Below are 56,511 nucleotides of genomic sequence, written 5' to 3' on the forward strand. Positions count from 1 at the left end.
GAATCTGCTCAAAAGGTTATTTCTTTAACCTGTTTCCCTTATATTAAAAATACGTCACCTTAGTTTAAATTTAGTATTACAAATAGATACTACTGCATTTTTAATGGCTTCTGATACCAATACCCCAATTTGAAGCATGATGGCAGCAACGATGAGTTGAGGTACAAAATTGACAAGTTTTTCTACCAAACTTGTAATAGCACCGACGCCCAATGTCCGCGTAGCATCTGTAATAAAACCAAGCATAATGAAATAGTACAAAACCTTTGATACAATATGGCTTAGTTTGATTTCTGTTTGAAGTTGTTTTACAATACTAACTTCGTTGAGTTTATCACCAATTTTATCAAACCCTACGCGTGCTAACACCTTACTTGTAATCACTGCTAACCCTTTAGCGACGGCATATCCAATCAACAAAATGAAAGCAGCAAAAATAAATCTAGGGACGAACTCTACAAATTGATTGATCAGTTTGGTAAGCGTACTAATGAGTATTTCGGTGAGGTTGGGTAATTGTTTCATTCTAGCTAGAGGTTTTGTCTTGATTAGGTACAGCTTTATTTAGCTCATTGCTTGCCATGGCACCAGCGGCACTAAAAAAATGCCCCACATAGAGCGTTACAAGCTCCATGGTGTTTCTAATCGTGTCAATTTCTGATACGATTGCTTTTTTTAGCGACTCGGGTACCTTATCGTCGGGGTCGATGTCGAAAAAAGGATTATTCATTTTGCGATTTTAGTATTCCTACTTTTAGTGTTTCAACCACCATTTTACTAAGATGGTTAATTTGGTTATAATCAGCATTGTGAACATCGCGCCTTCGAGATAGCGTTTTTTGAGCTTTTCTTTTGTGCGTTTTAGTCGCATTTTAACGGCACTTTCAGTCAACCCAAATGTATCGGCGATGTCTTTGATACTAAAGTCATCCTGATACTTCATGAGTAGAATTGTTCGTTCTTTGTGCGAAATTCCATCCAAAGCCTGACGAAGACGTTTGGCATCCATTTCTATTTCTTCAATATCATCTCCATCTTCGGCTACGTCAATTGTTTCGGTCAATTCATCTTCGGCCATTTTCTTAGTTAACCTCAACTGATCCATGCAATAGTTGTAGGTAATAGAAAATAACCAAGTAGAGAATTTTGAAGACTCTTTGAACGTGCCAATCCGTACGATTAATTTTAGAAAAATATCGTGGGTAAAGTCCTCCGCTTTTGCCTGGTCTTTCACAAAAGACAGACACTTCCTATACACCTTATCAGCGTATCGCTCATAAAGTGCTTCAAAAAAAGTGTTGCGTTGCGTGTCAACATACATGCGCACCAACTGCTCGTCGGTATAGTGATTCATTCCAATTGAGTGTACGCTCATTAGGACGGTAAGATAGGTTTAGAGTAACAAGAAAAATTGAAGTAAAATACAGAAAATCTTCTAACACTGCACACAATGAGGCATTTAATTTTGCTCGTTATGGCTATTTAATAAGCCAAATACGTTTATTTATATAATAAAAATACCCTCAGAGATAATTTTCTGAGGGTATTAATTATATCTAAAAGGAATAAACTAGGCGCCGATAGCGATGTGCTTGAATGCCTTAATTGTAAGACCTTTTTGAGTTTTGTCTAATAATTGAGAAATTGTCAAAGAACCATCTTTGATAAATTCTTGGTTCAACAAAGTATTCTCTTTATAGAATTTGTTCAAACGACCCATGGCGATTTTCTCAAGCATTGCTTCTGCTTTGCCTTCGTTGCGGGCTAGTTCTTTACCAATTTCGATTTCGCGCTCGATGACAGCTGCATCCACATCGCCTTTATCCACTGCGATTGGCTTCATGGCTGCGATTTGCATCGCAATGTCACGGCCTACTTCTGAAAGGTCAGTTCCTTCAGTTACGCCATCAAATGCGACCAATACACCACGCTTGTTGTTTGAGTGAATGTATGAGCTAATCGCGTCGGCTGTTACGTTTTCGTAACCTATAACTTCAAGTTTCTCACCAATTTTACCAATCAATTCTGTGATAAGCTCCTGAAGTGTTTGACCGTCGGCTTGAGGAGTTGCCAAAAGTGTTTCTTTGTCAGCAGCATTCGTAGCTACTGCTTGGCTCATGATATTCATGGCCAAATTTTGGAAACTTTCTACTTTTGATACAGGTTCAGTTTCGCAAGCCAATGCAACGATTTTGCCGTTTTTGCCATCAGGGCTTACATGAACCAATACTACGCCTTCAGATACAACGTTATCAGCGCGTTTGGCTGCTACTTTTTGACCTTGTTTACGAAGGATGTCAACCGCTTGCTCAAAATCACCATCTGCTTCGGTAAGGGCTTTTTTGCAATCCATCATACCAGCGCCAGTCATTTGGCGGAGCTTGTTTACATCTGCTGCGGTAATTGCCATTTTTTATAAAAGTTAATTTTAGTAATTTAATGATTAATAAGTTCTGACTTCCAATAAAATAAGCGACTTGGTAAAACTACGCAATCGGTTTTGCATTTGTTTCACCCCTTACTTTATGAAATCGTTAAACGGAATAGCCCATAGCCTATGAGCAGCTACGGGCTATCCGACCGCCGCCGAAGCGGTGGTATATATATTGAGTTATTAGTCCTCGTCAGTTGCTTTTGCTACTGAAGCTTTGGCGGCTGGCGCTTCTGAACCTGTGTCTTCCGAACGCTTCGCGTCTTCTTCTTCGGCCATACGTGCGTCATCGCGCTCTTGCTTACGTTCGATGAGTCCTTCTTCGATTGCCTTACCAATGGCAAGGGTAATCAATGAGATTGACTTATAAGCATCGTCGTTTGCGGGGATTACGAAATCTACTTCATTAGGGTTTGAGTTTGTATCGCACATTGCGATAACAGGAATACCCAAACGTTTTGCTTCAGCTACAGCAATGTGCTCACGCTTCACATCTACTACAAACAAAGCTGCTGGCAAGCGCGTCAAATCAGCTACACCACCCAACAAACGCTCCAACTTATCTTTCTCACGACCTTTGATAAGGCGCTCACGCTTTGCAATATTGCTTGCAGTAGCTTCGTCACCCAACAACTTCTCCAAGCTCTGCATTTTTTTCAATGACTTACGAATGGTAGCGAAGTTTGTCAACATACCACCTAACCAACGTTCGGTTACGAATGGCATTTTCAAGCGACGTGCTTCTTCCGACACGATTTCTTGTGCTTGCTTTTTAGTAGCTACAAACATCACTTTACGGCCTGAGCGAACTACGCCTTTTACGTATTGGCAAGCTTCGTCAAGTGATGCGATTGTTTTATTAAGGTCAATGATATGGATATCGTTTTTCTCCATGAAAATGTATGGAGCCATACGAGGATCCCACTTACGTGTCAAGTGACCAAAGTGTACACCTGCATCCAACAGGTCTTTGTACTCTAATTGTGCCATTTTATTAGCTAAATGTAAATGTTGTTAGAAATTTTTTAAATACGCAGCACCACGCAACGGACACCATAAGCGCAGTCTGGACTTGGCTAATTTGAAAATTTGATAATTCGGTAATTTGAAAATGGGTGAATTGTAAGCCTTTAATTTTCAAATTTACTAATTTTCCAATTTTCAAATTGAAAGGTATTAGCGTTTCGAGAATTGGAAACGACGACGAGCCTTCGCGCGACCGTATTTCTTACGCTCAACCATACGAGCATCACGTGTCAAGAATCCTTCCTTCTTAAGGGCTGGACGGAACTCAGCATTGATTTCGCACAATGCACGAGCAATCGCCATGCGAGTTGCCTCAGCTTGACCACGAACACCACCACCGCGAACGTTCACTTTAATATCATAACTTGAAGCTACATTAACGGTTGTCAAAGGCTGCTTCAAAATGATTTGGAGCGTTTCGATTGGGAAGTACTCAGCAAACTCACGGCCATTCACCTTGATATTGCCTTCTCCGGCTGATACGTAAACGCGAGCTACGGATGTTTTTCTTCTACCTACTGTGTTAGTAACTTCCATGATTAAAATTTAATTTCTTTCGGTTGTTGAGCGGCATGTGGGTGCTCTGCACCTGCATACACGTGCAAATTAGTGTAAATGCTACGACCAAGACGATTTTTTGGCAACATACCTTTCACTGCCATTTCAATGACTTTGTGTGGTTGTTTGGCCAAAATTTCACGCGGAGTAGCGAAACGCTGACCACCTGGGTGACCTGTGTGGCGAACGTATTCTTTGTCGGTCATTTTCTTGCCAGTCAAACGCACTTTATCGGCATTGATGACAATTACATTGTCTCCACAATCTACGTGAGGAGTGAAATACGGCTTGTGCTTACCGCGTAAAATTTTGGCAATTTGGCTAGCCAAACGACCCAAAACTTCACCCTTAGCATCTACTACTATCCATTCCTTTTGTACGGTAGCAGCGTTAGCCGAAACGGTTCTGTAACTGAGTGTATCCACTTTGTTAAGTGTTTTTTCGTTGAAAATCAATTAATTAACTATATAAACGGGCATTATGAGGCGAAAATCGGACTGCAAATATAGCGGTTTGGTTTTTGAAACACAAAATGATTCAAAAAATTAAATTTTTACTGATTTATTCTTTATCCTTGCAGGCGCAGACAGCTGTGCCATTTCTAAGTAATCACCACCTGTACAGCTGCCGCTGCATTGGTAGTTTTGGTTTTATTAAGACTTTAACATTCGTATTTCAAAACTTCGTCATTCTACATCAATATGCCTCAGTTTGATTTTTTAGTGGTAGGTTCGGGGATTGCGGGCCTTAGCTACGCCGCCAAGTTGGCGCGCCATTTTGATGCCCAACAAGAAAAAGTTTCTATTGCTGTCATCACTAAAGTACAAGCCGATGAAACCAACACCAAATACGCCCAAGGGGGTATTGCGGCGGTGTGGTCGGAAGAAGATTCTTTTGAAAAGCACATCGAAGATACGATGGTGGCTGGAGGTGGCATTAGTAAACGAAACATCGTTGAGATTGTGGTCAAAGAAGCCCCCGAACGCATTATGGAGCTGATTTCGTACGGAACGCGCTTCGACAAAGAAGCTGACGGCGACTATGATTTGGCCAAAGAGGGTGGGCATTCTGATCACCGAATTTTGCACTTCAAAGACGCTACGGGAGCGGAAATCGAACGGGCATTGCTCGATGAGGTAAAACGCCATCCTTCTATTCAGATATTTACGCATTACTTCGCCGTCGATTTGATTACGCAACACCATTTGGGCGAAACAGTCTATCGCCACCGCGATGATATTAAATGTTTTGGTGCGTATGTACTAAATACCAAAACGGGGAAAGTGGAGAAGTTTTTGGCCAAAACGACCATGTTGGCTACGGGAGGCATTGGCAATATTTACCAAAATACAACCAATCCTCGCATTGCAACAGGCGATGGCATTGCAATGGCCTACCGCGCTAAGGGCGTTTGCGATAACATGGAGTTTATTCAGTTTCACCCAACGGCACTTTACCAACCAGGTAAAAAGCCTAACTTCTTGATTTCGGAAGCCGTTCGGGGTTTTGGGGGAATACTGCGCAACAAAAAAGGGGAAACCTTTATGGAACACTATGACCCACGTTTGTCGCTCGCTCCGCGTGACATTGTAGCGCGGTCTATTGACTCTGAAATGAAAAAGTACGGTGATGACCACGTTTATATCGACGTGACGCATTGTGATTACGAAAAATTCATTGAACACTTTCCCAACATCACTGCCTATTGTAAAGAACAACTGGGTATCGACGTTCGTAAAGACTATATCCCTGTCGTGCCAGCGCAGCATTATATGTGTGGCGGAATCAAAGTCAATGAGTTTGGACAAACCAATATTTTCTTTTTGTACGCGACTGGTGAATGTGCTTGTACGGGTTTACACGGGGCCAATCGTTTGGCATCTAACTCACTCTTGGAAGCGGTGGTGTTTGCGCACCGTGCGTTTATTAAAACCATCGAAAACTTGGCAGATGCGTACATCCCAGACCACATTCCCGAATGGAATGACGAGGGAACTTCGCATCCTGAGGAGGCGATTTTGGTGACCGAAATGACCAAAGAATTGGAAGCGATTATGTCGAACTACGTCGGGATTGTACGCACTAACCGTCGTTTGAAACGTGCACATGACCGCGTGGAATTGATTTATAAAGAACACGAAGAGCTCTACTGGCAGTCGAAAGTTTCGGTGCCGATTATGGAGCTTCGCAATATGATTAACGTATCGTATTTGGTACTAAAAATGGCGATGGCGCGGCGGGAGAATGTGGGGTTGCATTTTAATCAAGACCATGTGAAAAAATAATTTAAGGTTTTGGGTTGATGGTTTCCCGTTGGTTAATCGGCTATAAAACCAGTTTGGAAGAATAACATTGCCGCAACATAGATTTTACTATTTTTGGGTGTTTATCAACAAGCACCCATTTTTTTACTATTTCTAAACCCTTTTTATGAAACGACCTTCAGAATCCCGCCTCATGCTTTGGGGGGCTACCGCTGCTTTTTGTGCTTATGCCTGCATGTACGCTTTCCGACGAGGGATTACCGCCGCTACTTTTGATGGGATGGTTTTCTGGGGAATTAACTACAAAATTTGGCTGATTACTTTGCAAGTATTCGGCTACGCGCTTTCCAAACTTATTGGTATTAAGGTAGTTTCGGAAATGAAACCTGCGCAACGCGCCATTTATTTGTTGTCGTTTGTGGGGTTTGCCGAACTTGCCCTGCTGGGTTTTGCCCTTGTCCCAGCACCTTATAATATTCCTTTTTTGTTTCTCAACGGGCTGCCGCTGGGAATGGTGTACGGAACGGTTTTGGGTTTTTTGGAAGGACGCCGTCAAACCGACGCCCTCGTGGCGGGGCTTACGGCTTCGTTTATTTTTGCGTCTGGATTTGTAAAAACCGTTGGTAAAACCTTGCTCAACAATGGCATTTCGGAGTTTTGGATGCCTTTTTTGACAGGGTTGATGTTTGCCGTACCGCTCGTGTTGGCCGTTTGGGCATTGGCCAAATTGCCTGCCCCTTCGGACGAAGACCGCGCCGAACGTACTGAGCGAGCGCCGATGAATGCCGCCGACCGTAGTCGTTTTATCAAAACTTTCTCGGTAGGGTTGATTACCTTGATTGTCTCGTACGTTTTCTTGACGGCTTTTCGCGATTTCCGCGACAATTTTGCGCCCGAAATCCTCAAAACTGCGGGCGTTGACGACCCACTTATTTTTACCCAAACCGAAACCTTTGTGTCGGTTTTTATCTTGATCTTGATGGGAACTTTGCGCTGGGTGAAAGACAACTGGAAAGCGTTTATGCTTATCAATGTACTTTTGGTGGCGGGAGGGCTTACCGTGGGCATTAGTACGTGGATGTACCAGCAAGGAATGCTTTCGGCAGGGGTATGGTTTACGCTGACGGGCGTGGGGTTATATCTCGCGTACGTGCCTTGTAATGGCCTTTATTTTGAGCGTTTTGTAGCTTCTTTTAAATACGTGAGTACGGTGAGTTTTGTGGTAACACTCGCCGATTGGTGGGGTTATTTGGGAACGGTACTGGTGCTGCTCTACAAAAACTTCGGTCAACCCAACATCAGTTTCTTGGATTTCTTTATCTACGGAGGCTATATTTTGGCGGTGGTATATGTGGTGTTGGTGGTGGTATCGTTTGGGTTTTTTAAGCGAAAGTATGTAAGTTTACAATAAAACTGGGTAATGACATGACTATCACACTGAATACGATTTTGAAGGAGATACAAGACGTTCCAGTAGATAAACTGGAAGATGTGTATGAATATGTACATTCTTTGACACCCCATAAAAAAAACAGTCGATTACGTAAAAAGATACTCTCTTTTGCAGGAGCCTTTAGTGATATGTCGGAAGAAAGTTATCAAGAGTTTGCTTCAGAGATACAGAAAAGTCGCAAAGAGTTATTTGACAGACCCAATGATTTATGAAGCCTTCAATGTTAGATACAGATGTACTCTCCGAATTTTTAAGAGGCAATCCTAATGTTAGTCAAAATGTAGAAACTTATCTTGAGGAATATGATGTCATCAATTTAAGTATTATCACTTACTACGAAATTCTTAACGGATTACTATACAAAGATGCCCAAAAACAGCTAAAAAAATTTGAGGACTTTGTACAACTTAATCGCGTAATTCCCCTTTCTATTAAAGCTACAAGAATTGCGGCTGTCATTCAAGCTGATTTACGAAAAAAAGGCACTGTGATTGGGCATACTGATACACTTATTGCTGGTATTGCTATTGCTCATGATTTACAGCTCATTACTAACAACACCAACCACTTTCAAAGGATTAACGAGCTTAGTATTGATAATTGGACTCTTTAAATTTGTACAGAACTGCCATGAAGCCAAAACAAATAGTGGAGTTAGAGGACTATTGGGGAATTGAGATTAGTAAAAGTCAATATACAATTGATGATAATAATAATGTTACCTTTCTACAAGCAGTCGCACAAGGAATTTCAGATTTGAGCCCATTAAGGCATTTCAAAAATTTAAACTCACTCATAATATCACATAATCAAATCAATAATCTTGAAACTATTAAAGAATTACAGAAATTAGAAATGCTATTTCTAAATAATAATAAAATTTTAGATTTAGAGCCTCTTAAATATCTTAATAACTTACATACACTTGTTTTAGACTACAATAAATTTACATATTTAACGCCTATACAAGGGAGAAATCTATTTAGTCTTCACTTAAGTAATAACCCAAAAGCTAATTTTATTGAGCTAAGTAGGTTTGTAAATCTTCAAGGATTAAATTTAAGTAATAATTTTTTAGATAATATATCTTTTTTCGAATCATTAAAAAACATCCGTTCCTCTGATCTTAGAAATAATTTAATTACCGATATACGCCCAATCAGACATTTAATTGAACAAAAAGTCCCTGTAAAATATGAAAAAGAGTTTATCTCAAGTACTATCAATCTCTACGGAAACCCTCTCGACCCCAATCTTGTAACAGCCATCCACCAAGGCAATCAAGCTGTCCTAGACTATTTAGACAATCTCGAAAAAGAAGAACAAAAAGGCAAACGTCCTCTCAACGAAGCCAAAATGGTCATCATCGGCGAGCCGGATGCGGGAAAAACGACGTTGATGAACTACCTGCTGGGGAGGCCATTTGGAGAAACTAAAACTACACAGGGAATTAGGATAGAACCGTGGGAAATTGCGGACGAGTCAGGTATGTCCTACCGAATTAATATTTGGGATTTTGGAGGGCAAGAAATTCAAAGTACCGTGCATAAGTTTTTTTTAACCCAAGAAACGTTGTATGTGGTCGTCCTCAATGCCCGTAAAGATGAACAGCCCGACAAGTATTTAGAACAGATTCGTAGCTATGCACCCAATTCTCCCGTAATCATCGTCATCAATCGTATGGACGAAAACAACGGAAGTATCAATGAGACCCAGCTACGGGCCGAATATCGAACCGAATCGGGAGAAAGTATGGTGCGAGGTATTCATAAAACGTCTATTCGGCGAGTACACGAACAGAATGACCCATTCTTTTTACCTGCAGTGCAAGCGTTAGAAAGCAATATCATTCGCGAATTGCTCCTGATGCCTAACATTCGCCAAATTGTTCCCCAAAACTATTTTGAGGTAAAAAACTATTTAGAAAGCCGCTTCTTCAAAGACGAACCCTACATTACCCATGAGCGTTACGAAGCTATCTGCCGCGAGAAAAACCTAGAATTAGCCTCCGACGAGCCTTTACTCAAAATTTTGGATTCACTGGGTACGGTGCGTTATTTTGATGAAATGCACACGCGTCACCTGCACATTTTGAATCCCGAATGGCTGAGTGACGGGGTGTATCGTATTCTCACTTCCGAATATACCCACCAACAAAATGGGGTCATTTCGGAGAAAGATTTTAATCGAATTTTGTACAAAACCGACACTCATACCTTCCAATACCCCAAACAGCATTATGGGTATTTGATTGAAATGATTCGTCGATTTTATTTGGGTTACGTCAATCCCGATACGCAAGAAATTTTTATTCCTCAAGCCTTTCGGAGCGACTATCCCATTGGATTTAAGCCCGAGGATTTTAAAAAAGAGGCATTACATTTCTTTTTTCGGTACGAAACCCACATTCCAGCAGGAGCTATTAGCAGTTTTATTGCGCGCACTTTTGGGTGGGTTCAGGGGCATTTTTACTGGCAAAAAGGCATTGTGATTGAGCGAAACGAAGCCGACGAAGTTCAAACCGCATTGGTCATGCAAACCGATACTCGAAATCGCATTGATATTTGGGTACAAGGCACACATCGTCGGGAGTTTTTTATCGAAATCAGACAACTATTTCGAGAGTTTCACGAACGCTATCCTGGGCTAAAAGTGGATGAAATGATTGGCTTGGATACTCGTTATGATACGTCTGTCAAGTATCGGGTATTGATAGCTCAAAAACACAAAGGAAAAATCGAATACACCGACGAAGAAGGAAATGACTACAACATCGACCGCCTACTCGGGATGTTTGAAACTCCGTCGAAGACGCAACAAGCTATTATTCAAAACTTTCAGGGAAGCTATTACGATATGCGTGGTGCTAACCAAATACAATTTTGGCAAGTAGAAGCTTTGAGTTTATCCGACGAACTTTGGAGCTTTAATCAAGCGGTTAGCGAGCAAAATCAAGCATTACTCAACCAACTCATCACCGATTTAAAAGAACTCCAAAAAGCGGAAAGTCCCAAGAAAGCCAAAGGCGTGTTGGCTCAATTGAAAGAAACGGCCAAAAACCTACCCAAAATAGCCAGCGAAGAAGCCGTAAAATGGGCAACCAAAACGGCCTTAGACGGTGTATCGTTTGGAGAAAAGTTTGATTCATTACAACAAAGAATAGTAAATTTGCTCCAAGACAATAGCTTTCAGGACTTCATAAAACCTGATAATTGGGGATAAACACGTATGCACTTTCCTATCACAGAGACCGATTTACGATTGATGCTTCGTACGGGCGAAGACACCTTCACCCAGTTTAAAACCGAAGTCAAAAACGCGGAAAGTTTAGCGGAGGAAATGGTGGCATTTGCCAACGGAAAAGGTGGCTACATTCTAATCGGTATTGCTGAAGATGACCACGGAGCAGGAAAAGTGGTAGGAGTAGAAAACTTAAAATCACTCAACAATCATATTTCAAATACGGCCTCCGAAAACTGCATTCCTGCACTCTTCCCCCAAAGCCAAACTTTGCTTGTTGATGACAAGCCTGTCGTGGTCATTTACATTGAAGAGGGCAACCAAAAGCCCTACCGAACCAAATCGGGCAAGTATCTCATGCGAGCGGGAGCCGACAAACGCAGCGTATCGCAGGAAGAGCTATCGAGGATGTTTCAAGCGAGTGGCTCGTATCACATTGAAGAGTTGGCCATTCGAGGCGCTGCCATTGATACCGAATTGGACCGAATCAAACTGTATGAATATTTCGAGGCGCAGCACGAAGGGAAATCGGTTTCAGCCCATTTAGAAGAAACCCAACAGCATTTTGAGACCTTTCTGAATAACTTGGGAATTGCTCAAAAGCAGCAACTCAACCTCGTCGGTTTGTTATTTTTTGGTAAAAATCCGCAACGTTTCCGACCAGTATTGGAGGTGAAATGCGTTAGTTTTTTTGGTAACGAACTAGGCGACACGACTTATCGTTCGAGTACCGACATTGGGGGCGGATTAGACCGTCAGTTTGATCAAAGTTTGGCATTTATTATGGTCAATTTGCACAAACAACAACCCCAAGGAGCCAGCTTCAACAGTCAAGGTATGCTGGAAATCTCCAAAGTAGCGTTAGAAGAAGCGCTCGTAAATGCGCTTATTCACCGCGACTATGGCAAAACGAGCCCTATCAGGGTATTTGTTTTCCAAAATCGCGTCGAAATTATTAGCCCTGGCGTACTTCCGAACCATTTGACGGTGGAACAAATAAAAAATGGGAATGCAGTTCCCCGCAATCCCATCTTGTTGAGTTATGCTACCAAACTGCTGCCCTACCGTGGTTTAGGCTCGGGCATCAGCCGAATTTTAAAAGAACACCCTGCCACGGAGTTTATCAATGATTCGGAAGGACAGCAATTTAAGGTGATTTTGAGTCGCCCTTAACTGTTACTCCCGCGCCAAAAACTTCTCAATCTGCTCGCTCGTCAGATAGACTTTTCCTGAGCGGGTTTTTACGTGTTCGCGGAAGGCATTTTTGATGGCGTCGCTCCATTTCATGTCGATTTCGCCAGGGGTGAATTTATTTTCACGGAGCATTTTGTGCCCAAATTCGTCTTGTAACGCAATAAACTCGGCCTGATTCACCACTTTTTCGGCCAAATGCGCGGGAATAAAAATGACGCCTTCAGGTTTGCCCAATACCAAATCACCTGGCAACACCGACGCACGACCGATGCGGATGGGGCAGTTGATGCAGGTCATGGTCATGTCTTTAATGGCAGAGGGGTCGTAGCCCCGCGTAAAGCTTACAAAACCATCAATGGCGCTGAGTCCTTCCAAGTCGCGCACGCCCGCGTCGAACACCACGCCTGTTTTGGATTTGGCATAAATTGAGTTGCCAAGGTTATCGCCAATGAGCGTTCCGTCGATGATTTTGCCGTAGCCATCGGCCACATAGACGTCGTTGATTTGGAGTGCGTCGATGGGCCATGAGTTGGTGTTGCCTTTGCGGCCTTCGGCTTTGCCTTTTTCTTTGATGGGTTTCTCCATGTCGGGGCGGGCGGGCATGTACTGCGCCGTAAGTACGCGGCCAACGAGCGGCTTTTCGGGGTGGATGATTTGAAAATTACCCTCAAACTGGTTGTTGTAGCCATCGCCCCGCATGATTCCCCACGCTTCTTCGATAGATACATTGGCCAAACGTTTCACAATTTCATCGGGGACTTTCGGACGGCCATCGGGGAAGCGCTCCCCTTTCCACTCTTGGGTATAAAACTGGATAAGCTCTTTGGGTGCTTGAATTTGGGCAAATAACGGAGAACTCATTGCCGCCAAGAAAAGGGCTTGGATAACTTTTTTCATGATAATCAGACCCCCCACCCCCAATGGGGGAGATTTGTTTAGTTGTATTAATTCCCCCATCGGGGGTAGGGGGCTTGGTATTTACAAAATACCGACAATTTTGTCTCTCACACTTCTATCTTTTTCCATCGGTGATTTTTGAAATATTTTTAGAAAAAATTGACCTAATCTTGTAGCCTTAACAATAACTCTTAACCGTGCGTACGCACCTAATTGACAAACCCCAATGAAAAAATTTACACAACGTTTTAAGTTGCCCGATTCCCACACCGCTTCCGAAAACAATCGCCGCGACTTTTTACGCAAAGGCTTACTTGGCGGATTATCTATGGGCTTGATGTTTGAGGGAAAGCCCGAAAAAGAAATGGAGTTTATTACCCAAAAAGTAAAACGTGATTCCAAGCCTTCGGAGCTAAAAATCACCGATATGCGCATTGCTCATTTGCAGGGAGTACCGTTTAAAAGCCCTATTATTCGCATAGATACCAACCAAGGCTTGGTCGGCTGGGGAGAAGTACGTGACGGCGCTAGTCCCAACTACGCCCTAATGCTCAAGAGTCGATTGTTGGGCCAAAACCCGTGTAACGTCGAGAAAATCTTTAAAGAAATTAAACAGTTTGGCGGACATGGGCGCGCTGCGGGTGGTGTATGCGGGGTAGAAATGGCATTGTGGGATTTGGCAGGGAAAGCGTATAATGTGCCTGTTTATCAAATGCTTGGTGGAAAATACCGCGATGAAGTTCGCCTCTACGCCGATACGCCAGAAATCAGCGACCCTTCTACTTTTGCCAAAAAACTCAAAGAAACGCGCCTCGACAAAGGTTATACTTTTTTGAAGATGGACTTTGGGATTGGACTATTGGCAGGGAAGCCTGGTATGCTCATTGGGGACAATGTTTGGAAACTTTCGCAGCGTGACAACAAGACCAAAACCGTAGGAAACTACGGCATGACGAAACACCCTTTTACACGGATTCAGATTACAGATAAAGGCTTGGAGTATATTGCCGAATACGTCAGCAAAATTCGGGAAGGTGTGGGATACAACATTCCTGTATCGGCCGACCACTTCGGGCATTTTGACGTAAACACGGCCATTCGCTTGGGTAAAGCCGTTGAAAAGTACCAGTTGGCGTGGCTCGAAGATTTGGTGCCGTGGTTTTATACCGACCAATGGAAACAAATTTCGGACGCTATTGAAACCCCTACGCTCACAGGCGAGGATATTTTCTTGAAAGAAGAGTTTATTAAACTCATCAACGCCAAAGCCGTTGATATGATTCATCCCGACTTGGCTTCATCAGGCGGGATTTTGGAAACGAAAAAAATTGGAGACTACGCCGAAGAACACGGCATTCCGATGGCGATGCACTTTGCAGGTAGTCCGATTTCATTTATGGCCAACGTACACTGTGCCGCCGCTACCGAAAACTTCGTGGCATTGGAACATCACGGCGTGGACGTGGAAGGCTGGGAAGATATCGTAACGGGCAACAAGCCTTTGGTTGTCAACGGATTTGCCCCTGTTCCTAACAAGCCAGGTTTAGGGGTAGAGCTCAACGAAGAAGTAGCGAAGAAGTTTTTGATAAAAGACCAGAAATGGTTTGCTCCCACTGATGAATGGAATACCAAAGATTCGTGGGACAGAGATTGGAGCTAGTTTTGGAGTGTCGAGTGGTTGAGGGCAGAATGTCGAATCCGTGCTGAGGGTTGCTCACAACCCGAATCAAATCAAGCGTTGGTCGATGAAAATCGGCTGACGCTTTTTTGTTTCCAACTATTTGGCGGGTTTAGGCGTCATTGGTAAAAAATGGAACACGGATGACGCTGATTGAACGGATTTTCACGGATAATGTCTGGGTTTTCTTTCTTGTTTTAGGTATTTTCTCGTGCAAAGAAAAACAGCTTTCCCCCGAAAAAATACAGCCTTTGGTGGGAAAATGGCGAGTGACTGCCGTTGAGCGAGCCGACAAAAAGGAATGGGAATATGTTACCCAAAGCGGTCAACACGAATTTGAAATCCGCTATGATGGTGTCGTTCTTGATTCAAAAGGTTTATCTACTTGCTGTGGCCCTCTGTATCTTACTATAAATGGCAAGAAATTTAGTATTGTCCCCAAAGAAACAGTTCCGGACAATCCGATGTGCGCGTTGATTAATTGTGTTTATTGTGAAACATGGCACATGGATTTGCAAGACAACGTACTAACGGTTAGTTATTGTAATGGATTAGCACGGGTTCGGTATGTCAAGATTTAAAAAGTGTAAGTTGTTGAATATTAAAACAGATAAATGAATGAAAGCGAAAGGGTTACTGTTTTTTTTAGCAATGGTGATATTAGGGTCGTGTGATGAAAAGCGCCTCGCCCCTGAAGAGATAAAACCTGTCGTTGGAAAATGGATGCTCAATGCCGTAAAGCAGGCGGGCGATGCAAAACAATGGGAACCTATTGCCTCCAAAGATGGCTATGTCATGGAAATACGGTATGACGGGGTCATTCTTGATGCCAACGGCTTGCCTGCTTGTTGCGTTCCCAGCTATTTGGTGTATCAGGGTAAAAAGTTTACCATCGAACCGAAAGAAAAACTAGCTCCTAATCCTTCGTGTGCGTTGGTGTTGTGCTTGGCTTGTGATACGTGGTATTTGGAACTAGAAAACGACCAATTGATTCTTAATCAGTGCAATTCGGGTGGGCGAAATCGCTACGCTCGACTTTAATGATTGCCTCGTTTTTATAGTGCTGTTTTTATAAGGTTAAAACCCATCAATCGGTGCAAGATGTCACCCCGATGGGGCTTCATTTCTGCCATTATTCATAGTTTCTACTAAGATGTAGCTCCTCTGGAGCAATAGATCGTAGTTCCATATTTTAATACGTTACCCCCAATCAATTTAGAATAAAAGTAACGGGCAAATTATACTTCACCCGTACCTTTTTACCACGCTGGACGCCTGGCTGCCATTTCCCACTCATTTCTTTTACCACTCGTAAAGCTTCCTCGTCGCAGCCGCTTCCGATGCCCTTTATTACTTCGTAATCACACAAAGAGCCATCTTCACAAACCACAAACGTTAGATATACTTTTCCCGAAACACTTCTACGGGAAGCTTCTGCGGGGTAGCGTAGATTTTTGGCTAAAAACTGTCCTAATGCGGGCAATCCTCCTTTAAATTGAGGGCTTACTCCAGCCTCGGTGTATGTTCGTACGTCGCCTTTGTCGTAAATTGTACCTTTGGTCAATACTCCTGCTGAGTAAAATTCGTCAATGTACAGCGTGCTATCTGCCAGCTTTGAAATCCATCTTCCTTCTTTATGTCCATTTACTAACTGCCCCTGACTTGTTGCTTCTTTTTCTTGTTTTACTGCCCAGCCGTTACCGTCTTTGACGTATTGCTGCCCCGTTTTTGACCAAAGCCCCATAATCTGTTCTTCCATTGGTGCCATTGCTTGAGGGCGCTCACGTCGAATCACTTCCGCGATTTGACCATTGTCGTGCCAAAGTACCAACATTTGGTTAGCGCCATCCGCCATTAGTTGTTCTTTCAGCATTCCGCTGGGGTAATAGTGTACATGATTCACTTCTTGAAAACCTCCGCCTTGGTACTCTGTTGTCGAAAGCAACTGACCATTGGTTTGAAATATCATTTCGGGTACGTACGAATTCCAGTTTTGGTCGCGAGCTGTGATACGGTACGCAGGCAACGAGTCTAATTTGTTCTCGTGATATATTTTGTACATCATCGGTTTTTTGGAGTACGTGGCCGACATATACGGTTTCCACTCTTTTTTCTTGAATTCTTCAAAAACTACGTCCGCAGCCACTACCCCGTTATTATCAACAGGAATCAAGCGGCGGAAGTGGTATTCCTTCGGTTCTTGGGTATATTGAAATTTGTCGTTGAAATAATCCACCAAGCTGTGCGAAGTACTGTCGTAATTGGTGATAGGATTGTCGGGAAAAACGACTGAGTAATTAAACGCTTGTCGTACGGGTTTCCCGTCTTTGAGTGCAGGTTGCCATGCTCGATACAAACCCACTACCCGCAACGCTTCTTTATCGGCTTGGGGTTGAAGTCCTTTGACAATCTTTAATTCCGACACACTTCCGTCGGGTTCTACTACCCCGCTCAAAAAAACGCGTCCTTTGACTCCCGCCACCCGACTGGCAAAGGGTACCTGTAAATTGGCCTTGACGTATTCTTGAAACAATGGAATACCCCCTTGAGGAGTAGCGGCTTTATCGACTTCTTGGGCCTGAAAGATGGTTTGAGCGTTGGCTGCTACGTTTACAACGCATAGGATAAGGAAGGCTATTTTTTTCATACGTTTGATGACTGTTTGAACGTAAAACTAACACAACAGTAATAATGTGCCAAATTTTTCTTGATGGAAGGTGTTTGGGGGTATGAGTAATTTATACTTTTATTGTGGTGATATTTACGGATGTGACGTCCGTACCACAAACATTACCCATGAAAATCGGATTTGTCGTTTCTTTTTTTGATTTCCGCAACGATGTGCGGCGAGTTATTACGGAAGTTGCCCAGCAGCACGAAGTTACCATCTTTGGTCGCCCTGAGAACAAAGAGGAGATTTTACGTCATTTGCCCGCGGGCGTGGAGTTTCGACTCATCAATGAGAAAAAGGGAGGCTGGTGGAATAGCCTTTGGATAAAACTCTACATCCTTTTCCGACAAATTCCTGAAAGTCGTCACAATTTCTTTTTGATGGAACTCTTTAAAGCATCGCTTGCTACGGACGCTGCTGTGCTGAAAAAAAACCACCAAATTTTGGCGTGGGTGCGTCGATTACCCAAAATTATTTCTTACGATTTTTACCTGAACCGACTTCAGTACCGAGCCCAAACCGACCTCACGGGCATTGACCAGTTTGTGTGTTTTACGGCCATTGCCGACGATTTCTTGATGGCGCGTTTGGTTCACGAAAATCATCCTGTGAAGGTCTATGTCTATAGCTGGGACCATGCTTGTAAACATACCTGTTTTTCGTCGCGCGCTACCTACGTATGTTGGAACGAGCGCATCCGCGAAGATTTGATGCACTTGCAACACGTATCGTCCTTGCGGGCGAGTGTGGTGGGTGCCAGTCAGTTTGCCTACATTCACGAATACCGCAAGGTAGCTGCTCAGTTGCCCCGTACCTACGATTTTCCTTACGTCTATGTGGGCTGTGCCATTGGTGTCGTTGACCTTGTTCGTGACGAAGTGAGTGTGGTCAAACAAGTGGCCGAAACCCTACAACAAGCCCGCCCTGATTTGAAGCTGGTGGTGCGTCCGTATCCTGTGCAGGGTAATTGGGAATTGTACGCGCCTCTTCGTAGCTTGCCCAATGTGGTGATGGATGACGGTTTCCGAACGCTGGATTTGTCGGTCAAGGACAGTCATATTTTGGAGAAATTTGAGAAAATTGCGAACGCCGACGCTTTTTTTCACATGGGTACGACCATGGGCTTGGAGGCTTGTTTTACCGATACGCCTTCATTTATGCTTGATTTTGGCTATACCTCCCAGGACGGCTTGAGTTTGTACGGTTTTATTCATCAATACCAAAACGACCGACACTTGATTGAACTTGCTCCTCAAAACGACGTGCGTTCTACGGAGCAATTGGCGGATATCTTCAAAAACCTATCTTCGCCTACTTACCGAGCCCTTAATCGTTTGGTGCAAAGCCACTATCAAATTAAGTCCTTTAAGGAGTTTGCAAATGACTTAATAGCAGTATAACTTTACTGACTATCAAACCTTAACCAATCATATGAACCTTCTGACTTTTGTTCGGGCTTCTGCGTTTGTGACGTTGACTGCCGTATCGTTGTATGCCCAAACAGGTACCCAACAAAAACCTCCTTTGCTGACTGCCGCTGCTCCCGAAACGGTAGGAATGCTGAGTGAGCGACTCAACCGCATGGACGGAGTTTTGCAGTCGTACATCGACAAAGGTGCATTTCCTGGGGTAGCAGCAATTGTGGTTAGAGACGGAAAAATCGTTTACCACAAAGCCTTTGGGAAAGCCGACCTCGATGCCAACAAGCCTTTGGGTAAAGATGCGATGTACCGCATCGCGTCCATGACCAAAGCCATTACGTCGCTGGCTGTGATGATGCTTCACGAAGAAGGGAAAATTATGCTCGACGACCCCATCAGTAAGTACATTCCTGAATTTGCCAAACCCGTAGTCATTGACCAATTTAACCCCAAAGACAGCACCTTCACGACCGTTCCTGCCAAACGCGAAATTTCGATTCGGCATTTGTTATCGCACATGTCAGGGATTAATTACAACGCTATCGGGAGCGACGACCGCATCAAGGCAGTGTATTCAAAAGCGGGTATTGTGGATGCCTTTACGACCAAAAACTTAACCATTGGCGAAAACATCAAGAAATTAGCCAAACTTCCCCTTACGCATCAGCCAGGTGAAAAATGGACCTACGGCCTCAGTTCCGACGTGTTAGGATATTTGGTCGAAGTTGTATCTGGCGAAACGTTGGAACAGTATTTTCAGAAGCACATTTTTGAGCCGTTGGGGATGAAAGACACGCATTTTTATTTGCCCGATGCCAAGAAAGACCGCTTGGTTCCGATTTATTCCGAAACCAAAGAGAAAACCCTTGTCAAAGGCTCACTCAATAACCTTGGAAGCGACCCCGACTATCCCATTAAAGGGGCTAAATCGTATTTTTCGGGCGGTGGCGGGCTCACCAGTACGGCTTACGACTACGCGGTTTTCTTGCAAATGCTGCTCAACGGAGGTACCTACAACGGCAAACGCTTATTGAGTCGCCGAGGAGTGGAGTTGTTTACCAATACCAACCAAAGCGGTACGCTATTCCCCGACCCACGCAATTATTTCAGCTTGGGTTTCAGCGTAATTAATGAAGCAGGGCGCGCCAATGATATTTACAGCAGCGTCGGGACGTTTAGCTGGGGCGGGGCCTTCAGTACGCATTACTTTGCCGACCCAAAAGAGAAAATTTGTGCCGTATTAATGAAGCAAATGTGGCCTACCAGCATGGGCGGCGAACTCGACCGAAAGTTTGATTTAATCATCTATCAAGCACTGGACGATAAATAGAAGGCAAGGGGCAAAGGGTAGTTCTTTGTCATTCCGAGGGCAGGAGGAATCTATGTCCTTGCCCCTTGCCCTTTAAAATTCCTCTTCGCGTAAATCGGTGCGGGGGGTGTCAGTTTTGCCGATATTGTCGATGGCGTTGATGATGCCTGAGCCTTCGCGGCGCTCGACTAAATTGTAGTACTGAAACACGATGGCGATCAGGACCAATGAGCGTACCAGCCCACCTCCGACGGTGGCAATGACCCCGCTAATGGTCATCAACACTTCGGTGTTTGCCAGCTTAACCTGCAACGAACTCATGATTGTCAGGATAAGGGTCGGAATCTGGAAAGCGTATCCAATGATGGATGACACAATACCCATCACAAAGAGAAGCCCAAACGTGGACCACCACTTATCTTTAATAAGGTAAAAACAGCGACGGAAAGTGTCGCCCAAATCGAGGTTTTCGCGCATCAATATCATGGTCATCAGCGAAAGTGTAACGCCCAGATAAATGCCAGGAAGTAAGAAAAATACGATGCCCGCGACAACGGCTATACCCATCACAAAGTTGAAAATGAGCGCTTTGCCAATGTAGCCTTTCAAGCGACTCCAGACGATTTCGGGGGTAATGTTTCGATTGCCTGCTTCGTATTCCAGAAAGTAAGCCCCAATGACAAGAGATGAAATGATGTTGGCCAAAATCAAAAAAAAGCTCAACAAAAACACGGTTCCTACCATTTGATAGATACCATCAAAAGAAGAAGAGCCACTTTCGAGTACGCTTTTTTGCATTTCTAAGATACCCGATTGGTAGGAGCCCATAAAAAAACCACCCACCAACGAAAGCGGGCCTGCTATGTATAAAAGGCTAATGGCCAATGGTTTGAAGTTTTGAACAACAAAGTCGAACGTCGCGTTGATTTTTTGCCCAAAATCGCGTTGTTGGAGAAGGATAATTGGTGGTTTCATTGGAGTTTAGATTAAAAAAAATGTATGTAAACTTCCCGAAAGTTTTCCACTTTCGGGAAGTTCCTAATTCCGCTGATAAATCTGTCGAGGATAAATCACAAAGTACCAAACAATAAACACGGCCGAAACCAAAATAATGCTTCCGCTAACAAAAGCGGGCAAGGTGAGGCGTGTAACAAAACTTTCGAGAAAGCCTGCGGTGACAAAAATAGGTACCAGACCAATGACGATTTTTACCCCTTTTTTCGCACCTTGCTTGAAAGATTCGAGTCGGCTATAGGTGCGAGGAAACAGCAAACTGTGCCCCATCACCAAGCCTGCCGCGCCTGCAATCACAATGGCTGAGATTTCGAGCGTCCCGTGAATCCAAATTTTTAGTACGGAAGTGAGAAGTAGTCCACGTTCAAAGAAAAAGAACTGAAAAGCACCAAGCATGACCCCATTTTTGAACAAAATGACAATGGTACCAAACGAATAAAAAATGCCTAATACAAAAGCCACAAAGGAAACCCGAATGTTGTTAAAAGTAATCTGTAAAAACATACTTACTTGGCCTGTGTGGCCATAAATGGCCAGTGGGTCACCATTGTTGATGTTTTCGAGGGTTTGATTAACGTAAGCATCCCCCAAAATAAGCCGAACGAAGGTGTCATCGTTGGCAGCTGAAACCCAACCCAACACGCAAGCACCCATGAAAAACACAAACGAATACAAGAGCTTAAACCGCGATTCGTACATGAGCAGTGGCAGCTCTTCGCGCCAAAAACGGGCAACACGGTTGCGGTCTTCGCGGCGGTTGGAATAAAGTTTTTGGTGAAACTGTGCCGTGATGCCATTGAGGTAGCGCGTCACGTTTGCCTTGGGGTAAAACGTCCGAGCGTACGAAAGGTCGTCGGTCAGTTCGATAAACCGTTCGGTGAGTTGGTCGGGATCGTGGGTGGGCGTCGATTCGTACGCTTGCCACTTTTCGGTATTACGTTTTACAAATACGGCTTCTTTCATGAAAAATGCGCAAATGAAGTAGTAACTAACTGCCTGATTTTTCTATTTTGCGCAAAAGTTAGGAAAAACTCCTCACTCATTTGCTAATTGTTTACACACTCTTTATAAAAATATGTCTGTTAGAATCCAAACCTCCCAAAATGTCGATTTAGAGTATGAGCCTGCGAGCATTGGTGAACGTATCGCTGCCAACCTCATCGACCGCCTTATTTACATTGGTTGGGTGATTGCTTGGATAGTCGCCTACGGTGCAATGGGCAGAGGAGGCAGCACAAGCACATTTGTGATGATTGTAATCGTTGTTTTGCCAATCATGCTCTACCCAATTTTAACAGAGTATTTTTTGAATGGTCAAACCCTCGGTAAACGTGCGATGCGGATCAGGGTAGTGTTGCTTGATGGGAGCCCACCCACGTTGGGAGCATACCTATTACGATGGTTGTTGATATTGGTTGATACCGAAATCTTGACGCCATTGGTGGCCATTATTACGATTGCGGCCAACGGGAAAGGACAACGAATTGGGGACATCGCGGCGGGAACAACAGTGGTCAAAACCACCAAGCGTGTGACCCTCAGCCAGGTTGTGTACCAAGAGCTACCCGACGACTATTTGGTAACCTATACTACAGCCAATCAGCTCAAAGATACTGATATAGAAACAATCCGTCAGGTGTTGCGTACATCAAATGACGAACTCTTGGAACGGACAGCGGAAAAAGTAGCAGAAGTATTGGAAATAACTGCACCGTTGGAACACCGTACATTTTTGCTGACAGTTGTCAACGATTATGCACATTTAGCAAACAAAGAAGAACAGTAAATCGGTTTTTAAATATACACTATGTACTTCAACATTGATGCCAAGCAGGAAAACCAGTACGATGCCATCGTGATTGGCTCGGGGATTTCGGGGGGATGGGCGGCCAAAGAGTTGTGCGAAAAGGGGCTTCGTACCTTAGTGCTCGACCGAGGACGCAACGTTGATCATATCACCGATTATCCTACGGCCATGAAAAACCCGTGGGAACTGCCACACCACAATCGGCTGCCGCCTTCGTTTCGGGAAAAAAATCCGATTGTAAGCCGCTGTTATGCACTCGATGAGGCCACGCAACAGTTTTTTACCAAAGATGACGAACAACCTTACATCCAAGAAAAACCGTTTGATTGGATTCGGGCGTATCAGGTAGGTGGAAAATCACTGCTGTGGGCGCGGCAGGTGCAGCGCTGGGCCAAATACGATTTTGAAGGCCCCGCCCGCGATGGCTTTGCGGTGCCTTGGCCTGTCACTTACGACGAGCTCGCGCCTTGGTACAGTTATGTAGAACGTTTTGCGGGAATTTCGGGAAATAAAGACGGACTTGAAGGGCTACCCGACGGCGAGTTTTTGCCTCCGTGGGAGCTCAATTGCGTGGAGAAACACCTTCAGCAGTCGTTCAAAAAACACTATACTGACCGCCATTTGATTATCGGTCGATGCGCGCATTTGACCAAACCGCAACCTTGGCATACTGCTCTAGGACGGGCGCAGTGTCAGGCGCGGCATTTGTGTTACCGTGGCTGCCCGTTTGGGGCGTATTTTAGTTCGCAGTCGGCCACATTGCCTGCCGCTCGTAAAACGGGTAAACTGACGATTCGTCCGCACTCGGTCGTACATTCTATTATTTATGATGAAAAAGCAGGAAAAGCCAAAGGCGTACGCATTGTGGACGCCAATACGCTTGAAACCATCGAGTATTACGCAAAAATTGTCTTTTTAAATGCCTCTTGTTTGGCCTCCAATCAAATTTTACTCAACTCAACCTCTAATCGTTTTCCGAATGGTTTGGGCAATGATAACGGTATTTTGGGGCACTATGTAGCTTTTCATAATTATCGAGGGCATGTGTATGCCGACATCGACGGATTTGAAGATAAATATTACTTCGGTCGGCGACCAACGTCGGGTTTTATGCCACGCTATCAAAATGTACACAAACAAGAAACAGATTTTTTACGGGGATATTTAGTAGCGATGAGCGCTGCAAGAGGCGGCTGGGGAAGCGCCGCTGGCGAAGAAGGTTTTGGGGCGGCTTGGAAAGAAGCTAATGCAAAACCTGGCCCATGGCATTTGTCTGTGCAGATTCAGGCAGAAACCATTCCCAAGTTTGAAAACCACGTGCGTTTGAGCCAAGATAAAAAAGATAAGTACGGTATTCCGCAGTTAATTACGTCAGTTGGCTACGATAATAACGATGAAAAAATGCTAAAACATTTTTGGGAAACCAACGTTGAAATGCTAACCAAAGCAGGTTGTAAAAACATTCGGACGATTGATACCAAACAGTCGCCTGGGTTAGATATCCACGAAATGGGAGGTATCCGAATGGGTGCTGATCCTAAGACGTCGCTGGTGAATAAGTGGAATCAGCTTCATGCTTGCAAAAACGTGTTTGTCACCGATGGTGCCGCGATGACTTCCATTAGTACCCAAAACCCCTCGTTGACGTTTATGGCCTTTACGGCACGAGCGGCTAATCATGCCGTTGCAGAATTAAAAAAGAAAAATTTATAAACCATCTCTTATGAAAACCATCTCTCGTTTTACCCTAATAGCAGCCTTACTGACGCTTTGGGTATGCAAAAGCTACGTGGTTTGGTCGCAAACTTCGACCGAAACTGTCGTCGCCACCATTGAAAAAGAACGTTTTGCTGCCTTGGTAAACAAAGATTATGCTTATCTCGACAAAGTACTTGCCGAAGACTTATACTATTGCCACTCAAATGGCCTCATTGACAATAAAACATCGTTTGTTCAATCCATCAAAGATGGGAAACTTACTTATCAAGAAATGATACCTGAAGATTTGAAGGTACGTGTTTATGGTAAAACCGCCGTCATCACGGGCATGTGCGCGGCAAAAGTGCTTAGTAATGGCCAACAGCTCAATACGCGCTTTCGATTTACAGATGTATATGTCAAAAACAAAGTAGGTTGGCAAATGGTGAGTTGGCAGTCCTTGCGAATGCCTTGATTTATTTTTTGAGTAATTACAACCCAAAACCTACCGTTTGCGTCTTTACTAAAACCCAGGTCAGACGATAGTCAGACCGTAACACAAAGAAAGCCAAAAATAAGGTCAGACGGTAGTCAGACCGTAATACAAAGGAAGCCAGAAAGAAGCTCAGACGATAGTCAGACCGTAATACAAAGGAAGCCAGAAAGAAGCTCAGACGATAGTCAGACCGTAATACAAAGGAAGCCAAAAATAAGGTCAGACGGTAGTCAGACCGTGATACAAAGAAAGCCATAAATAAGGTCAGACGATAGTCAGACCGTGACATAAAGGAAGCCAGAAAGAAGCTCAGACGATAGTCAGACCGTAACACAAAGGAAGCCAGAAATAAGGTCAGACGATAGTTAGACCGTGACTGAAACCAAGGCTAAACCATACAAAATAGGTGGTTAAACGTAGCTTTTACCGCAAAAACTTGCAGATTTTTCAAAAAAAACTGATATTCGGGCGCAATATTTAAGCTTTGGCTTAGGTTTTGTATGTATTGAGGTAGAAAGACACGGTTGTTTTTAAAACATAGCACAGAAAACATGACACGCATTTGTACATTCTTAGGAGCTGCAGTGGTAGGTATTTTCCTATTATCGGGGTGCAAACCCAATGCCAAACCTCTCAGCGAAATTATAGGACGAGTTTGGAGTGCCCAGACGGTGAAAGAGGGTTCGACTACGGTTTATACCAAAGGTGGAGCTAGTAATGCCAAAGCGGGATACGTAAACTTTCGTTTGGACTTGAGCAGCCCAACTGCCGTTTCTTACAAAGAATTTGACGGAAATACTTTTACAGGTCAGTGGGAAGTACAAGAAAGCGCAGCTGGAAATACGCTGACTCTCAAAAGTTTGACGCCTCAACCTACAGGGACTTCGGGCACGATTCAGTTTACGATTAATTCGGCTTCTGAAACAGAACTGGTACTTACTCGTACAACTGCCAGCCAAAAAACAGGCGGAACAATCAATAATTACGCCTTGGTATCTCCTTAGGATTTGAAAAAGCATTCGCTAAGCCGCACAGAAAGTGCGGCTTTTTTTGTTCCGACGCATCCATAACGCTTTCTTTTACGTAGATGTAGCTACATATATTTTACTACCCTACTTAATTGAAAACTTATGAGAAAAGTGTTACTTCTGGCATTGCTATGCCTGACAAGCAGCGCCTACGCCCAACTCAGTCTGACCGACACACTCCTGGTGGACATCAAAGACAGTTTACAATCTCCCGTTCTACTTCCCCAAAAAATGATTTTTACCCAAAAAATGCTTTGGGGGCATCATGGCCTGATGCGTCATTGGATTCCGCTTAATCGACAAAATCGCCAAAAAGAATTTAAAATCAGGCGGACGATGTTCAACATTCACCAAGCAGCGGGCTTACTTACGTTTGCGGGGATGATTGCGCAGGGAGTGGTCGGAGGAAAAATGTACAAAAATTACAGCGATGACCTGCGCGCTACGCACCGCGCTCTTGCCAAAGGCGTGAATATTGGCTATACCCTTACCGCTACGATGGCGCTCACTGCCCCCTCTGCCATTGTGCATCGGCGAGGGTTTAGCAGTGCCAAAGTGCACCGAATGCTGGCAATGGTACACTTGCTTGGGATGATAGGTACCAACGTTTTAGGGCATCAAATCTCAAAAAATCCCGAATTAAAACCCCTACACCGTGCCGTGGCCTACACGACAGTGGGGGCTTTCACGACCAGCATTTTGGTTTTTCAGTTTCGTTGATTGGTTTTTTGTTTTTTACCTAACCGTGCGTATTTGTATGAAAAATATACCATTATATGCCTTGGTAGCCATCGGGTTGCTATCGGGCTTTACGTTTGGGCCTAGAGCTCTCAAACGAAAATTGTTTAGTAACAAAACTACTTCGTGGATTAGCTACGAAGGAAAACATCCGCTTCATTCGTGGAAAGCGGTTTGCCGCGATGTGGACTGCGTCGTGACTTACGACGAAGAAAAGGCCAAGCTCGAAACCGTAGCCATTAGTGCCAAAGTGATGGCGTTCGACAGTCGGAATACCAACCGTGACTCGCACGCTTTGGAAGCACTCGAAGCACTGACGTATCCTAAAATCAACTTTACCAGTGCCCAGCTCTCGCAAAGTGAATCAAATTTAATCATTAACGGAAGCCTAAACTTCCACGGTGTTACCAAACCAATGGCAATCACCACAAAGACCTATACTGAAGGCAATACCATTCGAGTAGAAGGGGCTTTTCCTGTGAAGTTATCGGAGTTTAAAGTCGATCGGCCTTCATTGCTTTTTGTGAAGATTCAGGACGAAATCACTATTCATTTTTCGTTTACGTTTCGGACGCAGTAGCTTTATGTGTTGACTTTAAAGTTGTCAAAGCAAGATTTTTTGGTGTCGTCTGCTAACAAGCGGGCGACATTTTCTATTTTTGCTCGACACTTTCATTTCGTCAACACTAATCAAAAACCTAACAGTCTCTCATGTCCAAATCCTTTCTAGTCTTGGCGTTATTGTCCGCCACAGCTTCCGCCCAAATGATATACCCAACCACCCGCAAAGTAGATCACGTGGATGAATACCACGGGACCAAAGTAACTGACTCGTACCGCTGGCTCGAAGACGATCGCTCGGCCGAAACAGGCACTTGGGTAAAAGCCCAAAACGAAGTGACTTTTGCGTATTTGAATAAAATCCCGTTCAAGGGAAAGATATTCAGTGATTTAGAAAAAGCTTACAATTATCCAAAATATTCGGCTCCTCGAAAAAAAGGCGAATATTTTTATTTCTACAAAAATGACGGCTTGCAAAATCAATCGGTACTATATCGCCAGAAAGGGCTAAACGGCACGCCTGAATTGGTGATGGATCCTAACAAACTTTCGGCCGATGGAACTACGCGTTTGACAGTTTTTAACTTGTCTAAAAATGGGAATTATGCCGTTTGTGGCTTCTCAAAAGGAGGTTCTGATTGGCAAGAATACCAAATCATGGACATGAAAACCCTTCAAATGCTTTCTGATAAAATTGAGTGGGTAAAAGTATCGGGGGCTTCTTGGCAGGGCGATGGCTTCTACTACAGCCGCTATCCCAAACCCGAAGGAAGCGCGTTGGCGGCCAAAAATGAAAACCACCAAGTGTTTTACCACAAAGTTGGAACCGCACAAGCTGCTGACGAATTGGTTTATGAAGATAAAGTAAACTTACAGCGTTTTCACGGGGTGTATGTGAGTGAAGATGAGCAGTTTGCCTTCCTAAATCTCTCAGATCGTGGAAAAGGAAAAGACGGGAATGCGTTGTTTTATCGGGCCAAAGGTCAAAAGGAGTTTACGCCAATCGTGAGCGAAATTGCCAACTTTAGTTATAGCGTAGTTGACAACGTGGCGGGTGGATTTTTGATTAATACCAACGAAAATGCCCCCAACGAAAAAGTAATGCTTTACGAAACCGCTACCAAAAAGTGGAAACCGTTTTTGCCCGAAAAACCAGAACCATTGACAGGTGTCGGTACGGCGGGAGGTAAGTTGTTTGCCCTTTATTCAAAAGATGTGACAACGCGTGTCTATGTCTATAATATGAAAGGCCAATTGGAAAACGAAGTGCCGTTGCCAGGCTTAGGTTCGGCAGGTGGTTTTGGGGGCGAAAACGACGATAAGTTTGTGTTTTATACCTATACTTCTTTCAATTATCCGCCTACCATTTTTCGCTACGACATTGCGACCAAGAAAAGCACCGTGTTCCGCGAGCCTGAGGTGAGTTTCAAACCTACCGACTACGAAACCAAACAAGTTTTTTATACCAGCAAAGATGGTACAAAAGTGCCAATGTTTATCACGTACAAAAAAGGCTTGAAATTAGACGGTACTAACCCTACGATTTTGTACGGATACGGTGGCTTTAACATTAGCTTGACGCCTTCATTCAGTCCAACGCGAATGCCGTTTTTGGACCAAGGAGGTGTATATGCCCAAGCCAACTTACGCGGAGGAAGTGAGTATGGCGAAGAATGGCACAAGCAGGGAATGAAACTCAAAAAGCAAAACGTATTCGATGATTTCATTGCTGCGGCTGAGTTTCTAATCAAAGAAAAATACACTTCATCGGCGCGTTTGGCATTGCAAGGAGGGTCTAACGGGGGCTTGTTGGTAGGGGCGGTCGTCAACCAGCGTCCTGATTTGTGCAAAGTAGCTTTTCCTGCCGTAGGGGTAATGGACATGCTCCGCTTTCATAAATTTACGATTGGCTGGAACTGGATTGCCGATTACGGCAGCAGTGACAACGCCGAAGAATTCAAAGCGTTGTATGCGTATTCACCTTTGCACAACATCAAAACAGGAGTGAATTATCCTGCCACGCTCGTAACTACCGCCGACCACGACGACCGAGTAGTACCTGCTCACTCGTTTAAGTACGCCGCTGAGTTGCAAGAAAAGGCGGGGAAAAGTAGCACTAATCCTCTGCTGATTCGGGTGGATGTAAACAGCGGCCACGGTGCAAGTAATACCAAAAAAGCCCTTGAAACTACTGCCGATACGTACGCGTTTATGTTCCAAAATATGGGACTAACGTGGAAGTAAATGGAGTTTACAGTCCATGGACTATCGACCATGGACTTTTTATAAAAAACTGAAAACCAAATAGAATCATGGCTACTGGATTTTTTAATGTACCAACGCCCAAAAACGAACCTGTCAAATCGTATGCGCCAAATTCGCCTGAAAAGGCGGCCTTGAAAGCAGCATTGGCAGACGCACGGAGCAAACAAATAGATATTCCAATGTACATTGGAAGTGAGGAAATTATGACCAACGACCGATACGCGGTCACGCCTCCTCACGACCACCAGCACGTACTTGGGTATTATTCGTTAGGGGATGCTTCGCACGTTCAAAAAGCGATTGATGCGGCTTTGGCAGCCCGTGAAAAGTGGGCGGATTTAAGCTGGGAACATCGTGCCAGTATTTTCCTAAAAGCAGCTGATTTGTTGGCAGGGCCTTACCGCGCCGAAATCAACGCTGCTACCATGCTTGGGCAGTCAAAAAATGCGTACCAAGCCGAGATTGACTCGGCCTGCGAAATGATTGATTTCCTTCGTTTTAACGTTTATTACGCTTCACAAATCTATAAAGAGCAACCTCAGTCGTCGGATGGAATCTGGAATCGTTTGGAGCATCGACCGCTCGAAGGCTTTGTGTTTGCGTTGACGCCGTTCAACTTTACGGCGATTGCGGGTAACTTGCCTACTTCGGCCGCGCTTATGGGCAACGTATGCGTGTGGAAACCTGCCTTGACGCAAGTGTATGCGGCCAACGTTTTGATGAAAGTATTCAAAGAAGCAGGCTTACCCGACGGCGTTATTAATCTTATTTACGTGGACGGCCCCGTAGCAGGCGATGTCATTTTTAGTCACCCTGACTTTGCTGGAATCCACTTTACAGGAAGTACAAAAGTGTTTCAGCACATTTGGAAAACGATTGGCGATAATCTTCCACGTTATAAATCGTTTCCAAGAATTGTGGGCGAAACAGGAGGAAAGGACTTTGTCGTAGCGCATTCGTCGGCTGATGCCAAAGCGGTGGCGGTAGGATTGGTACGCGGAGCGTTTGAATACCAAGGCCAAAAATGTTCGGCGGCGTCGCGGGCGTATTTGCCATCTAATTTGTGGGAAAGTATCAAAACCTACATGGTTGAAGACCTCGCGACGATAAAAATGGGCGGTACCGAAGATTTCTCCAATTTCGTCAATGCCGTTATCGACGAGAAATCGTTTGATAAAATTGCTGCTTACATTGATAATGCCAAAAACGACTCGCGTGTGACGGTGATTGCGGGGGGAAATTGTGACAAATCGAAGGGGTATTTTGTCGAACCTACGGTACTCCTAACCACTGACCCGAACTACACGACGATGTGCGAAGAAATCTTTGGCCCCGTGTTGACAATTTACGTCTATGAACCAGAGAAATTTGAAGAGACATTGGCATTGGTAGATGCGACATCGCCTTACGCGTTGACGGGTTCTATTTTTGCGCAAGACCGCTATGCCATTGAGTTTGCCAGCAAGAAATTGGTGAATGCGGCGGGTAACTTTTACATTAATGACAAACCAACGGGTGCCGTGGTAGGACAGCAGCCTTTTGGTGGGGCGAGAGCGTCAGGAACGAATGACAAAGCAGGGTCGATTTTGAACCTATTGCGTTGGGTATCTCCACGTACCGTTAAAGAAACGTTTGTTTCACCTACTGATTACCGTTATTCTTTCTTGGGAGAGGCATAAAAATACGTGCTTGGGGTTGCTCAGAACCCCAGTCTGCGTGGGTCGGGTTGCTCACAACCCGACCCACTCTCCAAGTCTGTTTAGTCGATTTTCTTCTCTCTGAGTAGCTTTTCATATTCACGTTCGGTCGCTTTTCTAGCGTCGAAGGAAAAGTAGGCGACGATGCCGTGAATGGCTAGTCCAAAGCCCCACGACAGCCACAAACCCGCAGGGAGTTTGCCGTCAGAAAATAAACAAAGTGCTGAAATAAAAGAGTTTACGACAAGGTAAACAAACGCGTGCGTCTGGAAGCCTACCCGACGACGAGCAGCTTTCATCAAAAATTCATCGTAGTTGTTTTGATTGGCGGAAGTCATGTTAGTGTTCATGGTTGTAAAGGATGTTTATAGTTTAGATTAGTTAACTGTTTTACCGTTTTCTGGCTGTTTTGATGATTCAAAGGTATAGCCCAAAAGCCAAGCTACCAGCTCTTTCCCGACGAAGCGTAGGTTTGAGCAGATGGAGTTTTTTGTTGTAGGGATGAAGTAAACTTCTTTGTAAGAAATTGTATTTTTGTTAAAAAATAAACTATGGTACAAGCATCCAACCCGCGCAAATTAACTAATGGGCAAGCAATGTTGCTTCAATTATTCGAAATAGATTTGCCAGAGGAAGAATTAGTAAAGGTACGAAATGTACTTACTCAGTATTTTTTTCAAAAGGCTGAACAAGAAGCCGATATGGCTATGAAAACCAAAGGGAAAACGATCTCTCAGCTTGATGAAGAGATTCGTGAGTTAAATGAAAAAAGCCGCACTGATGCGCTTAAAAATCTGAGAAATAAATCATGAAAGTGGTTGTGGATACGAATGGTTTTTTGGCAGCAATACCCTCTAAAGGACGTAATAAATGGCTTTATCACGCTTTTATGTCAGAGAAGTTTATTTGGGTGTTAAGTAATGAAATTATTGAAGAATATACTGAGCAGGTAGGTGAGAAGTTTAGCAGTATTACCGCAGATTTTGTTATGAGCTCACTTTTAACTTCTGCGAATCATTTACGATATGAACCCTCTTATAAATGGCAATTAGTCGAACAAGACCCCGACGACAACAAGTTTGTAGATTGTGCCATCGGGGTAAATGCTGATTATCTCGTTTCAGATGATAGACATATACGTAATCTTCTGAAAGTAAAAGATTTATTTCCGCCTGTTCCTATTGTATCATTTAAGGAATTTAAACAGATTCTAAAATCAATTTGAGCAGGAGTAGCTAAGTTTCAGCCTCCCTAAAACTTCAACCCTACACTCACTAAGAAATTTCGCCCAGCTTGTGGGTAGTAGAAATTCTCGGTCGTAGTTTGCCCACCAATGACGTAGCTATACGTGTAGCCGTTCGATTCGTACAACTCATTGAAAACGTTGTTGGCCAGCGCACTTATCGTGATTTCGTTCAACCACTTAGGTTTAATGCGATACACTAAACGAAGGTCATTGGTGAAATACGCGTCCAAGCGGCGAGCCTCGTTGGAGGTGTTATCGAGGTACTGTTTTCCTACGTATTTGGTCAATAACGCCAATTCAAGGTTCTTAGCAGGTGTAAAGACCAATTGACTGCCTACCACGACGTTGGGTGAAAAAGCGATGGTTGAGTTGCCATGATTCGTCACTTGATAGCCGCCGTTTTCGTCGTCGTAGTTGATGACGTACTCAGTGAAATTCTTGATTTTGTTGCGGCTAAATGTTGCGTTTACGTTCCATTTCCATTGCTTGCTTAGCTGCGCACCAGCTTCTACTTCAATCCCTGCACGGTAACTTTCAGGGACGTTGATTTTGATGGGATTGCCTACGTCGTTCAATTGTCCCGAAACCACCAATTGGTTTTTATAATTCATATAATAACCACCAACTGACGCTGCTACACGACCTTTCTGAAAACGATAGCCTAGTTCCAAATCCCGTAAAGTCTCGGGTTTGGGTTGAATCTGTTGGGTTGATTCGGTAAAGTCATCGCGGTTAGGTTCGCGGTGGGCAATGCTAAATGAAGCAAAAGCCGTGCTGCTTTCGGAGACTTGGTAGGTCAAGCCCGCTTTGGGGTTGAAGAAGCTGTAGTTGACGTCGTGGTTTTGCTGACGGCGTTGATTATCGTCTCCTTTTACAAAATAGCCTATGGTACGAAGTTGGGCATCACCAAATACGTTTAGCTTTTCAGTAAGCTGATAATATACTTTTCCGTAAAGATTAAAGTCCGTTTTTAGCCCTACGTTTTCGTAATAGCGCTGACGAATGCTGCTGTTGCTGGCATAGCGTGCCCAAATAACTTCGCCAAAGTGGTTTCCGTCGTATTGGTTCCATCCTCCACCGATGTTGGCAGTAAGCTTTTTGAAACTATTGTAATCCAACGAAAAAGTAGTTCCATAAAAAGAGTTGTCCAACCAACGGCGACGCACCAAATCGCTTCTGCTGATGGTTTGGTTGCCCACCAATACGTCAGGTAGTTTATAGTTGCTCAATCGGTCATTATCGCGGTACTGTTCATAGAAACCACGCCCCTTGACCATAAAGCCATTGAGGTTAAATGTCCAATTTTTAGACAGCGTATGCGACGAAATCAATTGGTAGTGGTCTTGTTGGTAGTTATCCACTTGGTTGTCGTAGAGGTACAAATTGTACGTGCGGCTGTTGGAGTTAAGCAAGTTTTGGGCGTCACGCTCGTTGAGACCGTTGCGATCGATGTAGGCTAAAATTCCTTCACGGTCACCTTTGAGGCGAGCTTCTGGTATTCCCTCCCACGCTTGATACGTGATTTCTCGTCCCGAAAATACATTGAGACGAACGGAGCTTTTTTTGCCAAAATAAGCTCCCGATAGATAAAATGATTTCAGATCAGATTTGGCACGGTCGATAAAGCCATCCGAGCCAATTTTAGACAAACGGGCATCCAATGTAAAGTGGTTGTTGATAAGCCCTGTTCCTGCCAATACAGTGTGTTTGAGGGTGTTAAACGAACCTATCGAATTATTGATTTCAGCGTAGGCTTCTTTTCTAAATTCGTTGGTGTTGACGTTTACGGTAGCTCCGAAGGCGGCAGCCCCGTTGGTGGATGTTCCGACACCCCGTTGGATTTGAACGCTGCTAACCGACGAGCCAAAGTCGGGCATATTGACCCAAAAGGTTCCTTGGCTTTCGGCGTCATTGTATGGAATGCCGTTGATAGTCACGTTGATACGCGTTGCATCCGTTCCTCTGATGCGCATTCCTGTGTAGCCCACTCCCGCACCTGCGTCGGAGGTAGTAACGAGCGACGGCGTGAAATTGAGCAAGATAGGAAGGTCTTGGCCGAGATTTTGTTTACTGAGTTCAAGTTTGCCAACATTGGTGAAAGCCACCGCCGATTTTGCGTTGGCACGCGTCGCACTGATGACGACTTCGTCGGTGTTGAAAGTGCTTCTTTGGAGTTTGATTACTTTGTTAATGTCCTGAACTTTAATAAAATTAGCTTCATAGCCAACGTACGAAACCTCCAATAAATCAGTGTCTTTAGGTAAATCTTTGAGAGAAAACTCGCCTTTTTCGTTTGTGACTGTTCCCCGAAAACTCCCTGCCCGAACCGTAGCTCCTGGCAAAGGTTTTCCGTCTTCCGCGTCAACGATTTTGCCCGAAACGCTAAGTTGGGCGAGTGCAGGCACGCAAAGCAACACTCCCGTTGCTAGGGCCAAAAACCAAGATGTAAATTTTCGCATTGTAACTTCCCTCCGCTGGCATTACCCAGATCAGGTTTTAGGGTATGATCTCAGCCCGTTATTTTGGGGCACCCCTTTTTGAGATATGCTTTTGCGCAAAAGCAACGCAAAGGTAAGCGCATAACTTAGAAAAATGCAAATATGTGCACTATTTTGCTTTCCGACGTAGCCATTTTTGCTGGATTTTGTACGTCAGCCATGCACTTGCAGCACCCGTTACTGCTCCCGCCAAGACATCGCTTGGATAGTGAAGTCCCAATCTCATACGTGAATATCCCACTGCACTGGCCCAAGCGTAGGCAGGAACCGCTACGTACCATTTTGGGTAATGCAGGGTGAGGGTAGTAGCGGCATTGAAGGCCGTTGTCGCGTGCCCTGAGGGGAAAGAATAGTTGATGTCTTCTTCTGGAATACGTGCGGTAAAGCGCTGAGGTTCAGCAACGAATGGTCGTTCTCGTAATACAATTCGTTTGGTGATTTGGGTAATAGAACTTGCCACGACAAAGCTTCCCAATGCGTGCCAGCCGTGCTGTTGTAAGGTTTTGTTTTTGGTGGCAAAACCAGAGGCTAAATAAACTACAGGAATGCCGAGTCCGATGGGCGTAGTGGTAGAAGAAATGAATTTTTCAAACCGAACGTCGGTAGGTTGTGGTGAACCATATACTTGTTCCAAAAGACGAGAATCAAGCGTTTGGGCGTTGAGCTGTGAGGCAATTAGCCAACAAAATAAAAAGAGCTTTTTCAACTAATGTGGTGTTTAGAGAGACTTTCCAAGTTTGGATTATCGTTAATTTCAGAAACTTGGAAAGTCTTGTTTTGCGATTAGGAGAGACTTTCCAAGTTTAGGTGATCGTTGAATTTCAGGAACTTGGGAAGTCTTGTTTTGCGATTAGGAGAGACTTTCCAAGTTTGGATTATCGTTGATTTCAGAAACTTGGAAAGTCTTGTTTTGTGATAAAGAGAGACTTTCCAAGTTTAGGTAATCGTTAATTTCAGAAACTTGGAAAGTCTTGTTTTGCGATAAGGAGAGACTTTCCAAGTTTAAGTTATCGTTGTCGTCTGACCTTAAAGAGCTTTACTAGCGGCCCAACGTAGTCTGCTTTGGAGTCGATACCGACGTAATTAATATCGTTTTGCCGAGAAAACTGTTCCATTTTTTGCCCCAATTGCGAAAATTCATGGCGTATCCGTTTCCGAAACCAAGGCGAGGAGGTATTCACCCACGTGGTTTTATTGGTTTCGGGGTCACGCATCGGGATAATACCCAAGGGAGGCAAATTAGTTTCACGTTGGTCGCGCAGGTGAATCATCACCAAATCGTGTTTACGAGCAAGGGCACGTAAGCTGTGTTCGTAGTTGGTGTCAATAAAATCGGAGATAAAAATAACAACACTTCGGCGTTTGAGGACGTTAAGTGTAAATAAAATGCCGTCGGCAAGGTTAGTTTTCGTCGATTGGGGCTTCAGTTTGTAAAGTTCCGTGATGAACTGATAACCATGTTTCATGCCGTTGGAGGGGCGAATGTATTTTTCTTTTTGGTCAGAAAAACACAACAGTCCCACGTGACTAGCTTCCTGAATCGCCGACAACGCCAACACACCACAAATCTCTTTGGCCGTATTGAGTTTTGACTGGGTGGCGTCGCCTACTTGCTGAGAGCCACTGACGTCGAGCAGGAAAAAAACTGTTTGTTCTTTCTCTTCGCGAAAGATTTTTACAAACGTCCCGTGGCCTTTGGCCGATACGTTCCAGTCAATCGTCCGAACGTCGTCGCCGTATTGGTATTCGCGAAGGTCGGTAAATTCCAGACCAGACCCTTTGAAAACCGAACGGAAACTGCCTCGCATATCGGCATTGACCGCTTTGCGAATCCGAATTTCGTACTGGCGAATCTTCGTTATAAATTGCTCAATCATTCGTAATTTTGTCGCTGTAACTGTTCAAAAATACAAAAATCGGCCATGATACCTCGCCTTTTATTTTCTTTTTTGCTGCTTGGAGCTTTGCTCTCTGGGTGCAAAGACGAACCCCAAGTTCCCGAAGGGACGCTTTCGGAAGAGAAAATGTCACAAATCTTGACCGATATTCACTTGTTAGAAGCAAGAATTGGGCGGCTTAATATGCCTTCGCTCGATTCCTCGACGGTAATTACTGAGTATTTGAAAGGCAAAATTTTTAAGAAATACGGAACAGATTCCGTGGCGTACAACCGTAGTTATAAATTCTATTCTACCAATCCAGCCTTTATGGAGCGTATTTACGGCGAGATTGTCAAAGAATTAGAAAAACGTCAGAAGAAGAAAGATTACAAAGGAATATAGCTTCAGAAATGAACTTCTCGAAAGTTTTCAACTTTCGAGAAGTTTTCATTCTATAAAACGAATAATAACAGTTCAAGAGAGTTAGCAGATGGCGCTGGAAGACGAATTGAAGAGGGCTATTGTAGCCATGCCCCAAAAAGAAAAAGACAAACTCTTGTTGCGTTTAGTAGCAAAAGACGATATGCTGGTCAAACGTTTGGTGTTTGAATTGATAGAACAAGGTGATACCATTCAAGAACGCCGCGATGACATCAAACGACGCATTCTGAAAGTGGCCAAAATGACCCACGATAGTCCAGGCTGGATGATGATGGACATGCGGACTTTTAGCGGGGACATAAGTCAGCACATTAAGATTACAAAAGACAAATACGGGGAAATTGAACTGACAATTTATTTGTTGCTCACGTTCTTTGAGTATCAGTCCGAGATGTTACGCGTTCATAATAGTAAAAGCGATTCGTGTGCGGAGTACATTGCGAAGAAAGCCGATGGTTTGATGAAAAAACTGGCCAAATTTGACACGGATTACTATGTGGACTTTGAAAGAGATGTGCAGCAGCTACTCGATTATATACACAGCCACTGCCCCAGAAACTACGCGCGAACGCTAGATATTCCGAAGCAGTGGCCGTAGAATTTAAAAATCCTGTACTTATTTTTTAACCGCCATCACCATTTTGATGTCGAGCTTGGCACCGATAGCCAACACATCTACAAGGTCTTGAACAGAAACCGTTTGATCCACTTGTAGAATGACCGTTTTGTCTTCGACACCAGTAAAAATAGCGGCAAGCTGTGTCTCTAGTTGGTCTTTGGCAACGGGGTTGCGGTCGATAAAATAGTTTTTCTCTGAATCAACCGCCACGGTGGTTTGTTTTTTCTGCATTTGTTGGGCCGCCGACGCCTTGGGTAACATGAGCTTAATGACGTTGGGGTTGACCATGGTCGAAATAATGAGGAAGAACAACATCAAGAAAAACATGATGTCGTTCAAAGAATGGGTAAATACCTCGGGGGCAAATTTACTTTTACGGCGTATTTTCATGATAACAATGCGTTTGACAAAATTAGCGAGTGATTGGCTTTTGCAACACATCCAAGAAATCAAACGCGCCTGATTGCAATTTAAGGGCAATGCGGTCGATTTTCATGTTCAACAAGTGATAGCCCATGTAGGCGATCAAACCCACAATCAAACCTGCTCCCGACGTTACCATTTTTTCGTACATACCGCTTGCTACGGTGCTGATATTAAAGTCGTTTGACTGGGAAATGCTGTAGAAAATGTTGATGATACCAGAAATCGTTCCGACGAAACCTAACATCGGTGCAATACCTGCCACAACCCCCAAATAAGAAAGGTTACCTTCGAGGCGAGACAATTCGATTTGGCTGGCGTTTTCGATGGTGCTTTCGATGTCTTTGATCGAATAACCGATGCGGCCAATGGCTCTTTCAAAGATACGACCCGCTGCCGAACGTTGATTACGACAAAGCGATTCGGCCGATTTGATGTTTCCCTGTTGAATAAAATCCTTTAAATTATCAATAAAGCTTTCGTCGAGCTTGCCGTTGGCGTTGATGGCGAGCCAGCGTTCAATGATCAAAAACAACGTCAGGAAAAACATGATGAGGAGGGGAATCATTACCCAACCACCTTTCATTACTAAATCAAATAGGGAAATTCCTTGTGCGGAGGCTGCGGTAGCTACGGAGTCAACGGCGGTTTGCGCTTGAAGTAGGATCATTACTGTTGGTTTTTTGCTGTGTCAAAAACGGAATGGAATAGGAGAATATTGTTTAGTGGCATCAAATATACGAATTTCTAGCAGATGTGGCTTTTCCTGTACTGAAAGCCAATAAATAGCAGCCGTTTGGCGCAGTGATTACTATGAAAAATACGGTATTTTTAAATTCATTGTAGCTTTTTAGGTCATCAACCTATTTGTACCTGGTTCCATGCTCGATTCGTTCCCCGCTCGTTCTGCCTCTTCGGCTATTGCACAATTCCGTGATGCCTCTGCTAGTCCTCATTACCACCAAGGGGAGGTAGGTTTACTCAATTCGGTCGATTGCGTTATTTTTGGGTTTTACGGCACTGAGCTACACGTGCTGTTGCACCGCTTTTTGTACGATCCATTCAAGGGTTATTGGGCGTTGTTGGGTGGGTTTGTGCATCCTGAAGAAAACATTGATGACGCCGCGCGCAATACCGTTGAGCGTCTTACGGGGCTTGATAATGTCTATATGGAGCAGGTATATACGTTTGGGGCGGTGTACCGCGTTCCTACCGAGCGCGTGATAACGACCTGCTACTATGCCCTCATCGAAGTAGAGCCGACCTTGTCGAAGTTGTCTCATGAGTATGGCGCTACTTGGCATCCTATTTCCCAAATATCGCAACTTGACTTGGTCTATGACCACCTTCAGATGTTTCAAAAAGCCCTCGAACAGCTCCGCCGAAAGGTGCGTTACCAGCCGATTGGGTTTGAACTTTTACCCGATAAGTTTACCATGCTTGAGCTAAGAAATCTGTACGAGTCGATTTTAGGACGCGCGTTAGATAAACGAAATTTTAGCAAGAAGATTCTGAATATGAACCTGTTACAGAAACTAAAAGAGAAGCAAAAGGGGACGTCGCGGAGAGGAGCGTATTATTTTCGTTTTGATGAAAAACGTTATCAAGAATTAGCCGCTAAAGGTTTTTTATTTGAGATTTAGCCGCTAATTCTATCTAACACATTGTGCTTGTAGCGGGCTGTTTTTTTTAGCAAAACAGTTGACCCCAGTTGTCTTGAATGTCGTTGGCTTTGTCAAACGAGGCAACCCATTGAATAAAAAGCAATCGAAAATCTTCGATGGCTTCTCGCAATACTTCGAGATAATGTACTTCCTTGAAATCCATCATTTCAAGGCCATAGGTGTGAGCTTCTAAGCTCCGTGCGTGAATCTTTACAAGAACAGCATTTTCCATTCGTAGGCTGTACAAGTCAGCCCCTTCCGCCGCCGCAATTTTTGCGCGAATCAAGGCTGCATCCTGAAAAATGGTCTCGCGGTAGTGGTCCATAAAACAACCGTCGTCTTCAATAAGAGACATAAGCGAATCTACAATTTTGTAGATTTCGCGGGCTTGTTTCATAATGGGAAGGCCCTCTACGCGACTTCTTTCTTGCTCATAGTTGTGTTTAGCTTCCTCAGGGTCGAAGTTCTCCTCAAAACTGAAGTTTTCATCATCGTTAAAATTAGACATGTTTATGTTGTGTGAGTAGGGTTATTAACCTGCAATTTGTAAAACTTTTCGTTTTGAAGCAAAATTGATGTAGATTAGGATAGATTAAAATTTATGGCCAGAAGGGTAAATTTGCTGGAAGTTTTTGAGAGGGTATTTTTACGGAACGGGAAAGCCTACTATCAGTAATAAAATACTTTTTGTAACTTGAAACCCGAAATATTCACCTTAGCACTTCTATGAACAAACTTTCCTATCTTTTGGTAGCAGCTACCTTCGTTAGCTCACTTTCTTTCGCACAAGATGTGAAAGAAAATAAAGGGTTTTACCAGTTCCTGACCGAAGACCCAACTCAAAAGCCTTTTTATTCTGACCGCCAAGGGGTTATTGCCTCCAATGGCATGGTGGCATCAGCGCACCCAGAAGCCTCTAGGGTAGGGGTTGAAATTTTAAAAATGGGAGGAAATGCCGCCGACGCCGCTGTTGCGGTTCAGTTTGCCTTGGCAGTGGTTCATCCTTCTGCTGGAAACATTGGCGGTGGTGGTTTTTTTGTGTATCGTACCAAAAAAGGTAAAAACTATACCCTCGATTTTCGGGAAAAAGCCCCGCTCAAAGGCCATAAAGACATGTACCTCGATGCCGACGGGAATGTTATCCAAGGACTAAGCTTGTCGGGACACTTGGCAAGTGGCGTACCTGGGTCGGTAGATGGAATGGTGGAAGTCCACAAAAAGTTTGGAAAACTTGCGTGGGCTACGTTGCTCCAACCTGCCATTGATTTGGCCGAAAAGGGTGTTGTGCTGACCGTAAAAGAGGCTACGGGACTCAACCGCATCAAAAATGACCTTAAAAAACTAAACACCGACACGACTTATTTTCGTCGTCCTGATGGTAAAGATTGGGTAGAAGGAGATTTGTTGGTACAAAAAGACCTTGGACAAACCCTGCGCCGTATTCAACAAAAAGGGCGTGCAGGATTTTATGAAGGCGAAACGGCGGCTTTACTCGTGGCCGAAATGGAGCGAGGCAAAGGCATTATTTCGGCCGAAGACCTTCTTCAATACCACGCCACTTGGCGTGAACCTTTAGTGGGCAAATTCAAAGATTATAAGTTGATTACGATGCCGCCCGTATCAAGTGGAGGCGTGGCGTTGTTGCAATTGATGAAATTTGTGCAGCCGTATCCACTCAAGCGTTGGGGCTGGCATTCCGATTCCACGATTCAGGTAATGATTGAAGCCGAACGCCGCGTGTATGCCGACCGAGCCAAGTTTTTGGGAGACCCTGATTTTGTGAAAGTTCCCATCAAAGAACTTACCTCGGACGAATACCTGAAAAACCGCTGGAAGGATTTTACGTTCAATAAAGCCACCAACAGCAAAGAAATTGACGGTGGGCTTATTCCAGGTTATGAAAGCCTAGAAACAACGCACTTTTCGATTGTGGACAAGGAAGGAAACGCTGTATCCATCACGACAACCCTCAATGGAGGTTATGGAAGTCGGGTTATAGTGAAGGGCGGTGGCTTTTTGATGAACAACGAAATGGATGACTTTAGCATCAAACCTGGCGTTCCAAATATGTTTGGCTTGATTGGTAACGAAGCCAACGCCATTGCGCCCAGCAAACGAATGCTTTCATCAATGACGCCGACGATTTTGGAGAAAAACAAAAAACTGTACATGGTGGTAGGAACCCCAGGTGGCTCAACGATTATTACGTCGGTGTTTCAGACGATTTTGAATGTCATTGAACACGGTATGACCATGCAGCAGGCCGTCAATGCTTATAAGTTTCACCACCAATGGCTGCCCGATAAAACGACCTTTGAGAATGGCGCATTTACGGAGTCGGTCGTCAAACGTTTGCAAGGAAAAGGATATATACTTGAGATGCAACGAAATACAATTGGTCGGATGGATTGTATTTTAATCCGTCCCGACGGGACATTGGAAGGTGGTTCTGACCCGCGTGGCGATGATACAAGCATCGGATACTAATCATTCTAAACCTTATAGGTTTCAAAAACCTATGAGGTTTATCCACGGAAAAGGACCTAAAGTCATGCTGGCTTTCCACGGCATTGGCCAAGACCACCGTTGTTTTTTACCCTTGGTCGAAGTCTTAGAAGAACAATACACCTTTTACTTATTTGACTTGCCTTTTCACGGCCAAAGCCCTGCACTGACGGACGAAAAACTGTCGATGGAGGCTTGGAAAGCGTACATTGAAGACGTACTGTTGGAAGAAGGTATTGAGCGATTTTCGGTGATGGGCTTCAGCATGGGTGGAAAGTTTGCTTTGGCGACACTTCAATTATTAGCTCCTCAGATTGAATCTTGTTGGTTACTAGCTCCCGACGGCATCACCGAAAGCCCATGGTACCGTTTGGCAACGCGTTTTTGGGTAACACAAAAGCTGTTCTCCTTTTTTGTTCATAACCTTCCTTCCTTCAAAACGTTGGCAGATGCCTTGATAAAAGTGGGCTTAGTAAACAAAAGTGCGGTTAAATTTGCTGAATCCACGCTCGCAACTCCCGCCCAACGTGAGCGGGTGTATCGTTCGTGGATTGGTTTTAGTACAATTCGCCCCAATTGTGCGCTGATTGCTGAATTGGTAAAAAAACACAAGATAGAAGTACGGATTTTCTTGGGAAAATACGATGCCCTTTTGCCACAAAAATACATTTTACCGCTTACCAAACGCCTCCCTTCCATCCCTGTGGTCATATTGTCCACAGGCCACCACCGTCTTGTGGATAAAGTAGCGGAATGGTGGAAAGTCTCGTCTAGTTGACCTCTTTGAGGTTATTTTTTACCTTCCAATGATAATTAATCCCCAATTTAAGATAAGGAGTCTTGTTGATAGGAAGAGTTTCAATTCGGCCTTTGAGAAGGGGACGAGCGTAACAAAAATCAAGGGACAGAGCGAAGCGCCTATCAGCCATTTTTGATGTAAAAAATACCCCACTTGGGGGCTAAGACGGAACGAAATCCCGTTTTTAGAGGCATGAATACTTTCGTGGTAGCCCAATAAGTTTCCTTTTTTTGTTTGGGCAAAGAGATAGCTATTGACTAGAAAAAGGGTACAAATAATCACTGTTTTCATTGGCAAAGAGGTTTGCTCTTTAACGCTCAATGGATTACTAGTAGTATCTTATTGATTTTTAGGCGCCATCACCCGCAGCAATCCAATGACGGAAAGAATGACCAACCCAATAATAATAACTCTACTTTCAAGCCCTTGGTTGGGATTTTGGAGAAGCTGCTTGATTTGTTGGGCTTCCATTCCGACCCACACCGCAAGTGCCGTGCGGGGAATCATGCCTAGAAAACCTCCCCAAATGATGTTCCGAAAGCGTAGCCCCATCAACGCAAACATGAGATTGGTAAGGGCAAAAGGCAAAACTGGGGATAGTTTGGTGAAAAATATAAAGCGAATTTCATCCCCGTGGATGCGTTGGAGAAAACGAGCTACTTTCGGAAACTGCGCCAAATAACGCAACAAACTATCGCGGTTGAGGCGCTGTACGAGGATGTACACCAGCGCGATAGCGGCGAGGTTTAGCAAGATCAATGGTAACAACGCAGTCCAACCTAGAAAATACCCAAAAACAAAGGCCAACAGGGTAGGAGGCGTGAGGGCCAGGGCACAAGCCAACGCGCATACCAACGACGCAATGAACCACTCGGTCGCGCTAAAACTCCGAATGTAACCCTCGTTCTGGACGAGCCACCAACCTACCGCCGAACTGGTAATGAAAGGTAGTACGGTCAAAAAAAATGCCGAGAGACTCGGCATTAGCAATTCTTTTGATGATTTCATCCCTTATGCGTAGGTATTGAGCATCACTGGCATCACGAGCATCAAAATCTCTTCGTCGTCTTCTTTTTCGAGCGGAACAACGATACCTGCGCGGTTGGGCGCCGACAACTCAAACGACAGGGAGTTTGAGTTAACGTTGTTGAGCATCTCAATCAAAAACTTCGCGTTGAATCCAATTTCCATTTCGTCGCCATTGTACTCACAAAGCAAACGCTCGTTGGCTTCGTTTGAGTAATCCAAGTCTTCGGCTGAAATGACCAACTCGTTGGGAGGAGTCAGTTTAAGACGGATTTGGTGCGTTGTGCGGTTTGAATAAATCGAAATACGACGGAGCGAGTTTAAGATTTCGCCACGACTGATGGTCAGTACGTTCGGGTTATTGGTTGGGATGGCGTTTTCGTAATCAGGGAAACGCTCGTCAATCAACCGACAAATCATTTTGATGTTGGCAAAGCTAAAAAATGCGTTTGATTGGCTAAACTCCGCTTTGACAGGAACGTTGTCAGGCAACGATGACTTGAGCAAGTTGAGCGCTTTGCGCGGAATAATCATGGTTGTATCCACGGCCGATTTGACATCAAAGCGGCGGTAGCGAATCAAACGGTGGCCGTCGGTTGCGACAAACGTTGCGTGGTTGGCGCCTAGTTGCAAAAATACCCCCGTCATCGCAGGACGAAGCTCGTCGGTGCTAGTAGCGAAAATGGTATTTACAATGGCACTCATGAGGGATGTGGAAGACAGCTCTACCGAAAATGCGCGGTTGACCGATGGAATCTTAGGGAAATCAATCGGATTTTCGCCTGAGAGTTTATAGCGGCCGTTTTCAGACACGATTTCAATCCCAAACGTATCACTATCTACTTTGATGGCGATGGGCTGTTCTGGAAGACCGCGTAAGGTATCTAAAAGTAATTTAGCAGGTATGGCAATCGCTCCTTTGTCCGATGACTCTACTTGGATTTCGGTAATCATTACGGTCTGTAAATCAGAGGCCGTAACGGTAAGCGAACCACCGTCGAGTTGGAATAAAAAATTCTCAAGAATCGGTACGATAGGGTTGGTTGAAACGACGCCGTTGATTGCGGCAAGTTGCTTTAGCAATACTGACGACGATACGGTAAATTTCATAGCAAAATGTACGTTTAATAAACAACAAATTTACGATAAAGTAGCATACTATCAAAAATTATGCCTAACGCTTTTATCGCGTAGATAGAAGTCAACGAGTACCAATGCAGCCATGGCTTCGACAATCGGTACGGCGCGCGGTAAAACGCACGGGTCGTGGCGGCCTTTGCCCTGAACCGTGATGGATTCGCCGTTTTGGTCCACACTTTCTTGATCTTGCATGATGGTCGCCACGGGCTTGAACGCCACGCGGAAGAAAATGTCTTCTCCATTGGAAATACCGCCCTGGATTCCACCCGAGTGGTTGGTACGGGTACGAACGCGGCCCGTTTCGTCGGTATAAAAGGCATCATTGTGAGCTGAGCCCTGAAGCTCCACTCCTTCAAAGCCGCTACCGTACTCAAATCCTTTCACGGCGTTGATGCTCAACATCGCCTTGCCCAATTCAGCATGAAGTTTGTCAAAAACGGGTTCTCCCCAACCTACGGGCGCGCCTGTTACGACACAACTGACCACACCGCCAATCGAATCTCCTTGTTTGCGAATGTCGTCGATGTAATCAAACATCGTTTGCGCCATTTCGGGGTCGGGGCAGCGAACGGCGTTGGTATCGGTAAGCGACAGGTCGAGTTTGTGGTATTCTTTGCCGAGTTTGAGTTTTCCTACTTGCGACACGTACGCTTGTACGTCCACGCCGAGGTCTTTCAGTACCAATTTGGCCAAAGCACCTGCGGCTACGCGGGCAGCGGTTTCGCGGGCCGAACTGCGCCCACCGCCGCGATAATCGCGAACTCCGTATTTGGTTTGGTAGGTAAAATCGGCGTGAGAAGGACGAAACTGCTGCGCAATGTGCGAGTAGTCCTTGCTACGTTGGTCTTCGTTCCAAATCATCATGGCAATCGGCGTGCCTGTTGTTTTGTCTTCAAAAACGCCCGACAATACTTGCACGGTATCGGCTTCGCGGCGTTGGGTAGTGATGCGCGACTGGCCTGGTTTGCGGCGGTCGAGTTCTTGCTGAATAAAAGCCAAGTCGAAAGGAACACCCGCTGGGCAGCCTTCAACAACTACGCCGATGGCGGCGCCGTGTGATTCGCCAAAAGTGGCTATTTTGAAAAGTTTTCCGTAGGTACTACTCATTATTTCCGAAAGATAAGAAACATACTTATTAACATGAGGACGACCAAAACGTTGGCAACGTTGCGAATGATTTTTTGGTAGTCAAACACAAATTTAGTGGTGTCCCAGTGTTCAATGCCGTTGTAAATCGACTCTACTGTTTCGCCTGCTAGTTGCGTATTTTGAATATTTTTTCCCGTAATGACCAGCTTTAAGGTCGAGTGCAACGTGTCGTATTTTTGCTTTTGAGGATTAAAAAATACCCAAAAAACGCTGTTACTGAGGTCAAACTGGCCGTTTTGTTTGGGGATGATTTGGTAACGAAATGTTTTTCCGCCCGCAATTTGCCCCTTTTTTCGCAAAATATTGTCCTCCACATCGGGCGGATAAATATCAAAGAGGGCTTTGTTGGTGAAGGTCGGCTCTTGAATCGACTTGATATTGCCGTCGCCGATGATTTTAAAATCATAACGGTAGCTTTTGCCCGTCTCTAGTTGAGTCGTGCTGATTTTCTCTTCAAGGCGAAAATTCCCTACCAATACCTGATTGCGAAGGGGGTGAGCAGGCAGGGTTTGGACTTGGATTGACACGGGGCGGGACGAGAAACTCAGAAAGGAGGGCGTTTTTTCTTCCGACGGATTTTTGGCCATTACGCGCATTGTCAGCGTCACGGCGGGAATCCGAATGGCTTGATTATTAAGGGGGAAAAATGACGCTTGGTAAATGCGGTATTCGGTAAAAGCTTTGCCGCCAATCAGGATTGGAATGGAGGGAATCTCTTGGATGCCGAAATTCTCTTCCCAACAGTTTGCAGGTTTGAGGGCTTTAAGAATTTTTTCGAGTTGTTTTTCTACCTCAAAAAAATCCATTTCGGTGGCATTGTTTTCCGAAACAAGCAGCGAAAGCCGCAGGTTGAACCCTTCTTCGACATATACTTTGCGTTTATCTACCCGTACCGACAAGAACGCGCCAGTGGTCGCTTCTTGGGCAAATTCGGAATCTATGGCCTCCATTTGGTCAGCTGATTCTTCCAAACTAGCGGTTTTCCCTACTACCACCGACGTTCCTTCCGAACGTAATACCTGTTTGTTGACCAAAATTTCGACTGGCCCCGTGAAGAATGTCCCCGTTTTGATGGGGTAGTAGTTTTGGGATATGGTGTAGGTGACAACGGTTTTTCCTCCGACTTTGCTCGTGAAGCTCGACCGTGAACTTTCCCGCTTTTGAAAGTTTTTGATGTTATCAGGAAACAAAATAAGCGGGATTGGGTCAATATCGGTGATTTTTACTGAGATGACGAAAGGTTCGTTAATACCTATCTCAGTCCCGCTAAATTCAACGGAAAAGGGGTTTTCGCCATTTTGCGCCCACGATGAAGATATAGTGCAAAAAAAAATTAAAAAAAGTATATATAAATTCCCCTGTTTCATCGTTATCTTTAATGCAAAATTAACATACTGGGCGTATAAAACCCCTAACCTTTGACGTTAATTTTGTGAAAGTACTTATTCCATCATTCTCTTAGCGTTCGTTAAAATCCTGTTATGATTATGGCAACTATGTTAGAGTTCATCAAAACCGTGCTTGTGAAAGTGAGTTTTGACAAGAAACTGTTTGAAAAAGAGTTACGTAAGGCATTAAAGGTGCTTTTGCCCGAAGATGTTAAGCAATTACGTGCTTGGTGCTATGAACGTTTTAGTGACAAGTACACCTTCATCCTTAATCAGTATTTTAGGAGGCGACGTTTGTCGCTTAACTAGCAAAAGAGCCGCTCTCGATCAGAGCGGCTCTTTTGTTTTATAAGGCTAACCCGTCGCGTTTTAACATGGCGTTGGGTTTTGGCTCCCGACCTCTGAAACGCTTGTACAATACCATTGGCTTTTCAGTACCTCCTTTTGAAAGGATATTGTCGCGGAACGATTTAGCGACTTCTTGGTTGAAAACGCCTTTTTCTTTGAAAGCTTCAAAGGCATCCGCATCCAATACCGACGACCACATGTACGAATAGTATCCTGCCGAGTATCCTCCCGCAAAAATGTGCGAGAACGACGTACTCACCGCCGTACCAGGAACAATCGGGTAAAGGTCGGTTTGCTCGGCTACTTTTTTCTCTACTTCAGCTACCGATGCGCCCGTAGGTTCGCCGTTGTGCCACGCCATATCGGTCAAACCAAGATTGATTTGGCGCGCCATTCCTAGGCCCGAAAGGAAGTTAGACGAAGCTTTGATTTTCTCAATCAACTCATTAGGAATCACTTCGCCCGTTTGATAGTGTTTGGCAAAAAGTTTTAATACTTCAGGCTCAGTGCAGAAGTTTTCCATAAACTGGCTTGGAAGCTCCACAAAATCCCACGATACGCTGGTACCGCTTACAGTTTCATATTTCACGTGTGACATCATGCTGTGCAAAGCGTGACCAAACTCATGGAAGAGCGTTTGTACTTCGCGGAAAGTCAACAACGACGGTTGAGAATCAGTTGGACGGGTAAAATTACATACGTTCACGACGTGCGGACGAACATCTTTTGTCCCTTCAAAATGCTGCGAAAGTGTGGTGTTGTTCCAAGCACCTGCGCGTTTTCCTGCGCGTGGGAAGTAGTCGCCGTACCATACTGAAAGTAGTTGGCCTTTTTCGTCAAAAATTTCGTAGGCTTTGACTTCAGGATGCCATACTGGAATGTTTTTGTTTTCCTTGAAAGTAAGCCCGTATAGCTTGTTGGTAAGCGTAAACAAGCCATCGAGTACATTTTCGAGTTTGAAGTAAGGCTTCAACAACTCGTCGTTGATGCTGTATTTTTCTTTTTTGAGTTTTTCGGCATAATAACTCGCATCCCAACGCTGCAACACATCTTCCGAGAAACCGTTTTTCTTGGCGTAGTCGGTCAATTCTTTCAACTCACGCTGGGCGGCAGGTTTGGCGTAGCTGAGGATTTCGGTTTCAAAGGCCAATACTTTTTCGGGCGTTTCGGCCATGCGCTCTTCCAAAATGTAATTTGCCCAGGTTTTGTACCCCAACAACTTCGCTTTTTCATGGCGGAGTTTTACCACTTTTTGGATAATGGCTTGGTTATCGTTTTTGTCACCGTTAAAACCGCGTTTGTTGTAAGCCAACCAAAGTTTTTTACGAAGCTCGCGGTTGTCGGCATATTGCATAAACGGCCCGTAGCTTGGCGCTTGAAGTGTAAATACCCAACCTTCTTTGTTGAGGCGCTTGGCGGTAGCTTTAGCCCCGTCTTTCACAAAAGCAGGCAGACCCGCTAAGTCTTTTTCGTCAGTGATTTGGAGGGTGTATTCGTTGGTTTCGGCTAAGTTATGCTCACTAAACTCAATCGAAAGCTGTGATAGCTCTTTGTTGAGGCCACGTAATTTTTCTTTGTCGGCGGCGTTGAGGTTGGCCCCGTTACGTGAAAACGACTTGTAGCTTTTTTCGAGTAACATGGCTTCCTCAGTACCAAGCTTGAGTTTGTCGCGTTGGTCCCAAACGGCTTTTACGCGTGTAAACAGCTTCTCGTTGAGCGAAATGTCGTTGCCGTATTCGGTCAATAGCGGACTGACTTCACGAATGGACTTTTGAAGGTCGGGCGTAGTTTCGGCGCCATTCAAGTGAAACATGATGGGCGTGATACGGCTGAGCAAATCCCCTGCTCGTTCAAGCGCCACGATGGTATTGTCGAAAGTCGGCTTGGCAGGATTGTTGACGATGGCGTCGATTTCCTTGCGGCCTTCTACCATGGCTTCTTTGATAGCGGGCAAAAAGTGGTCAACTTTGATTTTGTCGTAAGGTGGTGTCTGGTGCAGCGTTGGAAAAGGCTGCAAAAGTGGGTTATCACTCATGGTTGGCGGATTAGTTTGCGCAAAGGCCATACTACTGACGAGCAGGCCCGCGAGTAAACAGTTTGTTTTCATGGAACAAATAAAGTGGTTAGTTGAAAAAGTGCAGCAATTTAGGGCAGATTCTGTACAAATTTATCACCCAAAGTGAGGGATTAGTCCTTGAAAACTAGGCATCTTCTTTCAAGACGTAGCCCATTCCTGACTTGGTATGAATAAGTTTGGTTTCAAAATCACGGTCAATTTTTTTGCGGAGAAAGTTAATATATACCTCAACGACGTTGGTACCGCTGTCGAAATTCATATCCCACACCTTTTCGGCAATGTCGGCTTTTGACACAATACGGCCTTTGTTTCGCACCAAGTATTCGAGCAAGGCCAGTTCTTTGGGGGTGAGGTCAACAGTCTGGCCTGAGCGAGTAACGGCTTTGGTATCGACATTGATTTCGAGGTCGGCAACGCGAAGGGTATTACCACCTGCGGGTTCGGTATCCGAATGCGAGCGTTTGAGAAATACGTTGACCCGCGCCAGTAATTCCCGAAAGTCGAATGGTTTGACAATGTAGTCGTCAGCCCCGACGTTGAAGCCCTCTATTTTGTCGTCGGCTTCACCCAGCGCCGTCAGCATCAGTACAGGGACGTTGGGGTTACGTTGACGGATGTGTTTACAAACCTCGTAGCCGTTCATCGACGGGAGGTTGATGTCGAGTATAATTAAATCAAAATGATTGGCCGACGCGATTTTGCTACCAATCAGCCCGTCGTAGGCTACCTCAGTATCAAAACCCTTTTCGCGCAGACCTTTGCTGATGTTCTGGGCAATGCGGGAGTCGTCTTCGACGATGAGTATTTTCTTTAAATCTGTATTCATTCAGTTAATTGAAGTAGGCTAGGCAAAATGTAAATGGGCAATGTAATCAACTCTTAACGCAAAAGACGTAGCGGAAATTCAAAATGGGGAAGTACCTCTTCGCCTGACAGGGTTTGGTCAAAAGTAGTTACTTTACTAATGGTACCATCGGCCCGATAAATAAAAACGGTTTCGGAGCTGGGTTGAATCAACCAACCTAGTCGAACGCCATTTTCGACGTATTCGAGCATTTTTTCTTGGGCTTTTTTGAGATGATCACTGGCCGACATAAGTTCAACAACGAAATCGGGGGCAATTGGAGGAAAACGTTCTTGTTCCTCATCACTCAATTGATTCCAACGTTCATCGCTTACCCAAGCGGCATCAGGCGACCGAGTGGCGAAGTTGGGGAGTTTAAAGGCCGTTGACGAATCGAATACTTTTCCAGCGTGGGATTCAGACCACATGTCTAGGCGAGAAACAATCTTTGTGTTTCTAATCCCTGTTTTTCCCCCAGTGTTTGGCATAATCAAGATGGTTCCGTCTGGATTGCGTTCAAAGCGAAGGTGGTCGTTGCGGCGGCAAAACCGATAAAACGTTACATCGTCCATGTCGCCTTCTAATTCCAAGGTAAAAGCCTCAGTTTGTCCAGTCGCAAAGTCATTTACAAGTACCGCTGTCATCAGGAAGTAATTTTTATACGGTAAATATAACGAGTTTTGGGAGAATTTAGTTGTTTTGGGCTAATTACACCTTCACAATCATCCATCACTCTTATCCTTTTTTTGCACCCATGAATTTACACGTGATTGACGCAGGACATTTTAAACTCGACGGCGGGGCTATGTTTGGCGTAGTGCCTAAAACCATTTGGAATCGGTTGGTTCCTGCCGACGAAAATAACCTTTGTAGTTGGGACATGCGTTGCTTATTGGTCGAAGATGGCAACCGACTCATGCTCATTGATACAGGAATGGGCGACAAACAAGACCCCAAATGGCAAGCCTTTTATTATCGCCACGGGGAAGGAGAACTGGTGAAATCTATCGAAAAAGCGGGTTTTGGCGCACACGAAGTGACGGATGTGATTTTCTCGCATTTACACTTCGACCACTGCGGTGGGGGTGTGAAATGGAATCGCGACCGAACAGGTTATGAACTTACTTTTCCCAAGGCCAAGTATTGGACGCATTCGGACCATTGGCAAACGGCGACTCAGCCAAACGCCCGCGAGAAAGCGACGTTTTTTAAGGAAAATATTTTGCCGATTCAGGAAGCAGGGCAGTTGTTTTTTTCGGATAAAATAGAAAACCCATTTGGACTGAATGTAACTCCCGTGTACGTGAATGGGCATACCGAAAAGATGACGATGTTGAAAATTGCTTACAAAGGCCAAACGGTGGTGTTTATGGCCGATACCATTCCGTCGCACGCGCACATTCCGCTACCGTACGTGATGGGCTACGACGTGCGCCCACTCGAAACAATGAAGGAGAAGGAAACACTGTTGAAAGAAGCTTTGGACAACAATTATGTTTTGTTTTTTGACCACGATCCTGTTCATGATTGCTGCACGGTTGAAATGACCGAAAAGGGCATTCGGGTGCAGCATAAAGGAGGGCTTTCGGAATTTTTGTAAAATGAGTGATGGGAAATGGATACCTCCTTGGTCGGTATGACAGAAGGCGAGATGTGCTGAGGGGTATTGTGCTGAGGGTTACTCAGAAGATGTGTTGAGGGTTACTCAGAAGTTGTGTTGAGGGTTGCTCAGAAGTTGTGTTGAGGGTTACTCAGAAGTTGTGTTGAGGGTTGCTCACAACCCGATGAGTAGCGATGTGTTGAGGGTTGCTCACAACCCGATGAATCGCGAACAGATAAATAGCCAATAAGTCAAAAAACAAAAAAGCGTCGGAGGCTAGGCCATCCGACGCTTTTAGTCAAAACTTTGGTAAGTGAAAATGGGTTATTGTTGGTTAAATTCGCCCAAGGCTCTTAGCTCAACTTCTTCACTAACAACTGCCGATGGCATACCGCCCACGCCAAAATCGGTGCGCTTGATAGTGCCTACAGCTTTAAAACCTACTTTGGGTTTTTGAGTACGGCCATCTTTGCCCATACCTGTCAAGGTAAGGTCGAGCGATACAGGCTTGGTAACACCTTTGATGGTAAGATTTCCGTTCAATTTGAATTTCTTGTCGGCTACTTTTGAGATAGATGTGCTTTTGAAAGTCAACGTTGGGTGGTTAGCAACATCAAACATATCCGCTCTCTTTAAGTGCGCATCGCGGCCTTCGTTGTCGGTATTGGCAGTGGCTAAATCGGCTGTCAATTCAAAAGAGGCATCGCTAAAATCTTCCTTAGATGAAGTGATAGTGGCGTCAAACGTTTTGAAGTTTCCGTCCACTTCCGACATTAAAAGGTGGGTAACAGTAAACCCTAACTTTGCGTGAGCTTTGTCAACTTTCCAAGTGTTTTGGGCAAAAGTGGCAAACGATACCAACAATGCTGAGGCTACTAAAGTGATTCTTTTCATTGTGATTGAAATTGATTTGTGAGTCGAATCGAATTTTTGGTTCGAGACAAAACAAGAAGAAAGAATTGACATCAAAGGGTAGATTTCGACGTTTATCCGAAAATTATCGGCTGTTCGGTTAGCGAGGCGGCAAGTCGGAGATGTAGAAAATTTGGGATAAATCGTCGATTGAGAAAGAAAGAAAGTAGAAAACTTAGCACACCGAACAAGGTAACTAAAAATAGCCGCTTATTTTTTGGACTTTTAACCGTAATTTTACTTTTCAATTCACACGCAATCTGTGTTCCTCCTTTTAATTAGATGATAAGTGTTACGCACTTTACCCTGCTCTGATGCAACCGTTCATTAAACGCTACCGAATCTTACTGCTACACCTTTCATTTTGGTGCGTTTACTTTTCGTTTTTCTTTTACCAAATTCGTTTCCCGATTCGGGGGCAAGAAGTGACCTTTTGGGATGCTTTCAAGAATACCTCGTTTGAGGTGTTGTTTATGATGTTGGTGGTGTATCTCAATTACTTCTTTTTCTTATCCCGTTATCTCAAGCACAAAAGCCTGCTTCGGTACATCTTGGAGTTTTCAGTGCCGTTTGCGGTGCTGGTGCGGGCTTTTATTTTGTTAAAACGCCATTTAATCGACGGTAACACCCACAAAATCTGCTATTTCTACGAGGATAAGTTTACGGTAAACGTGGTATTGACGACGCTCTTTATCGTGATTTTTGTCGGAATGCTCAAATTTGCGGAAGGTTGGCTTGAACTCGAAGCTAAAAAGAAAGAGATTGAAAATGAGAAGCTTACGTCGGAGCTTCGGTTTTTGAAGGCACAGATAAATCCGCATTTTTTGTTTAATACCCTCAACAACCTCTATTATTTAGCCTTTACCAATTCTCCCAATACGACGGAAGTAATCGCGAAATTGTCGCAAATGATGCGGTACATGATTTATGATTCTAACCACCCCAAAGTGCCGTTGGTCAAGGAGATTGAGTACATGGAAAACTACATTAGTCTCGAAAAACTACGCCTCAACGAGCCGATTCCAATTCTTTTTGAGGTCAAAGGCAACATCGATGGCGTGTTGATTGCGCCGTTGATTTTGATTAGTTTTTTGGAAAATGCCTTCAAACACGGTGTGAGTAATAATTTTTCGGGGTCGTGGATCAAAGCCGATTTGGTGATAGAAGGTATGGCGTGTGTCTATACGGTGGCCAATAGCAAATTACCTATCAATGCGACTCACTCCGACGAATCGTCGGGAATAGGGTTACAAAATGTGAAGAGGCGTTTGGAATTAAGTTATCCCGATAACTTTGAATTGGAGGTCGAAGACACGACCGAAGAGTACTGTGTACGCCTAAAACTGAACTTAGTATGACCCTTACCTGCGTGGTGGTAGAAGATGAGCCTTTGGCGCGAAACCTCCTAGAACAATACATCCTGAAATTGCCTCATTTGAAGCTTGTAAAGTCATTTTCAAATCCGTTGGCGGCGTTTGATTTTTTGCGGACAAATACGGTTGATGTCTTGTTCTCAGACATTCAAATGCCTGAAATTACGGGGATTTCGTTACTGAAAATTTTGCCTAAAAAACCACTCGTCATTCTGACAACGGCTTATTCGGAATACGCGCTTGAAGGCTATGAGCTGGATGTGGTCGATTATCTTTTGAAACCAATTACGCTAGAGCGTTTTTTGAAGGCGGTCGAAAAAGTAACGCAGCGGCTAGGTGCTTCGGTTTCACAAATGCCTGCGACGCTGCCCGAAACTGCGACAATGGCTGTTGAAACCCCTATTTTACCCTCAATTTTTGTCAAAGACGGGACAAAGCTGGTGAAGATTCGCCTGTGCGATGTGCTGTACATCGAGGGGCTCAAAGATTACGTCGCGATTTATACCAAAGAAAAGAAAATCGTGACGCTCCAAACCCTCAAGTCGCTCGAAGTACAGCTCAGTGCGCATCAGTTTATTCGGGTGCATCACTCGTACATTGTCTCTTTTGACGCCATCGAGGCGATTGACAAAGAGAAAATACAGATTGGTAAAAATTGGATTCCAATCAGTGATACGTATCGCAAAAGCTTCAAAGAATTTCTGGACAAACACCAATCTTAGCGCGACATTCGCATCGGTACGCCACGCTCGTGGAGGTACTGTTTTAGGGCAGGAATTTCGATTTCTTTAAAGTGAAAAATGCTCGCTGCGAGTCCTGCATCGGCATAGCCTTCCGTAAAAACATCGTAAAAGTGCGCCATCGACCCCGCTCCCCCCGACGCAATAACGGGGATGTTGGCGTTTTTGGAAATAGCCGCCGTCAGCTCTAAAGAAAAGCCATTTTTGGTACCATCGGCATCCATCGACGTAAGCAAGATTTCGCCCGCACCGCGCTCTTCCACTTCTTTGGCCCAGTCGAGGGTGTGGAGTTCAGTAGGTTTGCGTCCGCCGTGGGTGTGGACAAGCCCTCTAACCCCCGATGGGGGGACTGTCCCCCCATCGGGGGTTAGAGGGCTTCTAGTATCAATCGCC

General features: G+C 44.5%; 58 protein-coding genes and 1 riboswitch (1 of these 59 only partly in view). Of the genes, 30 read left to right on the forward strand and 28 right to left on the reverse strand.

All coding sequences use genetic code 11. The features are described from left to right. Window positions 1-54: 54 nt before the first annotated feature. From AC23P2_RS07925 to rplM, 7 genes are all read right to left on the reverse strand, one after another. Entirely contained in the window at window positions 55-525 is a 471-nt protein-coding gene (locus AC23P2_RS07925; RefSeq protein WP_487772693.1) for a mechanosensitive ion channel family protein, read from the reverse strand. 1 nt (window position 526) lies between these two features. Beyond that, window positions 527-730, reverse strand: a complete 204-nt coding sequence (locus AC23P2_RS07930; RefSeq protein ID WP_037301054.1) for a hypothetical protein — start codon at window positions 728-730, stop codon at window positions 527-529. Between the two features lie 24 nt (window positions 731-754). After that, window positions 755-1,375 carry an RNA polymerase sigma factor gene (locus tag AC23P2_RS07935; protein ID WP_487772694.1) on the reverse strand — a complete coding sequence of 207 codons (621 nt, stop codon included), beginning with the start codon at window positions 1,373-1,375 and terminating at the stop codon, window positions 755-757. A 195-nt stretch (window positions 1,376-1,570) separates the two neighbouring features. After that, window positions 1,571-2,410 carry a translation elongation factor Ts gene (tsf, locus tag AC23P2_RS07940; protein WP_472487248.1) on the reverse strand — a complete coding sequence of 280 codons (840 nt, stop codon included), beginning with the start codon at window positions 2,408-2,410 and terminating at the stop codon, window positions 1,571-1,573. Window positions 2,411-2,614: 204 nt separating this feature from the next. Further along, window positions 2,615-3,421: a 30S ribosomal protein S2 gene (rpsB, locus tag AC23P2_RS07945; protein WP_487772695.1), complete on the reverse strand. Its 807-nt coding sequence runs from the start codon at window positions 3,419-3,421 to the stop codon at window positions 2,615-2,617. Between the two features lie 186 nt (window positions 3,422-3,607). After that, window positions 3,608-3,994: a 30S ribosomal protein S9 gene (gene rpsI, locus AC23P2_RS07950; protein WP_122933529.1), complete on the reverse strand. Its 387-nt coding sequence runs from the start codon at window positions 3,992-3,994 to the stop codon at window positions 3,608-3,610. A gap of 2 nt (window positions 3,995-3,996) precedes the next feature. Next, complete coding sequence (gene rplM / locus AC23P2_RS07955; RefSeq protein ID WP_028524896.1) at window positions 3,997-4,440, reverse strand: 50S ribosomal protein L13; 444 nt, start codon at window positions 4,438-4,440, stop codon at window positions 3,997-3,999. A gap of 276 nt (window positions 4,441-4,716) precedes the next feature. On the opposite strand from rplM, the gene nadB reads away from it, so the two are divergent. The 6 genes from nadB to AC23P2_RS07985 all read left to right on the forward strand — a co-directional run bounded on the left by nadB (window position 4,717) and on the right by AC23P2_RS07985 (window position 12,145). Next, the gene (gene nadB, locus AC23P2_RS07960) at window positions 4,717-6,300 is read left to right on the forward strand and encodes an L-aspartate oxidase (protein ID WP_487772696.1); all 1,584 of its coding nucleotides are present in this window, start codon (window positions 4,717-4,719) and stop codon (window positions 6,298-6,300) included. Between the two features lie 145 nt (window positions 6,301-6,445). Continuing rightward, a complete protein-coding gene (locus tag AC23P2_RS07965; RefSeq protein ID WP_487772697.1) occupies window positions 6,446-7,690 on the forward strand; it encodes a DUF5690 family protein in 1,245 nt (414 codons plus the stop codon). Between the two features lie 14 nt (window positions 7,691-7,704). Next, entirely contained in the window at window positions 7,705-7,944 is a 240-nt protein-coding gene (locus AC23P2_RS07970) for a hypothetical protein (protein WP_487772698.1), read from the forward strand. After that, entirely contained in the window at window positions 7,941-8,345 is a 405-nt protein-coding gene (locus AC23P2_RS07975) for a PIN domain-containing protein (protein WP_487772699.1), read from the forward strand. Before AC23P2_RS07970 ends, AC23P2_RS07975 begins: the two co-directional genes overlap by 4 nt. A 743-nt stretch (window positions 8,346-9,088) precedes the next feature. Continuing rightward, complete coding sequence (locus AC23P2_RS07980; protein ID WP_487772700.1) at window positions 9,089-10,954, forward strand: COR domain-containing protein; 1,866 nt, start codon at window positions 9,089-9,091, stop codon at window positions 10,952-10,954. Window positions 10,955-10,960: 6 nt separating this feature from the next. Next, window positions 10,961-12,145, forward strand: a complete 1,185-nt coding sequence (locus AC23P2_RS07985) for an RNA/DNA-binding domain-containing protein (RefSeq protein WP_487772701.1) — start codon at window positions 10,961-10,963, stop codon at window positions 12,143-12,145. A 3-nt stretch (window positions 12,146-12,148) separates the two neighbouring features. On the opposite strand, the gene AC23P2_RS07990 is transcribed toward AC23P2_RS07985, so the two are convergent. After that, the gene (locus tag AC23P2_RS07990; protein ID WP_487772702.1) at window positions 12,149-13,063 is read right to left on the reverse strand and encodes an RraA family protein; all 915 of its coding nucleotides are present in this window, start codon (window positions 13,061-13,063) and stop codon (window positions 12,149-12,151) included. A 226-nt stretch (window positions 13,064-13,289) separates the two neighbouring features. On the opposite strand from AC23P2_RS07990, the gene AC23P2_RS07995 reads away from it, so the two are divergent. The 3 genes from AC23P2_RS07995 to AC23P2_RS08005 all read left to right on the forward strand — a co-directional run bounded on the left by AC23P2_RS07995 (window position 13,290) and on the right by AC23P2_RS08005 (window position 15,782). Then, window positions 13,290-14,723: a mandelate racemase/muconate lactonizing enzyme family protein gene (locus tag AC23P2_RS07995; protein WP_487772703.1), complete on the forward strand. Its 1,434-nt coding sequence runs from the start codon at window positions 13,290-13,292 to the stop codon at window positions 14,721-14,723. A gap of 161 nt (window positions 14,724-14,884) precedes the next feature. After that, a complete protein-coding gene (locus AC23P2_RS08000; protein ID WP_487772704.1) occupies window positions 14,885-15,322 on the forward strand; it encodes a hypothetical protein in 438 nt (145 codons plus the stop codon). 37 nt (window positions 15,323-15,359) lie between these two features. Further along, window positions 15,360-15,782, forward strand: coding sequence for a hypothetical protein (locus AC23P2_RS08005; RefSeq protein ID WP_487772705.1), 423 nt, complete (start codon window positions 15,360-15,362; stop codon window positions 15,780-15,782). A gap of 169 nt (window positions 15,783-15,951) precedes the next feature. Here the strand turns inward: AC23P2_RS08005 and AC23P2_RS08010 are convergent, their stop codons facing one another. Then, window positions 15,952-17,388: an energy transducer TonB gene (locus AC23P2_RS08010; RefSeq protein ID WP_487772706.1), complete on the reverse strand. Its 1,437-nt coding sequence runs from the start codon at window positions 17,386-17,388 to the stop codon at window positions 15,952-15,954. Window positions 17,389-17,537: 149 nt separating this feature from the next. On the opposite strand from AC23P2_RS08010, the gene AC23P2_RS08015 reads away from it, so the two are divergent. Next, on the forward strand, window positions 17,538-18,812 hold the full coding sequence (locus AC23P2_RS08015; protein ID WP_487772707.1) for a hypothetical protein: 1,275 nt from the start codon (window positions 17,538-17,540) through the stop codon (window positions 18,810-18,812). A gap of 31 nt (window positions 18,813-18,843) precedes the next feature. Beyond that, a complete protein-coding gene (locus AC23P2_RS08020) occupies window positions 18,844-20,163 on the forward strand; it encodes a serine hydrolase domain-containing protein (protein WP_487772708.1) in 1,320 nt (439 codons plus the stop codon). A 72-nt stretch (window positions 20,164-20,235) separates the two neighbouring features. Here AC23P2_RS08020 and AC23P2_RS08025 read toward each other — a convergent pair whose 3' ends face one another. Continuing rightward, window positions 20,236-21,117, reverse strand: coding sequence for a hypothetical protein (locus AC23P2_RS08025; protein ID WP_487772709.1), 882 nt, complete (start codon window positions 21,115-21,117; stop codon window positions 20,236-20,238). A 63-nt stretch (window positions 21,118-21,180) separates the two neighbouring features. Next, entirely contained in the window at window positions 21,181-22,119 is a 939-nt protein-coding gene (locus AC23P2_RS08030) for a stage II sporulation protein M (RefSeq protein WP_487772710.1), read from the reverse strand. Window positions 22,120-22,231: 112 nt separating this feature from the next. Between AC23P2_RS08030 and AC23P2_RS08035 the strand changes: the two genes are divergently transcribed. The 8 genes from AC23P2_RS08035 (at window position 22,232) to pruA (ending at window position 31,428) form a co-directional block, all read left to right on the forward strand. Beyond that, complete coding sequence (locus AC23P2_RS08035) at window positions 22,232-22,942, forward strand: RDD family protein (RefSeq protein ID WP_487772711.1); 711 nt, start codon at window positions 22,232-22,234, stop codon at window positions 22,940-22,942. Between the two features lie 21 nt (window positions 22,943-22,963). After that, entirely contained in the window at window positions 22,964-24,676 is a 1,713-nt protein-coding gene (locus AC23P2_RS08040) for a GMC oxidoreductase (protein ID WP_487772712.1), read from the forward strand. 10 nt (window positions 24,677-24,686) lie between these two features. Further along, the gene (locus AC23P2_RS08045; protein ID WP_487772713.1) at window positions 24,687-25,136 is read left to right on the forward strand and encodes a nuclear transport factor 2 family protein; all 450 of its coding nucleotides are present in this window, start codon (window positions 24,687-24,689) and stop codon (window positions 25,134-25,136) included. A gap of 572 nt (window positions 25,137-25,708) precedes the next feature. Further along, a complete protein-coding gene (locus AC23P2_RS08050) occupies window positions 25,709-26,161 on the forward strand; it encodes a hypothetical protein (protein WP_472487228.1) in 453 nt (150 codons plus the stop codon). A gap of 126 nt (window positions 26,162-26,287) precedes the next feature. Then, on the forward strand, window positions 26,288-26,905 hold the full coding sequence (locus tag AC23P2_RS08055; protein ID WP_487772714.1) for a hypothetical protein: 618 nt from the start codon (window positions 26,288-26,290) through the stop codon (window positions 26,903-26,905). 37 nt (window positions 26,906-26,942) lie between these two features. Next, a complete protein-coding gene (locus AC23P2_RS08060) occupies window positions 26,943-27,503 on the forward strand; it encodes a YceI family protein (protein WP_487772715.1) in 561 nt (186 codons plus the stop codon). Window positions 27,504-27,634: 131 nt separating this feature from the next. Further along, a complete protein-coding gene (locus tag AC23P2_RS08065) occupies window positions 27,635-29,728 on the forward strand; it encodes a prolyl oligopeptidase family serine peptidase (RefSeq protein ID WP_487772716.1) in 2,094 nt (697 codons plus the stop codon). A gap of 68 nt (window positions 29,729-29,796) precedes the next feature. Continuing rightward, on the forward strand, window positions 29,797-31,428 hold the full coding sequence (gene pruA, locus AC23P2_RS08070; RefSeq protein ID WP_487772717.1) for an L-glutamate gamma-semialdehyde dehydrogenase: 1,632 nt from the start codon (window positions 29,797-29,799) through the stop codon (window positions 31,426-31,428). Between the two features lie 80 nt (window positions 31,429-31,508). Here pruA and AC23P2_RS08075 read toward each other — a convergent pair whose 3' ends face one another. Beyond that, entirely contained in the window at window positions 31,509-31,796 is a 288-nt protein-coding gene (locus AC23P2_RS08075; protein WP_487772718.1) for a 2TM domain-containing protein, read from the reverse strand. A 201-nt stretch (window positions 31,797-31,997) separates the two neighbouring features. Between AC23P2_RS08075 and AC23P2_RS08080 the strand changes: the two genes are divergently transcribed. After that, window positions 31,998-32,258, forward strand: a complete 261-nt coding sequence (locus AC23P2_RS08080; protein ID WP_487772719.1) for a hypothetical protein — start codon at window positions 31,998-32,000, stop codon at window positions 32,256-32,258. Next, the gene (locus AC23P2_RS08085; protein WP_487772720.1) at window positions 32,255-32,671 is read left to right on the forward strand and encodes a putative toxin-antitoxin system toxin component, PIN family; all 417 of its coding nucleotides are present in this window, start codon (window positions 32,255-32,257) and stop codon (window positions 32,669-32,671) included. Before AC23P2_RS08080 ends, AC23P2_RS08085 begins: the two co-directional genes overlap by 4 nt. A gap of 26 nt (window positions 32,672-32,697) precedes the next feature. Here AC23P2_RS08085 and AC23P2_RS08090 read toward each other — a convergent pair whose 3' ends face one another. From AC23P2_RS08090 to AC23P2_RS08100, 3 genes are all read right to left on the reverse strand, one after another. Next, entirely contained in the window at window positions 32,698-35,151 is a 2,454-nt protein-coding gene (locus tag AC23P2_RS08090) for a TonB-dependent receptor (protein WP_487772721.1), read from the reverse strand. Next, a riboswitch (TPP riboswitch) is annotated at window positions 35,142-35,237 on the reverse strand. Its footprint overlaps the gene before it by 10 nt. A gap of 62 nt (window positions 35,238-35,299) precedes the next feature. Then, entirely contained in the window at window positions 35,300-35,896 is a 597-nt protein-coding gene (locus tag AC23P2_RS08095) for a phosphatase PAP2 family protein (protein WP_487772722.1), read from the reverse strand. Between the two features lie 301 nt (window positions 35,897-36,197). Continuing rightward, a complete protein-coding gene (locus tag AC23P2_RS08100; protein ID WP_183974214.1) occupies window positions 36,198-37,067 on the reverse strand; it encodes a DUF58 domain-containing protein in 870 nt (289 codons plus the stop codon). 45 nt (window positions 37,068-37,112) lie between these two features. On the opposite strand from AC23P2_RS08100, the gene AC23P2_RS08105 reads away from it, so the two are divergent. Further along, a complete protein-coding gene (locus AC23P2_RS08105) occupies window positions 37,113-37,472 on the forward strand; it encodes a DUF4296 domain-containing protein (RefSeq protein WP_487772723.1) in 360 nt (119 codons plus the stop codon). Window positions 37,473-37,560: 88 nt separating this feature from the next. Beyond that, window positions 37,561-38,109 (forward strand): hypothetical protein, encoded by a 549-nt coding sequence (locus tag AC23P2_RS08110; protein WP_487772724.1) that lies wholly within the window; start codon window positions 37,561-37,563, stop codon window positions 38,107-38,109. An 18-nt stretch (window positions 38,110-38,127) separates the two neighbouring features. Here AC23P2_RS08110 and AC23P2_RS08115 read toward each other — a convergent pair whose 3' ends face one another. Then, on the reverse strand, window positions 38,128-38,520 hold the full coding sequence (locus AC23P2_RS08115; RefSeq protein ID WP_487772725.1) for an ExbD/TolR family protein: 393 nt from the start codon (window positions 38,518-38,520) through the stop codon (window positions 38,128-38,130). A gap of 22 nt (window positions 38,521-38,542) precedes the next feature. Then, window positions 38,543-39,223: a MotA/TolQ/ExbB proton channel family protein gene (locus AC23P2_RS08120; RefSeq protein WP_122933559.1), complete on the reverse strand. Its 681-nt coding sequence runs from the start codon at window positions 39,221-39,223 to the stop codon at window positions 38,543-38,545. Between the two features lie 211 nt (window positions 39,224-39,434). Between AC23P2_RS08120 and AC23P2_RS08125 the strand changes: the two genes are divergently transcribed. Next, complete coding sequence (locus AC23P2_RS08125) at window positions 39,435-40,196, forward strand: NUDIX hydrolase (RefSeq protein ID WP_051398099.1); 762 nt, start codon at window positions 39,435-39,437, stop codon at window positions 40,194-40,196. A gap of 46 nt (window positions 40,197-40,242) precedes the next feature. Here AC23P2_RS08125 and AC23P2_RS08130 read toward each other — a convergent pair whose 3' ends face one another. Then, a complete protein-coding gene (locus tag AC23P2_RS08130; protein ID WP_487772726.1) occupies window positions 40,243-40,725 on the reverse strand; it encodes a hypothetical protein in 483 nt (160 codons plus the stop codon). Between the two features lie 218 nt (window positions 40,726-40,943). Here AC23P2_RS08130 and ggt point away from each other — a divergent pair, with 218 nt between their 5' ends. After that, on the forward strand, window positions 40,944-42,704 hold the full coding sequence (gene ggt / locus AC23P2_RS08135; RefSeq protein WP_487772727.1) for a gamma-glutamyltransferase: 1,761 nt from the start codon (window positions 40,944-40,946) through the stop codon (window positions 42,702-42,704). Window positions 42,705-42,735: 31 nt separating this feature from the next. Next, window positions 42,736-43,500 carry an alpha/beta fold hydrolase gene (locus AC23P2_RS08140; protein ID WP_487772728.1) on the forward strand — a complete coding sequence of 255 codons (765 nt, stop codon included), beginning with the start codon at window positions 42,736-42,738 and terminating at the stop codon, window positions 43,498-43,500. A gap of 18 nt (window positions 43,501-43,518) precedes the next feature. On the opposite strand, the gene AC23P2_RS08145 is transcribed toward AC23P2_RS08140, so the two are convergent. The 5 genes from AC23P2_RS08145 to AC23P2_RS08165 are packed head-to-tail and all read right to left on the reverse strand — an operon-like array spanning window position 43,519 to window position 48,026. Then, window positions 43,519-43,812, reverse strand: a complete 294-nt coding sequence (locus AC23P2_RS08145) for a hypothetical protein (RefSeq protein WP_487772729.1) — start codon at window positions 43,810-43,812, stop codon at window positions 43,519-43,521. Between the two features lie 48 nt (window positions 43,813-43,860). Beyond that, complete coding sequence (locus AC23P2_RS08150) at window positions 43,861-44,529, reverse strand: TVP38/TMEM64 family protein (protein WP_487772730.1); 669 nt, start codon at window positions 44,527-44,529, stop codon at window positions 43,861-43,863. A gap of 3 nt (window positions 44,530-44,532) precedes the next feature. After that, on the reverse strand, window positions 44,533-45,657 hold the full coding sequence (gene dnaN, locus AC23P2_RS08155; RefSeq protein ID WP_028524927.1) for a DNA polymerase III subunit beta: 1,125 nt from the start codon (window positions 45,655-45,657) through the stop codon (window positions 44,533-44,535). Window positions 45,658-45,708: 51 nt separating this feature from the next. After that, a complete protein-coding gene (gene aroC, locus AC23P2_RS08160) occupies window positions 45,709-46,794 on the reverse strand; it encodes a chorismate synthase (RefSeq protein WP_487772731.1) in 1,086 nt (361 codons plus the stop codon). Further along, window positions 46,794-48,026 carry a BatD family protein gene (locus AC23P2_RS08165; protein ID WP_487772732.1) on the reverse strand — a complete coding sequence of 411 codons (1,233 nt, stop codon included), beginning with the start codon at window positions 48,024-48,026 and terminating at the stop codon, window positions 46,794-46,796. Before AC23P2_RS08165 ends, aroC begins: the two co-directional genes overlap by 1 nt. A 297-nt stretch (window positions 48,027-48,323) precedes the next feature. On the opposite strand from AC23P2_RS08165, the gene AC23P2_RS08170 reads away from it, so the two are divergent. Continuing rightward, complete coding sequence (locus AC23P2_RS08170; RefSeq protein ID WP_028524930.1) at window positions 48,324-48,533, forward strand: hypothetical protein; 210 nt, start codon at window positions 48,324-48,326, stop codon at window positions 48,531-48,533. A 37-nt stretch (window positions 48,534-48,570) separates the two neighbouring features. On the opposite strand, the gene AC23P2_RS08175 is transcribed toward AC23P2_RS08170, so the two are convergent. The 3 genes from AC23P2_RS08175 to AC23P2_RS08185 form a co-directional block, all read right to left on the reverse strand. Continuing rightward, entirely contained in the window at window positions 48,571-50,679 is a 2,109-nt protein-coding gene (locus AC23P2_RS08175) for a M3 family metallopeptidase (protein WP_487772733.1), read from the reverse strand. A gap of 94 nt (window positions 50,680-50,773) precedes the next feature. Beyond that, window positions 50,774-51,475 (reverse strand): response regulator transcription factor, encoded by a 702-nt coding sequence (locus AC23P2_RS08180; protein WP_028524932.1) that lies wholly within the window; start codon window positions 51,473-51,475, stop codon window positions 50,774-50,776. A gap of 53 nt (window positions 51,476-51,528) precedes the next feature. Next, window positions 51,529-52,137 (reverse strand): Uma2 family endonuclease, encoded by a 609-nt coding sequence (locus AC23P2_RS08185; protein ID WP_487772734.1) that lies wholly within the window; start codon window positions 52,135-52,137, stop codon window positions 51,529-51,531. Window positions 52,138-52,247: 110 nt separating this feature from the next. Here AC23P2_RS08185 and AC23P2_RS08190 point away from each other — a divergent pair, with 110 nt between their 5' ends. Then, a complete protein-coding gene (locus tag AC23P2_RS08190) occupies window positions 52,248-53,093 on the forward strand; it encodes an MBL fold metallo-hydrolase (protein ID WP_487772735.1) in 846 nt (281 codons plus the stop codon). A 324-nt stretch (window positions 53,094-53,417) separates the two neighbouring features. Here AC23P2_RS08190 and AC23P2_RS08195 read toward each other — a convergent pair whose 3' ends face one another. Beyond that, entirely contained in the window at window positions 53,418-53,987 is a 570-nt protein-coding gene (locus AC23P2_RS08195; RefSeq protein ID WP_487772736.1) for a YceI family protein, read from the reverse strand. Window positions 53,988-54,319: 332 nt separating this feature from the next. On the opposite strand from AC23P2_RS08195, the gene AC23P2_RS08200 reads away from it, so the two are divergent. Both AC23P2_RS08200 and AC23P2_RS08205 read left to right on the forward strand, forming a co-directional pair. Then, a complete protein-coding gene (locus tag AC23P2_RS08200; RefSeq protein WP_472487210.1) occupies window positions 54,320-55,363 on the forward strand; it encodes a sensor histidine kinase in 1,044 nt (347 codons plus the stop codon). After that, window positions 55,360-56,100 carry a LytR/AlgR family response regulator transcription factor gene (locus AC23P2_RS08205; protein ID WP_487772737.1) on the forward strand — a complete coding sequence of 247 codons (741 nt, stop codon included), beginning with the start codon at window positions 55,360-55,362 and terminating at the stop codon, window positions 56,098-56,100. Before AC23P2_RS08200 ends, AC23P2_RS08205 begins: the two co-directional genes overlap by 4 nt. On the opposite strand, the gene hisF is transcribed toward AC23P2_RS08205, so the two are convergent. Next, window positions 56,097-56,511 carry the 3' portion of an imidazole glycerol phosphate synthase subunit HisF gene (hisF, locus tag AC23P2_RS08210; protein WP_487772738.1) on the reverse strand. The gene runs 380 nt beyond the window's last position, so the window shows 415 of its 795 coding nt (coding positions 381-795); its start codon lies beyond the right edge, outside the window; the stop codon is at window positions 56,097-56,099. The genes AC23P2_RS08205 and hisF overlap by 4 nt on opposite strands.

It is taken from the genome of Runella sp. R0.1_18 (genome assembly GCF_057652155.1).

Excerpts from the sequence above, each read along its gene's own strand:
- AC23P2_RS07925 (WP_487772693.1), bottom strand. The coding sequence starts at position 525 with ATGAAACAATTACCCAACCTCACCGAAATACTCATTAGTACGCTTACC.
- AC23P2_RS07930 (WP_037301054.1), bottom strand. The coding sequence starts at position 730 with ATGAATAATCCTTTTTTCGACATCGACCCCGACGATAAGGTACCCGAG.
- AC23P2_RS07935 (WP_487772694.1), bottom strand. The coding sequence starts at position 1,375 with ATGAGCGTACACTCAATTGGAATGAATCACTATACCGACGAGCAGTTG.
- tsf (WP_472487248.1), bottom strand. The coding sequence starts at position 2,410 with ATGGCAATTACCGCAGCAGATGTAAACAAGCTCCGCCAAATGACTGGC.
- rpsB (WP_487772695.1), bottom strand. The coding sequence starts at position 3,421 with ATGGCACAATTAGAGTACAAAGACCTGTTGGATGCAGGTGTACACTTT.
- rpsI (WP_122933529.1), bottom strand. The coding sequence starts at position 3,994 with ATGGAAGTTACTAACACAGTAGGTAGAAGAAAAACATCCGTAGCTCGC.
- nadB (WP_487772696.1), top strand. The coding sequence starts at position 4,717 with ATGCCTCAGTTTGATTTTTTAGTGGTAGGTTCGGGGATTGCGGGCCTT.
- AC23P2_RS07965 (WP_487772697.1), top strand. The coding sequence starts at position 6,446 with ATGAAACGACCTTCAGAATCCCGCCTCATGCTTTGGGGGGCTACCGCT.
- AC23P2_RS07970 (WP_487772698.1), top strand. The coding sequence starts at position 7,705 with ATGACTATCACACTGAATACGATTTTGAAGGAGATACAAGACGTTCCA.
- AC23P2_RS07975 (WP_487772699.1), top strand. The coding sequence starts at position 7,941 with ATGAAGCCTTCAATGTTAGATACAGATGTACTCTCCGAATTTTTAAGA.
- AC23P2_RS07980 (WP_487772700.1), top strand. The coding sequence starts at position 9,089 with ATGGTCATCATCGGCGAGCCGGATGCGGGAAAAACGACGTTGATGAAC.
- AC23P2_RS07985 (WP_487772701.1), top strand. The coding sequence starts at position 10,961 with ATGCACTTTCCTATCACAGAGACCGATTTACGATTGATGCTTCGTACG.
- AC23P2_RS07990 (WP_487772702.1), bottom strand. The coding sequence starts at position 13,063 with ATGAAAAAAGTTATCCAAGCCCTTTTCTTGGCGGCAATGAGTTCTCCG.
- AC23P2_RS07995 (WP_487772703.1), top strand. The coding sequence starts at position 13,290 with ATGAAAAAATTTACACAACGTTTTAAGTTGCCCGATTCCCACACCGCT.
- AC23P2_RS08000 (WP_487772704.1), top strand. The coding sequence starts at position 14,885 with ATGACGCTGATTGAACGGATTTTCACGGATAATGTCTGGGTTTTCTTT.
- AC23P2_RS08005 (WP_487772705.1), top strand. The coding sequence starts at position 15,360 with ATGAAAGCGAAAGGGTTACTGTTTTTTTTAGCAATGGTGATATTAGGG.
- AC23P2_RS08010 (WP_487772706.1), bottom strand. The coding sequence starts at position 17,388 with ATGAAAAAAATAGCCTTCCTTATCCTATGCGTTGTAAACGTAGCAGCC.
- AC23P2_RS08015 (WP_487772707.1), top strand. The coding sequence starts at position 17,538 with ATGAAAATCGGATTTGTCGTTTCTTTTTTTGATTTCCGCAACGATGTG.
- AC23P2_RS08020 (WP_487772708.1), top strand. The coding sequence starts at position 18,844 with ATGAACCTTCTGACTTTTGTTCGGGCTTCTGCGTTTGTGACGTTGACT.
- AC23P2_RS08025 (WP_487772709.1), bottom strand. The coding sequence starts at position 21,117 with ATGAAACCACCAATTATCCTTCTCCAACAACGCGATTTTGGGCAAAAA.
- AC23P2_RS08030 (WP_487772710.1), bottom strand. The coding sequence starts at position 22,119 with ATGAAAGAAGCCGTATTTGTAAAACGTAATACCGAAAAGTGGCAAGCG.
- AC23P2_RS08035 (WP_487772711.1), top strand. The coding sequence starts at position 22,232 with ATGTCTGTTAGAATCCAAACCTCCCAAAATGTCGATTTAGAGTATGAG.
- AC23P2_RS08040 (WP_487772712.1), top strand. The coding sequence starts at position 22,964 with ATGTACTTCAACATTGATGCCAAGCAGGAAAACCAGTACGATGCCATC.
- AC23P2_RS08045 (WP_487772713.1), top strand. The coding sequence starts at position 24,687 with ATGAAAACCATCTCTCGTTTTACCCTAATAGCAGCCTTACTGACGCTT.
- AC23P2_RS08050 (WP_472487228.1), top strand. The coding sequence starts at position 25,709 with ATGACACGCATTTGTACATTCTTAGGAGCTGCAGTGGTAGGTATTTTC.
- AC23P2_RS08055 (WP_487772714.1), top strand. The coding sequence starts at position 26,288 with ATGAGAAAAGTGTTACTTCTGGCATTGCTATGCCTGACAAGCAGCGCC.
- AC23P2_RS08060 (WP_487772715.1), top strand. The coding sequence starts at position 26,943 with ATGAAAAATATACCATTATATGCCTTGGTAGCCATCGGGTTGCTATCG.
- AC23P2_RS08065 (WP_487772716.1), top strand. The coding sequence starts at position 27,635 with ATGTCCAAATCCTTTCTAGTCTTGGCGTTATTGTCCGCCACAGCTTCC.
- pruA (WP_487772717.1), top strand. The coding sequence starts at position 29,797 with ATGGCTACTGGATTTTTTAATGTACCAACGCCCAAAAACGAACCTGTC.
- AC23P2_RS08075 (WP_487772718.1), bottom strand. The coding sequence starts at position 31,796 with ATGAACACTAACATGACTTCCGCCAATCAAAACAACTACGATGAATTT.
- AC23P2_RS08080 (WP_487772719.1), top strand. The coding sequence starts at position 31,998 with ATGGTACAAGCATCCAACCCGCGCAAATTAACTAATGGGCAAGCAATG.
- AC23P2_RS08085 (WP_487772720.1), top strand. The coding sequence starts at position 32,255 with ATGAAAGTGGTTGTGGATACGAATGGTTTTTTGGCAGCAATACCCTCT.
- AC23P2_RS08090 (WP_487772721.1), bottom strand. The coding sequence starts at position 35,151 with ATGCGAAAATTTACATCTTGGTTTTTGGCCCTAGCAACGGGAGTGTTG.
- AC23P2_RS08100 (WP_183974214.1), bottom strand. The coding sequence starts at position 37,067 with ATGATTGAGCAATTTATAACGAAGATTCGCCAGTACGAAATTCGGATT.
- AC23P2_RS08105 (WP_487772723.1), top strand. The coding sequence starts at position 37,113 with ATGATACCTCGCCTTTTATTTTCTTTTTTGCTGCTTGGAGCTTTGCTC.
- AC23P2_RS08110 (WP_487772724.1), top strand. The coding sequence starts at position 37,561 with ATGGCGCTGGAAGACGAATTGAAGAGGGCTATTGTAGCCATGCCCCAA.
- AC23P2_RS08115 (WP_487772725.1), bottom strand. The coding sequence starts at position 38,520 with ATGAAAATACGCCGTAAAAGTAAATTTGCCCCCGAGGTATTTACCCAT.
- AC23P2_RS08120 (WP_122933559.1), bottom strand. The coding sequence starts at position 39,223 with ATGATCCTACTTCAAGCGCAAACCGCCGTTGACTCCGTAGCTACCGCA.
- AC23P2_RS08125 (WP_051398099.1), top strand. The coding sequence starts at position 39,435 with ATGCTCGATTCGTTCCCCGCTCGTTCTGCCTCTTCGGCTATTGCACAA.
- AC23P2_RS08130 (WP_487772726.1), bottom strand. The coding sequence starts at position 40,725 with ATGTCTAATTTTAACGATGATGAAAACTTCAGTTTTGAGGAGAACTTC.
- ggt (WP_487772727.1), top strand. The coding sequence starts at position 40,944 with ATGAACAAACTTTCCTATCTTTTGGTAGCAGCTACCTTCGTTAGCTCA.
- AC23P2_RS08140 (WP_487772728.1), top strand. The coding sequence starts at position 42,736 with ATGAGGTTTATCCACGGAAAAGGACCTAAAGTCATGCTGGCTTTCCAC.
- AC23P2_RS08145 (WP_487772729.1), bottom strand. The coding sequence starts at position 43,812 with ATGAAAACAGTGATTATTTGTACCCTTTTTCTAGTCAATAGCTATCTC.
- AC23P2_RS08150 (WP_487772730.1), bottom strand. The coding sequence starts at position 44,529 with ATGAAATCATCAAAAGAATTGCTAATGCCGAGTCTCTCGGCATTTTTT.
- dnaN (WP_028524927.1), bottom strand. The coding sequence starts at position 45,657 with ATGAAATTTACCGTATCGTCGTCAGTATTGCTAAAGCAACTTGCCGCA.
- aroC (WP_487772731.1), bottom strand. The coding sequence starts at position 46,794 with ATGAGTAGTACCTACGGAAAACTTTTCAAAATAGCCACTTTTGGCGAA.
- AC23P2_RS08170 (WP_028524930.1), top strand. The coding sequence starts at position 48,324 with ATGGCAACTATGTTAGAGTTCATCAAAACCGTGCTTGTGAAAGTGAGT.
- AC23P2_RS08175 (WP_487772733.1), bottom strand. The coding sequence starts at position 50,679 with ATGAAAACAAACTGTTTACTCGCGGGCCTGCTCGTCAGTAGTATGGCC.
- AC23P2_RS08180 (WP_028524932.1), bottom strand. The coding sequence starts at position 51,475 with ATGAATACAGATTTAAAGAAAATACTCATCGTCGAAGACGACTCCCGC.
- AC23P2_RS08185 (WP_487772734.1), bottom strand. The coding sequence starts at position 52,137 with ATGACAGCGGTACTTGTAAATGACTTTGCGACTGGACAAACTGAGGCT.
- AC23P2_RS08190 (WP_487772735.1), top strand. The coding sequence starts at position 52,248 with ATGAATTTACACGTGATTGACGCAGGACATTTTAAACTCGACGGCGGG.
- AC23P2_RS08195 (WP_487772736.1), bottom strand. The coding sequence starts at position 53,987 with ATGAAAAGAATCACTTTAGTAGCCTCAGCATTGTTGGTATCGTTTGCC.
- AC23P2_RS08200 (WP_472487210.1), top strand. The coding sequence starts at position 54,320 with ATGCAACCGTTCATTAAACGCTACCGAATCTTACTGCTACACCTTTCA.
- AC23P2_RS08205 (WP_487772737.1), top strand. The coding sequence starts at position 55,360 with ATGACCCTTACCTGCGTGGTGGTAGAAGATGAGCCTTTGGCGCGAAAC.